Annotated in this window: 50 protein-coding genes and 3 rRNA genes; 22 read left to right on the top strand and 31 right to left on the bottom strand. The window is 40.8% G+C overall.

Features of this window, described 5'->3' with window-relative positions:
• The 8 genes from EGN73_RS21870 to EGN73_RS21835 form a co-directional block, all read right to left on the bottom strand.
• Positions 1-812, bottom strand: a 16S ribosomal RNA gene (locus EGN73_RS21870); the annotation flags it as partial.
• Between the two features lie 447 nt (positions 813-1259).
• A complete protein-coding gene (locus EGN73_RS21865) occupies positions 1260-1865 on the bottom strand; it encodes a 3-keto-disaccharide hydrolase (protein WP_219294229.1) in 606 nt (201 codons plus the stop codon).
• Positions 1862-2623 (bottom strand): 3-keto-disaccharide hydrolase, encoded by a 762-nt coding sequence (locus tag EGN73_RS21860; RefSeq protein WP_219294228.1) that lies wholly within the window; start codon positions 2621-2623, stop codon positions 1862-1864. The genes EGN73_RS21865 and EGN73_RS21860 overlap by 4 nt, the downstream gene beginning before the upstream one ends.
• Complete coding sequence (locus EGN73_RS21855; RefSeq protein WP_219294227.1) at positions 2620-3972, bottom strand: Gfo/Idh/MocA family oxidoreductase; 1353 nt, start codon at positions 3970-3972, stop codon at positions 2620-2622. Before EGN73_RS21855 ends, EGN73_RS21860 begins: the two co-directional genes overlap by 4 nt.
• Positions 3973-4076: 104 nt before the next feature.
• On the bottom strand, positions 4077-4841 hold the full coding sequence (locus EGN73_RS21850; RefSeq protein WP_219294226.1) for an ABC transporter substrate-binding protein: 765 nt from the start codon (positions 4839-4841) through the stop codon (positions 4077-4079).
• Positions 4842-5119: 278 nt separating this feature from the next.
• Positions 5120-6202 (bottom strand): M42 family metallopeptidase, encoded by a 1083-nt coding sequence (locus EGN73_RS21845; protein WP_219294223.1) that lies wholly within the window; start codon positions 6200-6202, stop codon positions 5120-5122.
• A gap of 70 nt (positions 6203-6272) precedes the next feature.
• Positions 6273-6629, bottom strand: a complete 357-nt coding sequence (locus EGN73_RS21840; RefSeq protein WP_219294221.1) for a four helix bundle protein — start codon at positions 6627-6629, stop codon at positions 6273-6275.
• A gap of 82 nt (positions 6630-6711) precedes the next feature.
• Complete coding sequence (locus EGN73_RS21835; RefSeq protein WP_219294219.1) at positions 6712-8295, bottom strand: acyl-CoA carboxylase subunit beta; 1584 nt, start codon at positions 8293-8295, stop codon at positions 6712-6714.
• Positions 8296-8462: 167 nt separating this feature from the next.
• On the opposite strand from EGN73_RS21835, the gene EGN73_RS21830 reads away from it, so the two are divergent.
• The 4 genes from EGN73_RS21830 to EGN73_RS21815 all read left to right on the top strand — a co-directional run bounded on the left by EGN73_RS21830 (position 8463) and on the right by EGN73_RS21815 (position 12790).
• Positions 8463-9416, top strand: coding sequence for a Ppx/GppA phosphatase family protein (locus EGN73_RS21830; RefSeq protein WP_219294217.1), 954 nt, complete (start codon positions 8463-8465; stop codon positions 9414-9416).
• A 30-nt stretch (positions 9417-9446) separates the two neighbouring features.
• Positions 9447-10517, top strand: coding sequence for an Ldh family oxidoreductase (locus tag EGN73_RS21825; RefSeq protein ID WP_219294216.1), 1071 nt, complete (start codon positions 9447-9449; stop codon positions 10515-10517).
• 87 nt (positions 10518-10604) lie between these two features.
• Positions 10605-11969 (top strand): Gfo/Idh/MocA family oxidoreductase, encoded by a 1365-nt coding sequence (locus EGN73_RS21820; protein WP_219294215.1) that lies wholly within the window; start codon positions 10605-10607, stop codon positions 11967-11969.
• Positions 11970-12064: 95 nt separating this feature from the next.
• The gene (locus EGN73_RS21815) at positions 12065-12790 is read left to right on the top strand and encodes a DUF4397 domain-containing protein (protein ID WP_219294214.1); all 726 of its coding nucleotides are present in this window, start codon (positions 12065-12067) and stop codon (positions 12788-12790) included.
• A 53-nt stretch (positions 12791-12843) separates the two neighbouring features.
• Here EGN73_RS21815 and cysM read toward each other — a convergent pair whose 3' ends face one another.
• From cysM to EGN73_RS21735, 16 genes are all read right to left on the bottom strand, one after another.
• Complete coding sequence (gene cysM, locus EGN73_RS21810; protein ID WP_219294213.1) at positions 12844-13722, bottom strand: cysteine synthase CysM; 879 nt, start codon at positions 13720-13722, stop codon at positions 12844-12846.
• Positions 13719-14552 carry a serine O-acetyltransferase EpsC gene (epsC, locus tag EGN73_RS21805; protein ID WP_219294212.1) on the bottom strand — a complete coding sequence of 278 codons (834 nt, stop codon included), beginning with the start codon at positions 14550-14552 and terminating at the stop codon, positions 13719-13721. Before epsC ends, cysM begins: the two co-directional genes overlap by 4 nt.
• A 25-nt stretch (positions 14553-14577) precedes the next feature.
• A complete protein-coding gene (locus tag EGN73_RS21800) occupies positions 14578-15129 on the bottom strand; it encodes a hypothetical protein (protein ID WP_219294211.1) in 552 nt (183 codons plus the stop codon).
• Positions 15110-15397: an FtsB family cell division protein gene (locus EGN73_RS21795; RefSeq protein WP_219294210.1), complete on the bottom strand. Its 288-nt coding sequence runs from the start codon at positions 15395-15397 to the stop codon at positions 15110-15112. Before EGN73_RS21795 ends, EGN73_RS21800 begins: the two co-directional genes overlap by 20 nt.
• Before the next feature lie 113 nt (positions 15398-15510).
• Complete coding sequence (locus EGN73_RS21790; RefSeq protein WP_219294209.1) at positions 15511-16098, bottom strand: porin family protein; 588 nt, start codon at positions 16096-16098, stop codon at positions 15511-15513.
• A gap of 72 nt (positions 16099-16170) precedes the next feature.
• Positions 16171-16542: a response regulator gene (locus EGN73_RS21785; RefSeq protein ID WP_219294207.1), complete on the bottom strand. Its 372-nt coding sequence runs from the start codon at positions 16540-16542 to the stop codon at positions 16171-16173.
• 132 nt (positions 16543-16674) lie between these two features.
• Entirely contained in the window at positions 16675-18063 is a 1389-nt protein-coding gene (locus EGN73_RS21780) for a sodium-dependent transporter (RefSeq protein WP_219294205.1), read from the bottom strand.
• Between the two features lie 39 nt (positions 18064-18102).
• Entirely contained in the window at positions 18103-19020 is a 918-nt protein-coding gene (locus EGN73_RS21775; protein WP_219294203.1) for an SDR family oxidoreductase, read from the bottom strand.
• Complete coding sequence (locus tag EGN73_RS21770; RefSeq protein ID WP_219294201.1) at positions 19020-19862, bottom strand: peptidylprolyl isomerase; 843 nt, start codon at positions 19860-19862, stop codon at positions 19020-19022. Before EGN73_RS21770 ends, EGN73_RS21775 begins: the two co-directional genes overlap by 1 nt.
• Entirely contained in the window at positions 19859-20797 is a 939-nt protein-coding gene (gene hemC, locus EGN73_RS21765; RefSeq protein ID WP_219294199.1) for a hydroxymethylbilane synthase, read from the bottom strand. Before hemC ends, EGN73_RS21770 begins: the two co-directional genes overlap by 4 nt.
• Positions 20787-21701: a 30S ribosomal protein S6--L-glutamate ligase gene (gene rimK / locus EGN73_RS21760; protein ID WP_219294197.1), complete on the bottom strand. Its 915-nt coding sequence runs from the start codon at positions 21699-21701 to the stop codon at positions 20787-20789. Before rimK ends, hemC begins: the two co-directional genes overlap by 11 nt.
• The gene (locus tag EGN73_RS21755) at positions 21698-22129 is read right to left on the bottom strand and encodes an ATP-dependent zinc protease family protein (protein ID WP_219294195.1); all 432 of its coding nucleotides are present in this window, start codon (positions 22127-22129) and stop codon (positions 21698-21700) included. The genes rimK and EGN73_RS21755 overlap by 4 nt, the downstream gene beginning before the upstream one ends.
• On the bottom strand, positions 22129-23280 hold the full coding sequence (locus EGN73_RS21750) for a DNA polymerase III subunit (RefSeq protein WP_219294193.1): 1152 nt from the start codon (positions 23278-23280) through the stop codon (positions 22129-22131). The genes EGN73_RS21755 and EGN73_RS21750 overlap by 1 nt, the downstream gene beginning before the upstream one ends.
• A gap of 7 nt (positions 23281-23287) precedes the next feature.
• Complete coding sequence (locus EGN73_RS21745) at positions 23288-24487, bottom strand: GlmU family protein (protein WP_219294191.1); 1200 nt, start codon at positions 24485-24487, stop codon at positions 23288-23290.
• A 72-nt stretch (positions 24488-24559) separates the two neighbouring features.
• Positions 24560-24805, bottom strand: coding sequence for a type B 50S ribosomal protein L31 (locus EGN73_RS21740; protein WP_219294189.1), 246 nt, complete (start codon positions 24803-24805; stop codon positions 24560-24562).
• Positions 24806-25017: 212 nt separating this feature from the next.
• A complete protein-coding gene (locus EGN73_RS21735) occupies positions 25018-25899 on the bottom strand; it encodes a hypothetical protein (protein WP_219294187.1) in 882 nt (293 codons plus the stop codon).
• Between the two features lie 425 nt (positions 25900-26324).
• On the opposite strand from EGN73_RS21735, the gene EGN73_RS21730 reads away from it, so the two are divergent.
• The 9 genes from EGN73_RS21730 (at position 26325) to EGN73_RS21690 (ending at position 34795) form a co-directional block, all read left to right on the top strand.
• Positions 26325-26942: a Uma2 family endonuclease gene (locus tag EGN73_RS21730; protein WP_219294185.1), complete on the top strand. Its 618-nt coding sequence runs from the start codon at positions 26325-26327 to the stop codon at positions 26940-26942.
• A 95-nt stretch (positions 26943-27037) separates the two neighbouring features.
• Entirely contained in the window at positions 27038-27646 is a 609-nt protein-coding gene (locus EGN73_RS21725; RefSeq protein WP_219294184.1) for a hypothetical protein, read from the top strand.
• A 1-nt stretch (position 27647) separates the two neighbouring features.
• Entirely contained in the window at positions 27648-27941 is a 294-nt protein-coding gene (locus tag EGN73_RS21720) for a winged helix-turn-helix domain-containing protein (protein WP_343207151.1), read from the top strand.
• A gap of 63 nt (positions 27942-28004) precedes the next feature.
• Positions 28005-28331, top strand: a complete 327-nt coding sequence (locus EGN73_RS21715; protein ID WP_219294180.1) for a hypothetical protein — start codon at positions 28005-28007, stop codon at positions 28329-28331.
• 31 nt (positions 28332-28362) lie between these two features.
• The gene (locus EGN73_RS21710; RefSeq protein ID WP_219294178.1) at positions 28363-29094 is read left to right on the top strand and encodes a DoxX family protein; all 732 of its coding nucleotides are present in this window, start codon (positions 28363-28365) and stop codon (positions 29092-29094) included.
• Between the two features lie 109 nt (positions 29095-29203).
• A complete protein-coding gene (locus EGN73_RS21705; protein WP_219294176.1) occupies positions 29204-30889 on the top strand; it encodes a hypothetical protein in 1686 nt (561 codons plus the stop codon).
• Between the two features lie 60 nt (positions 30890-30949).
• Positions 30950-32782 (top strand): ABC transporter ATP-binding protein, encoded by a 1833-nt coding sequence (locus EGN73_RS21700; RefSeq protein ID WP_219294174.1) that lies wholly within the window; start codon positions 30950-30952, stop codon positions 32780-32782.
• A gap of 34 nt (positions 32783-32816) precedes the next feature.
• A complete protein-coding gene (locus tag EGN73_RS21695; protein ID WP_219294172.1) occupies positions 32817-33182 on the top strand; it encodes a hypothetical protein in 366 nt (121 codons plus the stop codon).
• A 74-nt stretch (positions 33183-33256) separates the two neighbouring features.
• Positions 33257-34795, top strand: a complete 1539-nt coding sequence (locus EGN73_RS21690) for a YifB family Mg chelatase-like AAA ATPase (protein WP_219294170.1) — start codon at positions 33257-33259, stop codon at positions 34793-34795.
• 183 nt (positions 34796-34978) lie between these two features.
• Here EGN73_RS21690 and EGN73_RS21685 read toward each other — a convergent pair whose 3' ends face one another.
• A complete protein-coding gene (locus tag EGN73_RS21685) occupies positions 34979-36082 on the bottom strand; it encodes a trans-sulfuration enzyme family protein (protein WP_219294168.1) in 1104 nt (367 codons plus the stop codon).
• A gap of 97 nt (positions 36083-36179) precedes the next feature.
• Complete coding sequence (locus EGN73_RS21680) at positions 36180-36662, bottom strand: DUF4293 domain-containing protein (RefSeq protein ID WP_219294166.1); 483 nt, start codon at positions 36660-36662, stop codon at positions 36180-36182.
• A gap of 106 nt (positions 36663-36768) precedes the next feature.
• On the opposite strand from EGN73_RS21680, the gene truA reads away from it, so the two are divergent.
• The 7 genes from truA to EGN73_RS21645 all read left to right on the top strand — a co-directional run bounded on the left by truA (position 36769) and on the right by EGN73_RS21645 (position 43425).
• The gene (gene truA / locus EGN73_RS21675) at positions 36769-37521 is read left to right on the top strand and encodes a tRNA pseudouridine(38-40) synthase TruA (protein WP_219294164.1); all 753 of its coding nucleotides are present in this window, start codon (positions 36769-36771) and stop codon (positions 37519-37521) included.
• An 11-nt stretch (positions 37522-37532) separates the two neighbouring features.
• Positions 37533-39308, top strand: coding sequence for an ABC transporter ATP-binding protein (locus tag EGN73_RS21670; protein WP_219294162.1), 1776 nt, complete (start codon positions 37533-37535; stop codon positions 39306-39308).
• A gap of 168 nt (positions 39309-39476) precedes the next feature.
• Entirely contained in the window at positions 39477-40061 is a 585-nt protein-coding gene (locus EGN73_RS21665) for a hypothetical protein (RefSeq protein WP_219294160.1), read from the top strand.
• 12 nt (positions 40062-40073) lie between these two features.
• On the top strand, positions 40074-40592 hold the full coding sequence (locus EGN73_RS21660; RefSeq protein WP_219294158.1) for a hypothetical protein: 519 nt from the start codon (positions 40074-40076) through the stop codon (positions 40590-40592).
• A gap of 95 nt (positions 40593-40687) precedes the next feature.
• Entirely contained in the window at positions 40688-41242 is a 555-nt protein-coding gene (locus EGN73_RS21655; RefSeq protein ID WP_219294156.1) for a hypothetical protein, read from the top strand.
• 130 nt (positions 41243-41372) lie between these two features.
• Positions 41373-42398: a uroporphyrinogen decarboxylase gene (gene hemE, locus EGN73_RS21650; RefSeq protein WP_219294154.1), complete on the top strand. Its 1026-nt coding sequence runs from the start codon at positions 41373-41375 to the stop codon at positions 42396-42398.
• 253 nt (positions 42399-42651) lie between these two features.
• Positions 42652-43425 carry a DUF6733 family protein gene (locus tag EGN73_RS21645; RefSeq protein ID WP_219294152.1) on the top strand — a complete coding sequence of 258 codons (774 nt, stop codon included), beginning with the start codon at positions 42652-42654 and terminating at the stop codon, positions 43423-43425.
• A gap of 71 nt (positions 43426-43496) precedes the next feature.
• On the opposite strand, the gene EGN73_RS21640 is transcribed toward EGN73_RS21645, so the two are convergent.
• Positions 43497-44297 carry an MOSC domain-containing protein gene (locus EGN73_RS21640; RefSeq protein ID WP_219294150.1) on the bottom strand — a complete coding sequence of 267 codons (801 nt, stop codon included), beginning with the start codon at positions 44295-44297 and terminating at the stop codon, positions 43497-43499.
• A gap of 376 nt (positions 44298-44673) precedes the next feature.
• Between EGN73_RS21640 and dnaK the strand changes: the two genes are divergently transcribed.
• Positions 44674-46596 carry a molecular chaperone DnaK gene (dnaK, locus tag EGN73_RS21635; protein WP_219294148.1) on the top strand — a complete coding sequence of 641 codons (1923 nt, stop codon included), beginning with the start codon at positions 44674-44676 and terminating at the stop codon, positions 46594-46596.
• Positions 46597-46723: 127 nt separating this feature from the next.
• Positions 46724-47098 carry a co-chaperone GroES gene (locus EGN73_RS21630; RefSeq protein WP_219294146.1) on the top strand — a complete coding sequence of 125 codons (375 nt, stop codon included), beginning with the start codon at positions 46724-46726 and terminating at the stop codon, positions 47096-47098.
• A gap of 107 nt (positions 47099-47205) precedes the next feature.
• Here the strand turns inward: EGN73_RS21630 and EGN73_RS21625 are convergent, their stop codons facing one another.
• The 4 genes from EGN73_RS21625 to EGN73_RS21610 form a co-directional block, all read right to left on the bottom strand.
• Positions 47206-48351, bottom strand: coding sequence for a DUF4221 family protein (locus EGN73_RS21625; protein WP_219294144.1), 1146 nt, complete (start codon positions 48349-48351; stop codon positions 47206-47208).
• A 691-nt stretch (positions 48352-49042) separates the two neighbouring features.
• A complete protein-coding gene (hemB, locus tag EGN73_RS21620) occupies positions 49043-50011 on the bottom strand; it encodes a porphobilinogen synthase (RefSeq protein WP_219294142.1) in 969 nt (322 codons plus the stop codon).
• 829 nt (positions 50012-50840) lie between these two features.
• A 5S ribosomal RNA gene (gene rrf, locus EGN73_RS21615) occupies positions 50841-50952 on the bottom strand.
• A 162-nt stretch (positions 50953-51114) separates the two neighbouring features.
• Positions 51115-52103, bottom strand: a 23S ribosomal RNA gene (locus tag EGN73_RS21610); the annotation flags it as partial.

Raw genomic sequence — 52103 nt, 5'->3', positions numbered from 1 at the left:
CATCGTTTACGGCGTGGACTACCAGGGTATCTAATCCTGTTCGCTACCCACGCTTTCGTGCATCAGCGTCAGTTACGTCCCAGTACAATGCCTACGCTATCGGTGTTCCTTATGGTATCTATGCATTTCACCGCTACACCATAAATTCCATGTACCCAGAACGCACTCAAGCCAAACAGTATCAACGGCAATTTTAGGGTTGAGCCCCAAACTTTCACCGCTGACTTATATGGCCGCCTACGCACCCTTTAAACCCAATAAATCCGGACAACGCTCGCACCCTCCGTATTACCGCGGCTGCTGGCACGGAGTTAGCCGGTGCTTATTCATCAGGTACCGGCAATCTGCCACGCATGGCCTTTTTCTTCCCTGATAAAAGCAGTTTACAACCCGTAAGGCCGTCTTCCTGCACGCGGCATGGCTGGGTCAGGCTTCCGCCCATTGCCCAATATTCCCTACTGCTGCCTCCCGTAGGAGTCTGGCCCGTATCTCAGTGCCAGTGTGGGGGACCTTCCTCTCAGAACCCCTAAGGATCACAGCCTTGGTAGGCCGTTACCCTACCAACCAGCTAATCCTACGCATGCCCATCTGTTACCGATAAATCTTTAATTGGACAACGATGCCATCGTCCAATACCATGGGGTATTAATCCGGGTTTCCCCGGGCTATCCCCCTGTAACAGGCAGGTTGCATACGCGTTACGCACCCGTGCGCCACTCTCAAGATCCCCGAAAGAATCTCTACCGTACGACTTGCATGTATTAGGCCTGCCGCTAGCGTTCATCCTGAGCCAGGATCAAACTCTCCGTTGTATAGTTTGTTTTGCCCCATGTACCATCCTTATCAGAGGACACAGGGCCAGTCTCTATCAACCCAAAAGCTCTACCCGGCCTATCTGTATTCTTTATTATTCTCTGTCACAACATTTCAATGAACTTAACGCATTACTTTCTCAAATGCATCCGCGGTCTTTCTATTGAAAACCAAACTTTTTTATCCTAAAACCGATCCATTTGATCGAACAGGATTGCAAAGGTATAAATTTTAATTTAAACAGCAATAAAAAAATGAGAATTTATTTTTTTAATATCTTTTCGATCTGCCGATTCCCTCATTTGGGATTGCAAAGGTGGGGAACATTTTTCTTATCTCAAAATACACTTTGATTTAAAATCAGAGAAATTTGGTAAACAACTGACAGACATCAATAAAAAAGTCCGGATTGGGCACCCGGACTTCTTTCTCAAATTGAAAAACCTTTATAAAGGTTTCAAAGTAATATTTCTCCAATAGACTTTAATCCCTCCTCCATCATGGATCTGAAGCAATATTCCACCTTCACCTTCACCTATTTTTGGGTCAGAAAAATCCACCATTTCAACTCCATTTAAATAAGATATTACCCTATCGCCTTCAACAATGATTTTCATCTTATTCCAATCGCCAAATTTAAGTGCTTTATCTTTCTCCTCCTCAGGCTGAATCAGCCAACCTCTCCCATAAGATTCATAAATACCTCCTGTATGGTGTCCAGGAGGAGCAACCTCTACCTGCCAGCCTGACACCTTAACCCCATCTACTGTTGACCTGATGAAAACACCGCTGTTACCATCTGCCTCTTGTTTGAACTCTAGGTTCAATTCGAAATTTTTATAATTCTTTTTTGTTCCTAGGTACCCATAATCCTTATCCGGACCGCTTTCAGAAATAAGGAGACCGTCTTCTACATACCATTTTTCGGTACCATAGATTACCCATCCTTTCAAATCTTTGCCGTTAAATAATTTAATTTCTTTTGGGGGAATAAAGGCAAACCCAAGGGCCAGACAAATTCCAAATGCTATCAATGTGTTTATTTTTTTCATAAGGGTCTTATTTTAATATTTTTAAACCAAGCTTCACTACCGTGGTCCTGCAACGCAATCAGTCCTCTTCTGGTAGTAGCGTAATCGGGAAAATCATCCCATTTCCCGCTGTTTCTTCGTTCTTTCCAATCTTCAGAATAAGGTTCAAACTCTAAAGTCTTTTTACCATTGAGCCAGTAGCTTGCTTTATCTTTTGTAAAAACAATCCTGGAAGTATTCCATTCTCCAGCAGGCTTGACCACACCTTCTATATCGCCGGCATACATTCCATAATCAGAGGCCAAGGATTGCCAATCTTCAAGTGGTTGGGGAAAGCCAAGCTGATCAATGACTTGATATTCAGGACCGGTTTCGTATGGTGCTTTGTATTTTGGATCTTCTACTACATGATAAAATACCCCACTATTGCCTTCAGGAGCAATCTTCCAAGTAAACTCCATTTCAAATTCCTCAAAATCCATTGGGGCAAAAACAATATCACCTCCAATATCACCACCAGTTCCTAATGCTTTTAAGGCACCATCTTCAACTGTCCAGCCCTCAGGAAATTCTTCTCCATTGAATGCTCTCCAGCCCGCAGGATCTTCACCGTCAAATAGTAGCATCCAGCCAATAGCTTTTTCATTTTCCGTTAGGGAATTATCAGGTATAACAATCTCCTCTTCCTCTTCCATTTCCTCGCGGGCTTTATCCGGGTTACAACTCAGCAACAAAAGACCAGAAAATAATATTCCTAAATAAAGACGTGATTTTATCATACCAATTTCATATTTACAGGATCCCATTGAATAAATTTATTTTGGAAATAACTATCATTACATAAAAGAGCAGGAGCTGCAGCTCTAAAGCCAAATACCGGATCTTCAGCCACAGTACCTCCATTTCGGATTGCCTGAAACCAGTTACCAAAATGATCATAGTGAGCTCCTTTCCAGTTTCTCTGAGCAGTATACACCAGCTCTTTGGGAGGCAAAATACTTGCCCTGGTTTCGGTCTCTCCTCTCAATCTGGCCTGCTCCTGAAGAAAGGGATCATCTGAGGTCATAGACTGATTCATCTTTACCACTACTTCCTCCCATTTTACATCCATCGATCCTTTGGTACCTACTATTCGCAGATAAGTGGTCCCACTAGTCCCATCCACAAAGTTACATCTTAAAGACAGGTTAAACCCTGGGTGCTGTTCGGTGTCGGGATAAGTGAAAGTACCAAGCAATACATCAGGAACCTCCCTACCATCTTTCCAATACCTCAGGCCGCCCATAGCGGATATTTTCTCAGGGCCGTATGAATCAGTAATAAAGTGAAGACTGGAAAAAAGATGTACAAACAAATCTCCTGACATCCCTGTACCATAATCGAGGTAATTTCTCCATCTAAAAAATCTTAAGGGATCCCAATCCCTGCTTTTTGTATTGGAAACATACCGCTTCCAATCTACAGTCTGTTCGTTGCCTTCTTTTGGTATCGCATATTGCCAAGCACCTTCCGGTGACATCCTGGCCCAAAAACCTTCAGCATATACAATATCTCCGATAGCACCTTCTGCTAAAAGTTCTTTTGCTTTTTCATTTCCAAGCGAGGAAACACCTTGGCTTCCGACGATCATTACCTTGCCTGATTTTTTCCAAGCATCAATCACATCCATGCCTTCTTTGACAGAATGTACCATGGGTTTTTCACAATACACATGCTTCCCTGCATTCAATGCATCAATACTGATCTGCTTGTGCCAATGATCGGATGTGGCTATAATTACAGCATCTACATCTGACCTCTTCAGTATTTCTTTATGGTCCTGGGTAACAAATAAATGATCCCCCCAACGTTGCTTCGCAGAATCAAGTCTTCCTTTGAATAGGTCACAAACGGCAACCAACTCGACATTTTGATGACGCAATGCGGAATTTGTATCTTCAATGCCCATAATCCCTGCACCTATAAGTGCGAGTTTGATAGTGGAATCCGGCGTTTCACTTCCAAGTAATTCGGGTCTTTCCAGAAAGTTCTTGGCTTGCACTTCATTGGAAAATGCCAATGGACCAAATGCTGCTGCGGCTCCTGTGACGCCTAGCTTTTTCAAAAAGTCCCTTCTAAGTTTCTTCATGGCTTTACTTTAGGTTAATTGAGTTAGAGCTCAAAAGTTAATTAATTTTTTCACAAAAGTACTCTCCAATCTTTAATATTTTTACAAACGGAACATTCTTCCTTTCATTGTACAGTTTTTAAATAATTACCTGCTTTGATCAAGCGGCTTCCGTACCATGAAAACATCTCCCCATCCACGATTATAACTTTGGTTCCCGGAAAACACTCCAAAAATTCCTTTCTATGCTTTTCTTTAAAAGGAAAAGGCTCAGAACTTAACAATAGATAATCAATTGATAAAGACTTGAGAAAATCCAGATCAACTTCCGGATACCTGGTTTGATTTATTAAATTTAAAAACCCACACCTTCTTATGATGTCATCAACAAAGGTATTTTTACCTACTGCCATTAAAGGGTCTTTCCAAATTAAATATACCGCGCTTCCCTTTTTCAATGGCTGGAAATTAAAACTTCGATTTACCTCTCGAATCAATTGGTCGGCCCTATCTGAAGTTCCGGTAATCTCCCCTATTCCCCTCATCATCTCCAAGGCATCCTCCAAGGTATAGATATCACTCATCCAAACGGGATATTTCTTTTCTAAAAGCTCTATTCCCTCTTGGTAGTTTTCCTCTTTATTGCCGATAATCAGATCGGGTTGAAGCGCCTCAATTTTATCCAAATGAAAATTTTTAGTACCTCCCATGATGGTTTTTTGCTTTTTAAGCCCCTTGGGATGAACACAAAACTTTGTCACCCCTACGAGCTCTTTTTCTAAACCCAAGTCTACCAACAACTCCGTCTGTGAAGGCACCAGCGAAATAATGCGCTGTGGCCGCTTGGGAATTTCGATCCTCCGGTTCATTTGGTCGATAAAGAAAGGCATGGAAAGAATGTTCTGGTGAATAGTGATCAGTCTTACTTAGTCAAACTAGCAGATCAGGTCTAACCTGCCAGGTTTATAAGCCAAAACAGATTTATTTTTTATCATTTCATATAGAAACCTGGCAAGTTTTTTTTGTCATATCCTTACCTAACAAAGCAGGATTAGTGGTCAGTAATTGGATGAATCTTTTAATGATGCCCTGAAACAATTTGACTCTTCATTTTTAACTCTTGCTTCTCATCTCTCGCTTCTCGTATCCGGCCTCTTGCCTCTCTCTTCTATACCACGTATCTAAAATCATAAGAAGGGTCAAAGTCAAGTAAAAACCGATACATCAACTCAATCACTTGTTCAATATCATCTTTACTGGCGGTTTCCACCGTGGTATGCATGTATTTCAAGGGCAATGAGATCAGAGCTGATGGAACTCCCTCGTTGGAATAGGCAAATGCATCTGTATCCGTCCCTGTACTCCTGGAAGCTGCGGCCCTTTGAAAAGGAATTTCGTTCTTTTTGGCGCTTGCTATGATCAGGTCAAGCAATTTTTTGTGTACTGCTGCCCCATAGGTCAAAACAGGTCCCTTTCCGGCAACCTGATCACCGCTGACATTCTTGTTGTACATAGGTGCCGTGGTATCGTGGCAAACATCTGTGATGATGGCAACATTGGGTTTTATTCTCGCTGCAATCATTTCTGCTCCCCGTAGACCAATTTCTTCTTGCACCGCATTGACTATATACAGCCCAAAGGGAAGTTTACTTCCTGATTCTTTTATTTTTTTGGCCACTTGGGCAATCATATAGCCCCCGATCCTGTTATCCAAAGCTCTGCCAGAATAGAACTTCCCGTTCAGCTCCTGTAGCTCGTCTTTGAAAGTGATGACACATCCGACATGAATACCCATTTCATCTACTTCCTCCTTTGTCCTTGCCCCCACATCTATAAAAATATTGTCCAGAGTCGGCGCCTCTTCTTTTCCATCTTTTCTGACATGAATGGCCGGCCATCCAAAAACGCCTGGAATCATTCCCTTATCGGTGTGGATATTAACACGCATGGAAGGTGCAATCATATGGTCTGAGCCTCCGTTTCTGCGAACATAGATGTATCCCTCAGGAGTAATATAATTGACAAACCATGAAATTTCATCGGCATGCGCCTCAATGACTACCTTGAAATTCTCATCCGGATTGATCACCCCTACAGCAGTCCCGTATTGATCTGTGAAATGAGTATCTACATATGGTTTGATATAATCCAGCCAGATCTGCTGGCCAGACGCCTCAAAACCAGTTGGGGAGGCGTTGTTGAGGTAGGTGTGGAGAAAGACTTTAGAAACCTTTGAGTTATTGTTTTTCATTTTCCTTTTTTTGTCCATAGACCATAGCCCATAGCTTTAGCCCAATTAATCTTCAATAGGTAATGTTAATTCAATCTTTTAGTTTGGCTTTGAGTGCCTGTAGCATTTTAACTAATTCCTCTGTAAAATTATATAAATAGGTAAATTCATTATCTCCTATGTAGCCTCTACGTTTTGCAATAAATAATGCACAAGCCACCTCCACCACCGAGCGTATTGAATACCCTAAGAATCTTGTAAACTCAGGATTACTTTGACTAGTACTACCTTCAGCAATATTCAGGACAATGGAATCAGCTGCCCGACGAGTTTGTGAGATAAGATTAAATCTTTCCTCAATTGGAAATCCTTTCGAAATTTTAAATATCTCATCATTCAATTCCATTGCTTTTTGCCAAACTTTCAGGTTTTCAAATTTATAGGCCATAAATGTATAGTAAATTTCAAAAGAAGCTGGTTGAGAAAAGCTGTAGACCCTTGACTATGAGCTAAAGACTATAGACCATAGACTAAAGAGGTATATTCCCATGCTTTTTCCTAGGTAATTTATCCACTTTGTTTTCAAGCATTTTATAGGCTTTAATTAATTTCTCTCTGGTTTCGGATGGCATGATGACCTCATCAATAAACCCTCTATGGGCCGCTCGATAAGGATTGGCAAACTTGGCAGTGTATTCATCTATTTTTTCCTGGAGTTTTTCATCACGGTCGTCCGCTTCGGCAATTTCCCTTTTAAAAATAATCTCTGCAGCTCCTTTGGCGCCCATCACAGCAATTTCGGCTGTAGGCCAAGCAAAATTCAAGTCTGCCCCAATATGTTTGGAATTCATGACATCATAGGCACCACCATAAGCTTTGCGGGTGATGACTGTCACTCTTGGAACTGTGGCTTCTGAAAATGCATAAAGTAATTTTGCTCCATTGACAATAATTCCGTTCCACTCTTGATCTGTGCCAGGCAAAAAACCTGGAACATCCACCAACACCAAAAGCGGAACATTGAATGAATCACAAAAACGGACAAACCTTGCAGCTTTGATAGAAGCATCATTGTCCAGCACGCCTGCCAAGGATTGGGGCTGATTACCGACAATTCCAATACTTCTTCCTGCTAACCTGGCAAACCCAACTACAATATTGTCTGCATAATTTTTATGTACTTCGAAGAAAGAACTTTCATCCACAATCCCATCAATTACTTCGCGCATGTCGTAAGGGTGATTAGGATTTTCAGGAATTATTTTATCCATAACCTCACGGGTTTCGTCTTCCTTTAATTCATATTCATACCTGGGAGCATCATCTTCACAATTTTGGGGTATGTAGCTCAAAAGTTGCTTGATATGATTGATGCAATCCAATTCATTGGCACATGAAAAATGAGTCACTCCACTTTTGGTGCTGTGCGTGCTGGCACCTCCCAATTCCTCCGCAGTTACGGTTTCCTGGGTAACAGTCTTAACTACGTTTGGTCCGGTGACAAACATATATGAGGTATTTTCGACCATCATGATGAAATCTGTGATTGCCGGAGAGTATACTGCTCCACCAGCACATGGCCCCATGATAGCTGAAATCTGAGGTACTACTCCTGATGCAAGGGTATTTCTATAAAAAATATCTGCATACCCCCCTAAAGAGACTACACCTTCCTGGATTCTCGCCCCTCCGGAATCATTCAATCCAATTACAGGGGCTCCGTTTTTCATGGCCATATCCATGATCTTGCAGATTTTTTCTGCATGGGTCTCAGACAATGATCCTCCAAAAACCGTAAAGTCCTGAGAATATACATATACCAACCTTCCGCTGATTTCACCATAGCCTGTCACTACTCCATCACCAAGGTAATGCTCTTTATCCAAGCCAAAATCTTTGGCCCTGTGCATAACAAATTTGTCTATCTCCTGAAAAGTACCTTCATCAAGTAAAAAATGGATTCTTTCCCTTGCTGTAAGTTTGCCTTTATTATGCTGTGCTTCTATTCTTTTGGCCCCACCTCCTTGTAAAGCTTCTTCATTTTTCTTCTTGAGCAGATTGATTTTATCTTCATTGCTGGGCAAAGTGTACACTCCCTTTATACTACTGTCCATGTATCTAAAGTTATTTGGTTGTCTCAAATATAGTCAGGCACTTCATAGGGAGAAAATTTTTGTACAAATACGTCAGTTTATTCGTACGATCGGAATATAAAAACAGTCACCTCCATGGTTTTACCATAAACTTTCTATATTCGCACAACCAAAATTTAGGGCTAAAAATGAACCCCAATAAGGCAGCAATAATTGACATGGGTACCAATACTTTTCATTTGCTATTGGTCAATTTGTATGAGGATAGATTTGAAACTATTTTCAAAGAAAAAATCCCTGTAAAAATAGGTCAGGGAGGTATTACTCATAACACTATACATCCCGAAGCCCAAAAAAGAGCTTTTCACACCATTAGGCATTTCAGAAACATGATCGATGGTGAGGGGATAATAAATGTTTTTGCCTTTGCCACAAGCGCTGTAAGAAATGCCACCAATGGTCCTGCCTTTGTTGAGGAAATCAAAGATAAGTTTGATATAAAAGTCAATGTCATTGACGGTGATGAGGAAGCTTTGATGATTTATGAAGGTATCAGGTTCAGTGGCTCATTGAATGGACAGACCTCACTGATGATGGACATTGGCGGTGGCTCAGTAGAATTTATAATAGGTACTGCACAAGAAGCGTTTTGGAGAAAAAGTTTTGAAATAGGCGGACAGAGGATGTTAGATCTTTTCCATTATCATGATCCCATACTTACTGAGGAGACAGAAAATCTGACTTTTTACTTGGAAGAAAAATTAGCTGACCTTAGATATGCAATTGAACAATTTAAGCCAACAGCTTTGGTAGGTGCATCAGGAACATTTGATACCCTGACTGATATTTATTTTCAATCCTTACATCAGGAAAAAAATAAAAAACAGCAGGTTTTTGAATTGCCCGTAGCGTCTTTTGAAATTATTGCAGAAAAACTCCTCACATTGAATAAAGCTGAGAGACTCAAAATACCAGGTATGATCCCGATGAGGGTAGACATGATTGTAGTAGCCTCCTGCCTGATCAAATATATCCTTCAGCTTGTACCCGTGACTGCCCTCACCTGTAGCAATTATGCTTTGAAAGAAGGAGCAATAGCCCGATTGATCGGAAAGCATTCCTTTGCAGCAGCTGAAAGCTAAAATACAAACTCCAATAAGAATTCTATCTGCATGACACTTGAATACCACAGGCTTTATACTTTTACCAAAAACATATTATTGAAAATCGGTTGCCCGGAGCAGGACGCATCCAAAGCTGCCGATGTACTTTTATCAGCAGACTTGAGAGGTGTAGACTCTCATGGTGTGGCCCGACTATCCGGTTATGTCAGGCTATGGGAAAAGAAAAGAATCAATGCTGTCCCAGACATAAAAATAGTACATGAAACGCCCAGTACTGCTGTGGTGGACGGAGATGCAGGGCTAGGACTTGTAGTAGCTCCATTTGCCATGAATGTGGCCATACAAAAGGCAAAAACAGCAGGTACTGGTTGGGTGTCGGTGAAAAACTCCAACCACTATGGCATAGCCGGATACCATGCCATGATGGCTTTGGAAGAGGATATGATAGGCCTTTCTTTTACAAATGCCAGTCCTTTGGTAGCCCCCACTTTTTCCAAAGAAAGACTTTTGGGCACCAACCCAATTGCCGTGGCTATTCCTGCAGGACAGGAAGCTCCTTTTGTCGCAGACATGGCAACTACTACAGCAGCCAATGGGAAGTTGGAGATTCTTCAGAGAAAAAATTCCGATGCTCCAACTGGATGGGTACAAGATCAAGAAGGACGTCCCACAAAAGATGCCAACGGGGTAAAAAAAGGCGGTGCTTTACTTCCTTTGGGGGGTGATCGCGAACATGGTTCACATAAAGGATATGCTCTGGGTGCCATTGTAGATATTTTTTCAGCAGTATTATCAGGAGCAAACTACGGGCCTTGGGTACCTCCATTTGTAGCTTTCCTTGAGCCTGACCCCAACCCCGTAGGTGAAGGTTTAGGTCATTTTTTTGGAGCGATGAGAATTGATGCTTTCAGACCCGCTTCAGAATTCAAGGGCCACATGGACAATTGGATCCAAAGATTCCGCAATGCAAATCCCACTGATGGTAATTCCAAGGTCATAATCCCCGGGGATCCTGAAAGAGAACTCGAACAGGAACGTATAAAATCTGGAATACCCCTTCTCCAGCCTGTATATGATGACTTATGTGGTTTGGGTGATAAATTCGGTGTAGAACTCTAACCATCCATCAAATCTGATTTGATTGATTTTGACCTTTTTGTAAATTGGATGGGGATTGTTTTATTCACCTATTAAACCCAGTAACCAATGAAAAATCTTTCAATTAACCGCCGCCAGTTTATTAAGGGAAGTGGAGCCACACTTGCACTTGCCAGCATGGGACTGATGGGGATGAATTTTGTACAAACAGAAAAAACCCTCCAAGTAGCTTTAATAGGCAGTGGTTGGTATGGAAAAAGTGACCTTTTTAGACTGATACAGATCGCAGACTGCGAAGTGGTCGCGCTCTGCGATGTGGACAAGAATATGCTCAATGAGGCCGGTAAACTAGTCTCCCAAAGGCAAAAATCAGGAAAAGTCCCGGAGCTCTACACAGATTACAGAGAATTATTGAAAAATCATCAATTAGACATCACTGTAATAGGCTCTCCGGATCATTGGCATGCACTCCAGGCCATAGCCGCCATCAAAGCAGGATCACATGTCTACCTTCAAAAACCAATATCAGTAGATGTAATTGAAGGAGAAGCTGTAGTAGCCGCCGCAAGAAAATATAACAAAATGGTTCAGGTAGGGGTACAGAGAAGAAGTACACCTCATCTTATAGAGGCTAGAAAAGAAATCCTGGACAAAAACAAATTGGGTAAAATCTCCCATGTGGAAATCTGTTGCTATTACCACATGAGGGCAAACGGAAACCCTCCGGAACAAGCAGTTCCGGACTTTCTGGATTATGAGATGTGGACAGGCCCCGCTCCGCTTCGTCCCTATGACGGCCTTCCTCATACCAGGTGGTGGAGAACCTTTATGGAGTACGGCAATGGAATCACAGGTGACATGTGCGTACACATGCTGGACACAGTGAGATGGCTATTGGATCTCGGATGGCCTAAAAAAATCACCTCCACGGGCGGCATCTTTGTCCAGAAAGAAGGTAAAAGTAACATTTCAGATACTCAAACAGCCATTTTTGAATATGACAATCTAAATGTAGTCTGGCAACATAGAACCTGGGGTAAGCCTGTAGACCCGGAATATCCTTGGGCATTTAAAATATTTGGAGATAAAGGTACTTTAGCGGGAAGCACGATGAAAGCGGAATTTTTTCCTATTGAGGGAGATCCTGTACTTTTTGACGTCCTTTACGAAAAGGAAAAATACCCTGAAGATCTGAGCGAAGACCGTATTGAGTTAAACGCTGCCCCAGCGACCAGAAGACAAATGCAAAACCTGATCAAATCCATAGAAACAGGTGAATTGCCTGTGGCCGACATTAAGGAAGGGCATATTTCAACAGCCTCATGTATTTTGGCAAATATTTCCATGGAACTTGGAAGATCCTTGGTTTATGATCCTGAAAAAATGACTGTAGTAGGCGATGAAGAGGCAACTACCAAGCTTAGAAGGCCTTATAGATCCCCATGGATACATCCTGAGCCCGATAAAGTATAATTAAAATCCCCAACTGGGGATTTTTTTTTGACCTGGTGTAGCAGAATATGTAGTAGGATCGTCATTGGAAAGAAAACTAAACCAATTATTGATTTATGAATTACAAATTATTCAGCAATTACATTATGAAGAAAACCCTCTTGTCGGCTTTGTTGCTCAGCAGTATGTTCCTAATGAATTCTTGTCTTCAGGACAGGGATCCAGGACCCCAACCTGATGCCGCATTCGTTACTATTTACCATGGAGTGGCAGATGGGCCTGCCATGGATATTTTTACGGAAATGGGAAGAATCAATAATTCTCCATTGACATACAGCAACTCCTTTCCTTATAACCAGTTTTACGTTGGAGAAAGGGTCTTGAGATTCACCCCGTCCAATGCCGCCAATACGCTTTTGGAAACGACTCACACCCTAGAGAAAGACAAAGTTTACTCCATTTTTCTGGTCAATAGACTTACTGAAATAGAAGCTGTAAAAATTGAGGATAAATGGGAAGAACCGACATCAGAACTCGCTCAAATAAGGATTGCCCACCTTTCACCTGATGCGGGAAACATCAGAATAGAAATAGGTGATGAAGAAGAATTTTTTGGGGAAAAAATTGAATACCAAGATTTCTCAGCTTTCAAAGCCATTGAAAAGGGTAAAACTTCCATTAAAGTTTACACTGAAGATGGCAGCGAAGAACTGATATCTGTCGAAGAAATTGATATCCGTAGCAATCGCGTGTACACATTAATAGTAAGAGGCCTAAAAGACCCCCAAAACAGCAACAACCCTTTGAGCATACAATTGATGACCAATTACATAAGATTCTAAAAGAAAGTTCTCAAGTTTTTTGTGGTAACCCGGGGAGAAATCTCCGGGATTTTTTATCCAAAAAGATCCGAACTCAGATACCTATCACCCCTATCACAAGTAATACAGACTATTGTACCGGCTTCAAGTTCTCCTGCGAGTTTCAAAGCAGCTACTAATGCTCCACCACTGCTCATCCCTGCCAAAATCCCTTCTTCTTTGGCCAATCTTCTGGTCATATCTGTAGCCTCTCGCTCGCTCACGTCTATAGTTCTATCTACTCTCTTTGGGTCAAAAATCTTTGGTAAAAATTCAGGAGACCACCTTCTTATACCAGGGATACTGGATCCATCCGTAGGTTGCGTTCCTACTATCTGCACCTGTGGATTTTTTTCTTTTAAAAATTTTGAAACACCCATAATAGTCCCGGTAGTACCCATAGCAGAGACAAAATGGGTCACCTCTCCATTGGTATCCTTCCATATTTCCGGCCCTGTAGTAAAATAGTGGGCCATATAATTATCAGGATTGGCAAATTGATTTAGGATGACATAACCGTCCTCTTCTGCCATTTTTTCAGCCAATTCCCTAGAATATTCAATGGTCCTTTCGGCAGGGGTCAATATTACTTTTGCTCCATAAGCTTCCATAGACAAGACCCTTTCTTTGGTGCTGTTATCGGGCATTACCAAAGTCATCTTCAGCCCTAAAATATTGGCAACCATAGCCAACGCAATTCCAGTGTTTCCACTAGTTGCTTCGATCAATTTATCCCCTTTTTTAATTGTACCTCTTTCTAAAGCACTTTTGATCATATTGTAGGCAGCACGATCCTTTACACTACCACCGGGATTTTGCCCTTCCAACTTACAATAAATCCTTACATTGGGATTTTGGGGAATATTTTCTAACAATACCAAAGGGGTATTGCCTATCAAGTCTACTAATTTCATCCTTGACTTCTTATGATATAAGTGTCGGTTTGCTCTGAATCAGGGTTGTACATCTTTGCCTGATAGTAAATCTTGCTGTTGGGAGCTATACTCTTGGTTACCCATACATTGCCTCCAATTACTGAATTGGCACCAATTACAGTATTCCCCCCCAAAATAGTAGCTCCAGCATAGATCACCACATGGTCTTCGATGGTAGGGTGCCTTTTTTTATCAGCATCTTCTTTGTCTACACTCAAGGCTCCAAGAGTAACACCTTGATAGATTTTGACACCATTTCCGATAACAGTAGTCTCTCCTATAACAATGCCAGTACCATGATCGATACAAAAATGCTCCCCGATACTGGCACCTGGATGAATATCTATCCCTGTACGGCTGTGAGCATATTCGGTAATCATCCTTGGTATCAGATACACACCTGAATTGTACAATAGGTTAGCAACACGGTAAGCAGCTATTGCAAAGAAACCTGGATAACACCGGACAATTTCTGTTAAGGACTTGGCTGCAGGGTCTCCGTCAAACATGGCCTGCACATCCTTTTTGATCAGTTCATAAACATCCTCAAGGTGATAAAAAAAGTCCTCTGCTAAGGCATTGCCATCTTTACCATGTAAATGCTTGTTTTTGATCAGTATTCTACTCAGCTGGAATTTCAATTCTTCAATCTTGGCTTCCACCTGAGCTTCTTCCTTAAGCAGTTCCGGTGCATAATCCGGGAATAGCAATCCTAGAAGGTTATCGAAAAACTGTTGGATAACTCTAGGCGAAGGGCACTCTGGGCAGTCCTGATGCGACTTGCTGAGTTTTTTTACCAATGAATTCATTTTAGGTTTGTTGAAAGGTGGTGATTTAAAGGATAAAACCTACCCTGATCACATAAGGTTCAAAATAAGGTGATCTTCTATTGTCATGAAGCAAATTATACAAAAATGAGAAGTTAAATCCCCCTCTTTCTCCAGATGGCACGAAATACCCCCCTCCTAAAAAGAAGGCTGGTACCCAGATCCTTTCAAACACATTCCTGTTCTGATCGAACCAATCATAATTGACATTTTCGAATTCAGCATGGGCAAAGAAGTTGGGAAATACATTGTATCTTCCAAACACTCTCCCTCCATAAAGACTGTTGCTACCACCAAAAAACCTCCTGTCATTAAAGTATTGATAAGTAGCTCCCACACCACCAGAGAGCCTATTGGTGACCATGGCCCCTACAAGTGGGGATACATCTACAAAGGTGATGGTACCAAATGAAGCCCCAAAGTTTCCCCCGTAGTACAACCTGTCTTTTAATGGAGGTTTATTACCTTCATCAATAACCCTTTGCGCTGAAGCAGAAATAGTAAAGGCAAGAACAAAAAATGCTGATATTACAATTGATCTACTCTTCCACAACCACATATAAATCTTCAGTTTTTCTTTTCATCAAATATCTTTCACGGGCAAACTTCTCCAACAGTTCGTAATTACTCATTAATTCCTCCCTGTCTGCTTTGATTTTTTCTTTTCTTTCGAGATAAAATGCCTTTTGTTTTTCCAGTTCCTTCACTTTAGACCTAAGCTTGAACTGGGTAAAAATATCGTTGGAATCTATAAACACCATCCATATGACAAAAAACAAGGTGAAAAGAAAATAAAAGTTTTTAGTATACTTCAGATAGCGTCGCATTTTTTGGAATATTGACCTTGACAAATATAGAGATTGACTTTAAAAAATACCATTCTAAGTATTTTAAAAGATCTGGGCCCAAATATCACGCCATCTTGAACTCCTAGGCAAATTTAAAAAAGCCGAAACCCAGCGGAGATGATCAATTGGTTTTGCCGTTGGTCAGTTTCGAAGCCTGCCACACTTCTGGATATTTTGCTGAGGGAGTTTTCATACTTGAAGTCCAAAATCAAGTTACCTACATCCAATCCTAAGCCTGCCTGATATCCTATGGTCGAATTATTGTAATCCACATCCAAGGCAGTCTGAAAAGCATCCTCAATGGAATAATCAAGCAATACTGATGCTATAGGGCCGGCCTGCACCCTAAAAACATTGGCAAGCTTGAAGCCTACCATCAATGGAATATCAAACCTATTGAAATTGGCATTGATTGTCCTTTCAGTCCCACTGGTTTGCTGAATAATAGTCCCTCCTACATTGGTAAACAAAAATTCGGGCTGTACAAAAATCGATGCCCCTCCCATTCTTACAAACATCCCAAGATGATAGCCTGTCACATTTTCTCCGGGAGAAAATTCCTCCCCATTAACTGAAATGTTGGCTTGAGACAAACCTACCTTTGGACCTACGGAAAATTCCTGAGCAAATAATGGGGTGCTAAAAGCCAGCAAAAACAGAAGAAAAGGCAATCGTTTCATGGACTTAAATTTGGTTAATTGAATCTACGAAAAATTCATTTAATGAAACGAAAAAATCTGAAAATCAATACACTAATCTAAACCTTTATTTGCCTGCTCTGAGGCTATCGTATAGATTTCATAAAAATCCATTGGCTTTTGTAACAAAATATCAAATGAAAGCCTGGATGCTTTTTTAAAATATTCCACATTACCCGAAGTAATTCCAATAATGGGTAGGTTCTGCATCTTTTCGTTGTGTTTGATCTGGGCTAAAAGCTCCAAACCATCCATGTGTGGCATCATAATGTCGGTGATTACCAGATTGAAACCTGGTTCCGAATTGAGAATCTTGATCGCTTCCACTCCATCATTTGCAGTACAGACTTCATGGTTCTCTTTTTCAAAAACTTTCCTAAGGATAAGCCTGTTTATGGCATCATCATCTACGACCAATACTTTCATTACTTTTATTTTGGAGGGGTTGAACGAAAGCACAATATACAAATATCTTAATATAAAATACATATTTAGAAGCATAAAATAAAAAAAGAGGGGTAAAAACCCCTCTATTCTTATTAAACGCTGAATTTAATATCATCCTCCTTCTTGAGGAGTTCCGAAAACTCCCAATAGATCCAGTAAGACCAGAGCAATTACTATAGGACAAACCCACTTGATAAAGAAAATCCAGGCACTTCTTAAAAACCCTTTGAAACCTGGAGAACCTTGCGCCAATTCATTGGCATAGTCGCTAATTTTCTTCGCCCAACCTGTATAAAGGCTCAACATCAAGCAAATGACCACCACGGCAAATGTCCCAAAGGTAAAATCCATAATGGCAAAAAACCCAACTTGAGTATTGCCAAGGAAAGTAATAGTCAATCCATTAAAATAATTACCTTCAATGGAAGATAATGCCGATGGAATAGACAAAAACATCGCAGCTATGCCTATCAACCAAGTTGCCTTTTTCCTGCTCCATTTTTTCTCATCTATAAAATAAGACACGGGAACTTCCAACATGGAGATACTCGATGTAAGAGCAGCCACCAAAAGCAACAGGAAGAATAAGGCTCCTATAAAGTTACCTCCTGGCATGGCATCGAAGACCTTTGGCAATACTTCAAAGACCAAAGCTGGACCACCTGCAGGATCTTTTCCTGGAAGCAAGGCAAACAATGCTGGAAACACCATCAATCCACCAAGCAGAGCGACCATACTGTCCATACCTGCAATCCATCCGGAAGATTGTACAATGTTACTTTTCTTAGGTAGATAAGACCCGAAAGTAATCATTAGCCCCCAACCAACAGACATGGAGAAAAAGGCTTGTCCCAAAGCCTGTAAAATCACCTTGGTTGTAATTTTAGAGAAATCAGGGTACAAATAATATTCTATACCTGCACTTGCACCTTCCAAAGTAACCGCTCTACCGGCTATAAAAATGATGATTACAAACAAAATCGGCATCAAGAATTTAGCTGCTTTTTCAATCCCGCCGGAAACCCCTCCTAATACAACCCCAATGGTCATGAAAATAAATAGAAAACAAAGAGGAATCACATATTGAGGGGTATCCTGAAATTCTTCAAAATCAACTGGAATATTTACCAGCTCAGTAAAGATGTAACCAATGGTCCATCCTGCAATTACTGAATAGTAACTCAATACGCAGAAACAAACCAAAATACAAAGCACACCCGCTATCTGCCAAAATCCATTTCCACCTGTAGCTTTTATAGCTCCTATGGGATTCTTGCCTGATTTACGACCCAATGCAATTTCGTTCAGTAAAAGAGGGAGTCCTATCAAAAGGACACAGATGGCATATACAAAAACAAATGCTCCTCCTCCATTTTCACCGGTGAGATACGGAAACCTCCAAATGTTTCCCAATCCAACCGCAGAACCGGCCGCAGCCATAATAAAACCCAAACTGGAGCCCCATTGGCCTCTACCTTGGGTATCTGAACTCATTGCCATACTATTTGAATTATAAGATTTTAATTAAATATGATTTTTTTAAGAATCGGCTAATTTAAGTTGTTTTGATAAAATACCAATTCCATCCATAAAACTTTTGGGACTATAGCCCAACTCGCTTTTGGCTTTTTCAATGATAAACCCGGTATTAAGGGGACGCTCTGCAGGCTGGGAAAAATTACTGGAATCAGCCTTACTAATAAGGGTCTTATCCAAGCCAAAATATTCAGCCGTCTGCAAGGCCATGTCATAAGGTGTCAAATAATCCTTGCCGGAAATATTGAAAATTCCCTGTGCAGATTGATCCATGATCAAAATGCAGCCCTGCGCAAGATCTTCTGCCAAGGTAGGTGTCCTCCACTGATCTGTAACCACATTGATATTTTTACCAGACTCCAAAGAATCCTTCACCCACAAAATAATATTGGATCTGCTCAGATCACTTGCCAGACCATAAACCAAAACCGTCCTTACTATTGCCCATTTACAGGAAGATTTCATAATGATTTCCTCGGCTGCCAATTTTGATTCCCCATAATAATTTACGGGATTTGGCACTGCCTCCTCATCATAAGGACCATTTTCACCATCAAAAATGAAATCTGTTGACAAGTGAATCAAATGAACATCATGCATTTCGCATGACTTTACCAAATGTGCAACTGCAGTGACATTGGATTCCCAACACGCCTCCTTATTATTCTCACAGTCATCCACCTGTGTCATGGCCGCAGTATGGATGATGTAATCAGGTAAATGATTTGACATCACTTGTTCAATGGCCAAGGGGTCAGTTATATCCATACTTTCCCATATAAACTGATCCGACCAGGTGTCCGGAAGTCTGGAATCACCTTTTCCCGAAGCTATCAAAGAGAGGTCTTCTCTGTCTTTGAGTGCTTCAATCAGCTTTTGCCCCAATAATCCGTTTGCTCCTGTTATTAATATTTTTTGCATCAGTCTGTGTATTGAAAACCATATTGTTTGGTAATGGTAGATTTGGGAAGGTGCTCTACCGACACTTTCATATAAACCGGGTTGACCGGCTTATCTCTCGCCCCAGTTTCTTCTTTAGCTAACAGCTCCATTACTTCCAGGCCCTTGATCACCTGTCCAAACACCGTGTATTCATTATCCAAATGCGGTGTGCCCCCCACTGTAGTATAAGCTTCTATTTGCTGAGGAGTCATTGGCTTTTCCAAATTTACCCTGAAAAATGTCTCCAGATTTTCCTTTTCAGCCAACATCATCTCGTTGAGTGCATCAAATTCCTTTGCCTCATACAATTCCGTATACTTCTCTTTGACCTCGGCATTACTGCTCAATTGGATGTATTTGAAAAATGTCTCCGAAAGGAGTTTCATGTCTGTCACCAACTCCGTTTGGGTATATTTTTTTCCCTCTACAATGTAGAATTGGGTACCGCTAGATCTTCGTTCTGGATTCACATTATTCCCCTGTCTTGCAGCTGCAATATTCCCCTTCTTATGTATCAGGCCAGGTTTGATTTCGGCAGGAATCGTATACCATTCCTCCTCAGGTAATTGTTCTTTGCCAAAAACATCCCCACCCTGAATCATGAAATTTTCGATAATTCTATGAAACTCCGTAGAGTCATACCTTCCGGCTTTGGCCAAGTCAATAAAGTTTTGTTTGTGCTTTGGTGTCTCATCAAACAAAACTGCATACATATCGCCATGCCTCGTCTCAATTTTTATCAGGTAGTCCTTTTCAGAAGCACAGGAGAAAAGGCTTAGAGAAAGTAAAACCAAAAGAGCTACTATAACTATACGCCTCATTTGTTTAAAGTTGATTTGATTTCCTTCAATATTTTATCCCCTCCACTGTTCAACACAAGGTCAGCAAGTTGCTTACCCAACGCAACGGCATCCTCTTGTTCCCCATTTACTTCATGTACTATTTTCTGATCGCCTGAAAGACTTACAATCCCTCCTTTGATGGTCAACTTTCCTTTTTCAATATTCGCTAAAGCAAAAACAGGAATACTACAACCTCCTTCCAACACCCTCAAGTATGCCCTTTCTGCTTCCAGTCTATATCCAGTCTCGGTGTCATGGCAAGCTTCCCTGATTTTATTTTTCAAATCTTGATCAAGCTTCACAGATGACTCTATGGCTACAGATCCCTGACCAACTGCTGGCGTAAATTCATCCAATGAAAGCTCATGGCGGATCAAGTGATCATAACCCATCCTATGTGCCCCGGCATAAGCCAACAGAAGAGCATCACAAACTCCCGATTCCATTTTCGCAATCCTGGTCTGAAGATTCCCTCTTACCTCAACCGTCTGAATGTGTGGATAATAATGCTTCAATGTAGCGACTCTCCGGGTAGAAGACGTCCCCAAAACCAAAGGTTTATCCTGATTTCTATAATCAATATCATCTTGGTGCGAAAGAATGATATCGTTTACTTTTTCCCTTTCTGTAAAAGCTATCAATTCAAACCCATCAGGAAGTGAAGACTGCATGTCTTTGGCACTGTGCACTGCTATATCTATGGCTCCAGAGGCCAATTGATCTTCTAATTCCTCCGTGAATACGCCTTTGCTTCCGATTTTGGCGATGGAAACATCCAAGACTTTATCTCCACGGGTTTCAATGACCACGATTTCAGTTTCCAATCCCTTAGACTTGAGTAGGTCTGCCACGTGATATGCCTGCCACAAGGCCAGCTTGCTCCCTCTAGTTCCTATCCTTACTTTATGGTTCATTTTTCGGTTTCCTTTTTGATTGCCTCTTCGAAACGGAACTTTCTATAAATTTCACTATTTCTCCGGCGATATTAACGCCTGTTGCCTTTTCGATTCCCTCCAAACCCGGGCTGCTGTTAACTTCCAAAATAAGCGGCCCTCTTTCGGACTGCAGCATATCGACTCCAGCAATATCCAGTCCAAGTGCTTTAGCAGCATTCAATGCGGCTGCTTTTTCAGCCCGCGACAATTTGATCACGGTAGCTTTACCACCTCGATGGAGATTAGAACGAAACTCCCCTTCTGCTCCCTGCCTTTTCATGGCTCCTACTACTTTGCCATTGACTACAAAAGCCCTTATGTCCGCACCTTTTGCTTCTTTGATAAACTCTTGAACTATAATCCTGGCTTTCAAGCCATGAAAAGCTTCGATAACAGACTGCCCTGCTTTTTTGGTCTCTGCCAAGACCACACCAAGACCTTGTGTCCCTTCCAAAAGCTTGATGATCAAAGGAGCTCCTCCTACTCTTTCAATTAAGGCCTTTTCTCCACCTTTTGAAAAATTGGTAAAAGCTGTCTTGGGCATTCCCAAACCAGCTCTGGAGAGGATCTGAAGGCTCCTTAATTTATCCCTACTTCTGACTATCGCCTGAGACTCCACCGCTGAAAAGGTACCCATCAATTCGAACTGCCTCACTACGGCAGTTCCGTAAAAAGTTACTGACGCACCAATCCTCGGAATGATGGCATCTATACCTTCAAGCTTCTCCCCTTTATAGAATATGGAAGGACCTGTCTGCTCGATGATCAGGTCACAGACAGAATGATCTACGATGAGCACTTCATGCCCAGCAGACTTGATTTCTTCTGCCAATCTTTTGGTAGAATAGAGATGTGAATTTCTGGATAATACTGCTATTTTCATTTCAATGATTTTTTGGAAAGGTTGACTTCCTCCACATCGACAATAAACCTTCCCTGAAGAAGCTTTCTCCCCAATAATATAGGGTTCTTCATTTTTGACCTATCAGTCAAGGTAAATTCCGCTTGGAAAATTTCGCCAAACATAAGCACATCTGTGCTCACTTTATACCTGATTTCGGCCTGACCAAATGAATTCTTTACTTTTTTTTGTGTGTAGACCCTTGTCTTTATCTTCTTCTTTTGATAGCGCCTGTGAGTCGCTTCCAATAGCTGGAACTCTAGATATTTCCCTTCATTGTCGCTGAGCTCCTCCACACTTTCGCAATGTATGGAACTGGTATAGGCACCTGTGTCAATTTTTGCTGTAATCTGATTAAGTCCCCACTCAGGCAAAGAAATTTTCTCTCTTCTTCCTATAGTCTTTTTCATTAGCTGGCTTTTTTCCTTTGCCTCATGACCATTGCAATCTGAAAAGAAAGGTCTGCAAAAGCAATTTTCATATTTGCGTTTCTTTCAAGATGGTAATAAGCTGTGTTCAAAAGGCCATAAATCTCACTTATTTTTTCCCCATCGAGTACATGGAGCCCAAGATTATGTATGAATTCCCTGTCAGTATCAGCACTTCGCATAAGGCCTCCCACCTGAGCTTTGTCCAACATTACTTCTCTTAACACATTCACTCCTGTAAGCAATATGGATTTTTGTGCTTCTTTGTCCAATGCACCGAATTTTTCAACAAAATCAAAAATCAGATTGACCTCTAAAGAAAAACATGCCCTAAACCAATCCCTGATCAAAGAGGTGTTATGATCTGCTACCTGATCTATCATCCGGTAGGCTTCCCGCATATTACCGTCTGCTAAAGGGGCAATCTGTACTGCAGCTTCTCTTGTGCAGAGGTCTTCAGCTACAAGGTGGCTCATAATCTCTTCATCCGTAAAAGCCCTAACCATTATTTTTTGGGTCCTTGACAATATTGTGGTCAGCAATTGCTCAGGGTGTGAAGTCACCAATAGAAACAAGGTCTTGGCAGGCGGCTCTTCGAGAATTTTCAGAAGAGCATTGGCTGCATTTGAGTGCATAAACTCAGGTGCCCAGATCAACATGATTTTATATCCGCCCTCAAATGATTTCAAAGAAAGTGTTTTTATGATCTGTAGACCTGCACTTTTGGAAATGTTGAGTTGCTTTTTTTGAAATCCATTGTCATAGATCCAGTCTGAAACATTGCCATACCCCTTATTGATGGCAAAAGTCCTAAAAGCGGCAGAAGGATCCTGTGCCTTGTTGTCGTCTTTGGAATCTTTGTCTTCAGAAGCTTTTCCCGGTACAGGAAGGGCGAAGTTCATATCAGGATGAACCAGTCTTTCCATTTTTTGACAGGAAGGGCACACTCCACATGAATCATTTTCCTGCGGATTTTGACAATGTAGGTAAGTGGCCAGAGATAAAGCCATCTTGAGGTTTGCAGACCCCTCCGGACCATGAAAGAGTAAAGCATGGGCCAAATGGTTGTTTTTGACTGCTTGGATAATCTTTTCTTTGACTTCTGGGAGTCCTGGAATATCTGAAAACAACATAGACGGCTTAAGATTCTTTTTCCCAAATACGGTAATGTCTGGTCAAATCGAAAACCTTTTGTATGATTTCTTTATCAACCTGACCATACGATATTCCCCTTCTTTTCATCACTGCTGTGGCAGTTTCTTCAAATTTCCTTACCTGGAATGTACTGAAGCCTGCCGCCCCGCCCCAAGAAAAAGAAGGGATGAAGTTTCGTGGATAGCCGTCTCCAAATACATTTGCTCCGACACCGACCACTGTACCGGTATTGAACATGGTATTGATACCGCATTTGGCGTGATCACCCATCATAAGCCCGCAAAACTGCAGGCCAGTATTGGCAAAACCACCCTTTGTATAGTCCCAAAGTTTTACGGCAGCATAGTTATTTTTCAAATTGGAAGTATTGGTATCGGCCCCAAGATTACACCACTCTCCAATGACAGAGTTGCCCATAAATCCCTCATGACCTTTATTACTGTATCCAAAAATCACTGAATTGGAAATTTCTCCTCCTACTTTCGAATATGGACCAACAGTAGTGTCCCCTCTAAGCTTTGCACCCATATTCACCGTAGATCCTTCACAAAGGGCAAAAGGCCCCTTAATCAGAGCCCCTTCTTGGATTTCGGTATTTTTACCGATGTATATAGGTCCATTTTCCGCATTCAGTACAGCCGCTTTTACACGTGCACCTTCTTCCACAAAAATATTCCCTTCACCATATATTACAGTATGAGGGTCTTGGATTCCAATCGAGGTCCGTCCATCGGTAAGCAACAGGTAGTCGTTTTTTATCTCACTACCATTATACTCGAAAATATTCCATGATTTGAGTATAAGTGTTGATTGCGCTTTGCTCTCAACCTTTAATAGCTGTTTGACTTTTTCCGGATTAAAGGCATTTTCACCATTGGAGATATATGCCAACACTGTATTGTTCTGAGCCAGCACCTCTCCTTCCTTCAAGGACAGTATTTCATTGAGAACGGTCTCATTTGGACATAAAGCACCATTTACCCAAAATGATTTCTCAAAACTGCAGGGAAATTTCTCACTCAGGTAACCTTGGGTAGAAAAAGAAACATGCCTGCCGGTAGATTTCTCCCATTTCTCTGATATTTTCAAAATACCTACCCTGATTTCAGCTACCGGTCGGGTAAAAGTGAATGGCAGCAATGACCCTCTTATTGTCGGGTCGTCAAATAAAATAATGTTGTCCATGACACAAAAATAAAAAAGTCTCCCGGAAAACCATTTTCGGGAGACTTAAAGCTCGAGTCCGTAAAGAGACTATTATTTCTTCGCGTATCTTCTGTTGAATTTTTCAACTCTACCAGCAGTATCCAAGATCATCTTCTTACCAGTGTAGAAAGGATGAGAATTGGAACTAACCTCAATCTTGTAAACTGGGTATTCTTTACCGTCTTCCCAAGTAATTGTTTCGCTAGTCTCGATAGTAGACTTTGTGATAAACTTATATTCACTTGAGGTATCGTAGAATACGACGTCTCTGTAGTTAGGATGAATGTCTTTTTTCATTGTATTGCTATTTTTCTTTGATCCCTTTTCACAAATGAGGCACAAAGTTATCCCTTTTTCCAAATGTATCCAAATTGAACCAAAAATTATTTGGCAATAATAATACAACATAGTAAAGAATCTGTATTAAGCCATTTAAAATCATGCGCTGACAGTTTATGAGAAGCTTAAGTCAGCTGATTACTAGCAGAAATTCTTGAAAAGTAAAATCTTCAATAACCTTTGAACTCCTCCCCAAAATTGAATTTCATTAATGCCATACGGGTTTGATTTCTTGCCGCCCGTCTGAAAATCCCTCCTGAAATGCTTGTTCCAAAACTAGCAATAGTCAGCGGCAATAGCAGATTACTGGGAGCGGAGGATTGTATCTGCGGAGAAATAATGTAGCCAACGAATACTAAAGTAGAAGCCAGATCCAAAATACCTATGGCTAAACTCCAATTCTGATTTCGCTGTGAATTCCTGTAAAATTCAGCAAATTCTGGGTATGTTTCTTTATATAGGTTTATTCGGTCTTTACTCAACAAGTTTGGGCCATCATAAATATCTATTTTTTCGCCCAGAAAATTATTCCTGAAGTCCATTTTCAAGTACGGCTTTCTCAACTCATCCTGTCTGATCAGGAAGTTGTGGTTGTCAATCAAACCATTGATTTTCCTGACCCCTTGTCGGTTCATCGATCTGCCTATAGCTCCACCTACACCACCAGCTGTTGTAGCAACAAACCAATTCAGCACAATCTGATTGTTCAACCTGTTTCTGTTGTCGTAAGCATAACCTAAAGCGCCTAAAACAACAGCTTGTCCTGTTAATAAAATCCCCGTTCCTGTCAAGGCTTTGGTATGGGTTTGGGAAAAATCATTGGCATCTCCCGGCATGATCTCCATGTAGGCACGGACTTCTCTGGCACTAACCTTTTCTCCTTCAATAAAATAGACAGGGTTACCAAAGAAATTCTCTCTCAATAAAACAACAGGATAATCCGGGTAATAATTATTTTTAAAGAAAGATGTGCCTTCAGAATTTTGAGAAAAGGACTGTTGGCTGATCAAAAAGATTACCAGAGCGGAAAATATTCGTAATAATTTTACCATTGATTATCCAATAAAACGAAACCAACTTAGAAATTAAATGACAGATATCAAAAACAATTGACTAATTTATTAATCCTGTTTTATCAAATTATCGGGAACGATTTATCATAGGGTCCTTTTCTAGCCTAATAAAGCAGGTTTTATATCATTTGCCATTTTCGATTATAAGTCATCGCTTAGGTTATAATTAAGATATTAAATAACATGATTATCCGCTTTCTTGCCAGTAGAATCTAATAAATAGTGGAATAAACCTTTGATTTCAAGCCAATATCAATGAATATCCAATATCTATTAGTATCGAGTTAATCTAGGCTCTTATTTAACTTGGTTTGTGGTCTAATTAAAGATATTTATTAAATAATATTTAGTTCATCTCAAGAAAACATTTTACTCTCAATCCATATTTTCATTAAATTAGACCTATGGAAAAGGATGAAGAAAAAAACCTTCTTGAAGAGCCCTATTCCGAATATGGCAGCTACACCTATGCAGACTATCTGACATGGGAAATAGATCATATGGTCGAATTGATCAAAGGAAAGGTTTTTAGACAAGCTGCTGCAGCTCCAAGAAGAATCCATCAGGAACTGGTACTAAAGATTGGGTCACAATTGCGCAATCTTTTAAAAGGTAAGACCTGTAAAGTATATATTGCCCCTTTTGACGTGCGTCTCCCCGTCAAATCCAAAAAACACAAAGACATCAAAACCGTGGTGCAACCGGATATCTGCGTGGTCTGTGATCCGGAAAAATTGGATGACTTGGGCTGTGTGGGTGCACCTGACCTGATTATGGAAATCCTTTCTCCTTCCAACAATAAAAAGGAACTCCAAAACAAATATGAGGTCTACGAAGAAAGCGGTGTCAAGGAATACTGGATCATACACCCGTATGAAAAAACACTTTTGGTGTACACTTTGGTAGAAAGAAAGTATGTCCCATCAAGGCTATTTACGCTAGGAGACCATGTTGCTTCCAAATGCATCGAAGGGTTTGTTCTTGATCTTGACGAATTGTTTGAGGGTATTGAAAGCATATAATTTAATTTAACCCTAGCCATTTCAATTTTTTTTTTTGGAAATGCATACATGCTAATAATATTTGATTTTACTTTGTATTTCAAAGTACTTTCTAAATGAAAAACCCTCAGCAAGAACTATCAGAAATCAAGTCCATGATGGAAAGGAGTACCAAATTCCTTTCCCTAAGCGGATTGTCAGGAATTATGGCCGGAACTTATGCATTAATTGGTGCTAAACTGATTTACTATTGGACGGAAAGCTCCATTACTGCTACATCGTATCTAGCAGATTCCATTTCTGGTCAAATAAGTAGGATCATATGGGTTGGAATTATTGTATTGACTCTATCCATTCTGACAGCCTATTTTTTAAGTCAAAAAAACAGCCGCCTTACTTCCAGCAAAATATGGACACCGGCTGGAAAAAGATTTTTAACTGCCCTATTTCTACCTGTCACTCTTGGAGCATTATTCTGCTTTGCCCTTTTACACTTGGGTTATTTTGAACTGATTGCATCCACCACTTTACTTTTTTATGGAATGGGCCTGATAAACTCCTCCCTTTTCACCTTAAATGATATCAGGCATCTAGGGTTTGGTCATGTTGTTTTGGGTATTTTGGCTGCCTTTTTCCCTGCTTTTGGACTTTTCTTCTGGGCAATAGGTTTCGGGATCCTACATATCCTGCATGGCAGTATCATGTACTTCAAATACGAAAAGTAAAGTGAAAGGAAACTACGATAAGGCTTTCGAAAATATCATCAGGCTCAGGGTTATGTCTGTTCTGATGGTCAATGAACAATACGACTTCAACTCCTTCAAAGAACTGCTTGAAGTGACGGATGGCAACCTTGCTTCTCACCTCAAAAACCTGGAAAACTCCGGATACATATTAGTGGAAAAATCATTTCAGAAAAGAAAACCCCTAACCAATTATTCCGCAACAAAAGCTGGAAAAAAAGCTTTTCAATCGCATCTGGATTTTCTTGAAAATCTTATCAATGAAAATAAACCCTAAAAAAAAATTTACCCATCTACTTTGAAATTCAAAGTGGATTAACCTTATCCCTTTCAAAACGCTATGACACCTTCAGCAGAATTCCCCAAAAAACAATTAGTCAAAAACGCTTTCCTTTCAGCCCTTTTTGGCGCAGCTATTCCCCTTATAGGATTGACTGCGATGATCATTACAAAAGAAGATCAACTTGAACTCTGGATGTTTTTTCCACTAATTATCATTCCTTTAGGAGGTGGATTTGGAGGTGCATTTTTCTATTTGATGGGCTTTTATTGGTTTCCTTCTGGAAACAGAAAACTTGTTGCCATCATCTTCAGCACAATATTTTATTTTGTTGCACTTTGGATTTCGGCAGTGATGGCTTTTGCAATTACCGGTCACTGGGATTAAAAAAACAAAAATGTTATTTCATTTTATCTACATGAAAAAGCAAGAAGCAACACTTACCTTAATTTTCTCCAAATTGGAAGATTATTATAGAAGCATAAAGCAAAATCGGTGGCATTGGATATTGTATATCATCTGCAGAGCTCTCTTGGCTTTTGCATTCATTGCGGCAGGCTTGGTGAAGATCTTCGGGGAAAGATTTGCAAGCGGATTGTCGGAACTTCATCCCATGGGAGCCTACTTGGAAGCTTTGCACCATACAGGATACTATTATACATTTATCGGATACGCCCAGGTGGTGGCAGGGATATTTTTATTAATTCCCCAAACAGTACTCTTGGGGGCATTGATCTATTTACCCATTATTGTAAATATCTGGATCCTTTCTTTTGCAGTGCGGTTTGAAGGCTCATTCGTCAGCTCACCTTTAATGGTATTGGCCAATCTCTACATTCTAGCCTGGCACTATGACAAGCTGAAATACATCCTTCCATTCAACCGCTACTCCAAGACAGTCTCCCTTCCTAAGCCTAATAAATATGAAACAAAATTTCCGTTGGTGTTCTTCATTGGAGTTTTTTCCACGATGTGCTTTACGGTTTGGCTAGCTCATTTTGGATATTCTTTTATGCCACGAAATTCCTTCAAAGACTGTAATTCCCAATTTACCAATACAGAAAATGAACTGATAGGTCAGGAGTTTTGCCAATGTATTCATATCTCCGGCAAACCTTTAAGCGAATGTTTGAAAATTCTGGAAAATTAAATTTAAAAGTGGCTGCTAAGGTTTTTTTTCCATTCCAATACAAAAAACAGGGGGTACTTTCTTTATCACCTGTTTTTTTTAGCTTTACAACATTCTAGCTTGACCCCGTATGAAAAACAAATTGCTTTTCGCTTGTTCGATTTTGCTATTTTTCAGTGAAAATACATTTGGACAAGGCGCCTACATTCCCTACAACAGGGATTATTATCATCTGATCGAGCGCTTTGAAATTTTAGAAGGAAAAAACAATCCTATTTTCCACACTGGATTCAAGCCTTTTAGAAGAGACCAGGTTGCTTCATACTTGGACACTTTGGCAACGGGAAACCTCATACAATCAAATGTGGACAGGTTTAATCTCAATTATCTGAGCAATGATAACTGGGAGTTTATAGACAGGGAAACAGAAAACTCCAAAAGACCTCTTCTTGGAGGCCTCTACAGAAAACCTTCTGATTTTTTCCATTACAGAGACTCTATTTTTGATTTCCACATAAATCCGGTCATCTACCTTTCAGGAGGAATGGAGCCCAATCAGGAAAACTTCAGAATGAGAAACAGCAGAGGGGTTGAATTCAGGGGAAGCATTGATAGAAAAGTTTCATTTTATACCTATTTCACTACTACACAGACCATCTTCCCCTCATGGGTAAAGGATTATGTGGAACAAAACGGTGCCGTACCGGGTGAAGGCTTCTGGAAAAGGTACGAGGGAGAAGGGTATGGTTACTTCTCCGCTATGGGTCATGTGAATTTCAACATCAGCAAAAGTATTCAGGCACAGTTTGGACATGATCGAAATTTTGTTGGGGAAGGTTACCGGTCGCTGATCATATCTGATTTTTCCAATCCTTATGTCTTTGTCAAACTCAACACCAAAATCTGGAAATTCAACCTTACCAACCTATGGTCTCAAAAAACAGCTGATGTGACTTATGACTTTGCAGGAAGGCCTACAGACGACAGATATCCACAAAAGTGGTTTTCCCACCACAGGCTTGGAATCAATATCGGTAAAAATCTAAATGTGGGTGTTTTTGAATCGGTAATGAAAAATGAATTTGACTGGAATTACCTGAATCCACTGATTTTTTACCGATGGGTTGAGCATCAGCTGGGAACTCCGGATAAAGTTATGTTGGGAACTGATCTCAAATGGAATTTCACCCCTGGCATGCAACTTTATGGGCAGTTTGTATTGGATGAGTTTGTGTTTGGGGAGTTTTTCGGCATTGATGGACCTAATTCAATCCGAAACAAACACGCTTTACAGGCCGGCTACAAATACATCAACGCTTTCAAAGTGAGCAACCTCGACCTGCAATTGGAATACAATCAGGTAAGGCCCTATACCTACCAGGAAAAATTCGAAAATCAGTCTTTTACCAATTACCGTACCCCTTTAGCACATCCACTAGGAGCAAATTTCCGGGAGGCAGTTGCCATAGTCCGCTATCAGCCTGTCCCAAGATTGTTTACCAATATGACAATGCTTTATCAGTATTTTGGTGATGACCCATCTGAAGATGTGAATTTTGGGAAAAATGTATTGAAAAACCGAATGAGTCCAAATACCGGAATTGGTCTGTTTGGAAATGTTATTGGCCAGGGTGTAGAAAACAGGGTCTTGTTGGCTAACCTCAACCTAAGCTACATGATCAGACAGAATGTTTTTCTGGACTTATCCCAAACGTTCAGAACAAGAACTGCAGAAGACTTGGATAGCCCTGCTAACACATCCTTCACGCAACTTTCCCTTAGGGTAAATATGATCCGAAACGACTTCAACTACTAAGCAAGGCCTGTTAAGGAAGAATTTTGTTTAACTTGCAGCCGAAAACCGAATTTCCGCTGCATGCACACTTACCTTAGGATCATTTCCTTTGCCAAGCCATACCGAAGGTACTTTCCGGCTTACATCATTTACACACTATTGGCCATTATTTTTGGTCTGTTGAATTTCACGCTTCTCAAGCCGCTTTTTGATGTAATTTTTGAACAGGTGGAGCCTGAGGCAATGAGCAAGTATTTGATCAAGCCTGAGTTCAGGTTCAGCTTGGATTATTTCATACATTTGTTCAATTACTATTTTCTCCAGACCGCAGAAACTTATGGCAAATTCGGCACATTGGTCTATGTCTGTATGATCATTGTCATTTCGGTTTTTCTTTCCAACCTTTTTACTTACCTATCCGGAGTAGTCCTTGCCAAGGTCAGGGCAGAAATCATCCAAAAGATGCGGATGAAAATTTTCACCCGTGTATCTCACATGCATATAGGATACTTTTCCAATGAACGAAAAGGTGACCTGATGTCCAAGATCACCAATGACATCCAGGAAGTGGAAAATATGGTCGTACAGTCTCTGAAGGTTGTATTCAAAGAACCGGCCACCATTATTCTTTACTTCGGAGTACTTTTTATGATGTCGGTAAAACTGACCCTGTTTACCATTCTGGTAATCCCCATCTCAGGTGCCATTATAGGAACCATAACCAAAAGACTGAGAAAAAAAGCTGTAGAAAGCCAGGAATCTCTTGGCAGAATAGTCAACATACTTGACGAGACCATCACAGGCATGAGAGTAATCAAGGCATTTGGCGCGCAAAAATACGTCAGGAACAAATTTGATGAAGAGACCCAATTCTATTCTGACGTCAATATTTCCATGGCCAAGAAAAACGAGCTTGCCTCTCCCATTTCACAGTTTCTGGGTGTTTCAGTGGTGGCTGGTATTCTTGTTTATGGAGGAAGTTTGGTGCTTAGCAACACATCAGAATTAAGTGCCTCTGATTTTATCACCTACATTATAATATTCACCCAGGTGCTCAACCCTGCCAAAGAAATCTCCAAGGCAGCCAGCAGTATCCAAAGGGGACTAGCTTCTGCTGATAGGATATTTGATGTAGTGGATACACAAAGTCTAATTCAAAACAGTCCAGTAGCCAAAAACATAGACACCTTTTCAGACGCAGTGGTATTTGATAATGTCTCTTTCAAATACGAAAAGGATACTGTCATAGACAAGGTCACTTTCACACTTCAAAAAGGAAAAACGATCGCTCTAGTAGGTCCATCAGGAGGTGGAAAATCCACTATTGCCGATTTGTTACCTAGGTTTTATGACCCCACTTCGGGTAAAATCACCCTAGATGGCACAGAACTGAAAGATTTAGATCTGCTACAACTTAGTAAGCTTATGGGGATTGTCACCCAGGAATCCATCCTTTTCAATGACACCGTTTTAAATAATATTGCTTTTGGAGTTGACAATATATCAGAGGATAAGGTCATTGAAGCAGCCAAGATTGCAAATGCCCATGACTTCATCATGGAGCTGGAAAATGGCTATCACACCAACATCGGAGAAAGGGGCTCAAAGCTTTCAGGAGGCCAAAGACAGCGAATCAGCATAGCTAGGGCTGTTTTGAAAAACCCTCCTATTCTGATCCTCGACGAAGCTACTTCGGCATTGGATTCCCAATCTGAGAAGCTAGTGCAAGAGGCATTAACAAACTTAATGACAAACAGGACTACACTTGTTATCGCGCACAGGCTGAGCACTATCCAACACGCTGATGAGATATTGGTGATCCAAAAAGGCAGGATAATTGAACGTGGTACCCATCAGGAACTCATGGCAAAAGAAGGTTTGTACAGGAATCTTTCTACCATGCAGTCTGTTTAGTATATTGTATCAAAATCTTAAAAACCCAAAACCAATGAAACAATTAAATAAAATAGCACATTTGCTTGTGCTCCTTTTTTTCGGAATCAGTCTGGTCTTTTTTCTTTCTTTCAATGGTATCAAAGGTTTGTTTGGAATAGAAGAATTAAGATCAGGTATGGTGGTATATTTCCTTCTGATCGGACTCGTACTTTATTTGGTCTCTTTTGGCTCTGATCACATGGTCAAAAATGGACTGAAGGAAGAAATTTCCAAAAAAGAAGCCGAGAAAAAAGAGCTTAAAGCAACCCTTTATGATCTTGAAAAAGGGATCAAACTTAGTAAGCTGGAGAACAAAATCAACCAAAAAGAGGAAGGAAAAGATTCTCCTACATTAAGACCCCGACAAAATTTCAAATAATTAATTTTACATGAATTTGATTAATTTAAGGAATCCTTATGGATTCCTTTTTTGATTTTACTAACTTAGTTTTCATGGTAGCAAAAACTTTTGGCAGTGCGGTATCCGGAGTGGATGCCAAGCTCATCACCATCGAGGTCAATGTAGGACAGGGCACCAGCTTTTATATGGTAGGTTTACCTGACAGTGCAGTCAAAGAAAGCCAGCAGAGGGTAGAATCCTCTCTCAAATACTTTGGCTACAGAATGCCCAGACAAAAAGTGGTCATCAATCTGGCACCGGCAGACATCAGAAAGGAAGGTTCCTCCTATGATCTCCCCATTGCATTGGGCATATTGCAGGCATCTGAGCAGGTGATTTTTCCGGAATTGGATAAATACGTCATAATGGGAGAGCTCTCTCTAGACGGGCAGCTCCGACCTGTGAAAGGAGTACTCCCAATAGCTATCGAAGCCAGGAAAAGAGGCTTTAAAGGCTTTATCCTACCCCAAGAGAATGCCGCTGAAGCATCTATTGTCAACAACCTCGACATTATTGGAGTCAATTCTGTGCAGGAAGCCATTGGTTTTTTAGAAGGAAGTCTGGAAATCCAACCTTTGGTCACAGATACTAGGGACCTCTTTTTCAATTCTATTGAAAATTATGAATTTGACTTTGCAGATGTACAAGGACAGGAAAACATTAAAAGAGCAATGGAAATTGCGGCTGCAGGTGGTCATAATGTGATAATGATCGGACCTCCGGGAGCAGGAAAAACCATGCTTGCGAAGAGACTTCCGTCCATTCTCCCTCCACTCACGCTCCAGGAAGCATTAGAAACCACAAAAATTCACTCAGTGGCAGGCAAACTCGGGAAGAACGCCTCTCTGATAGCCCAAAGACCTTTTCGATCTCCGCACCATACCATTTCGGATGTGGCCCTTGTAGGAGGTGGAGGAAATCCCCAGCCTGGAGAAATTTCGCTTTCACACAATGGGGTTTTGTTTTTAGACGAATTGCCCGAATTCAAAAGAACCGTATTGGAAGTCATGCGGCAGCCTCTGGAAGAAAGAAAAGTGACTATTTCAAGAGCTAAAATATCAGTTGATTACCCTGCCAATTTCATGTTGATTGCAAGTATGAACCCATGTCCATGCGGATATTACAACCATCCCGAAAAGGAATGTGTGTGCGGTCCAGGAATCGTACAGAGATACCTCAACAAAGTAAGCGGCCCATTATTGGACAGGATAGATTTACACGTAGAGGTCACGCCGGTCAAATTTGACGAAATGACATCAACCAGGAAAACCGAAGCCAGCAAATCCATCCGCGAACGTGTCATCCAAGGAAGGGAAGTACAAGTAGAAAGATTCAAAGACAAGCCCGAAGTCTATTGCAATGCAATGATGCCTTCTCACATGGTAAAAGAGGTGTGTCAGATAAATGAAGCGGGAAAAACATTGTTGAAAACTGCCATGGAAAGGCTGGGGTTATCCGCCAGGGCTTATGATAGAATACTGAAAGTATCCAGAACCATCGCTGACCTTGCCCAGTCTGAAGAAATAAAAGTAGAGCACCTTGCCGAAGCCATACAATATCGAAGCTTAGACAGAGAAGGTTGGGCCGGATAAGGATTTGACAATCGAAAATTTAATCTTTCTATAAAATAGTTTGTAAAAAATTTTAAAAAGTGGTAAAACATGCATTTATTTGATGATCAGATACGATATTTCAGCAATTGTTGCTTCAATCACCCTGTTTTTTCAACCTAACACTCCAAAAGTACCCAAAAAGGCTGTTCATACAGCCTTTTTTCATCTTTCCATAGCTTGCTCCATATCTGTCAGCAGATCATCCAAATGCTCCAAACCAACCGAAACCCTTATGAGGTTTGGGGGAGTTTGTGTATCCGGCCCTTCTGAAGCAGCCCTCCTTTCTATAAGGCTTTCTACACCTCCAAGGCTAGTGGCATTTGAAAAAAACTTCAATTTAGACACTACTTTATCAGCAACAGCAGCATCGCCTTTCACTAAAAAAGACAGCATACCACCAAACCCAGACATCTGCTGTAAAGCTACCCAGTGTCCAGAATGTCTTTTTAATCCGGGGTAATACACATCTTCCACTTGTGGGTGATTAAGAAGGTATTCCGCTAAAATACCCGCGTGCTCTGCATGTCCCTTCATACGGTAAGGCAGTGTCTTTATGCTTCTGCACAAAAGATAAGTATCAAATGGAGAGGGCACAGCCCCACCCGTCTGCTGCACAAACTTCACCTTTTCCCAAAATCCATCCTTTTTCTTGGTCACCAATGCCCCACCCAGGATATCACTGTGCCCGCCAAGGTATTTGGTACTGCTATGCATCACCAAATCTGCGCCCAACAATAGCGGATTTTGGAAAACCGGTGTAGCAAATGTATTGTCACATGCCACACGTATATCAGCATCAGAAGCGATTTTACATATTTTTTTTATATCAGAAATTTTCAAAAGTGGATTTGAAGGTGTCTCCACCCAAATCAATTTGGTTTCCGGAATGATGGCGTCGGCCACTTGATCAGGATCAGTCATGTCTACAAAAGTGACAGATAAAATCCCCTTAAACAACTGGATCAGTTGAGCCCTAAGACCATGGTACATGTCATCAGGAGCTATAAGATGACTCCCTGGCTCTAAAGCCTGAAAGACCGCCATCCCGGCAGCATTCCCTGAAGAGAAGGCAGCAGCATCTTCTCCGAATTCCAGCTTTGCCAAAAGATTTTCCAAAGCCAATCTATTGGGGTTGTTTGCCCTGGAATATATCAAAGAATCTTCCTGATGAAGAAAAGTCGTAGAGGTAGTAATAGGCTGTACTACTGGCTGACGGGAATCAGACACCATATTCCCAGCATGGATGGCTAAAGTTTCTAGTTTCATAAGCATTCAATATTACCTAAAAATTACAAAAGAAAAGCCAGCGAATCATTTCACTGGCCTGTTTTATTTAAATAATGAATATACCCCTTGGACAATGTTATCTTATTCTATCCACAGATCTCACGAGCATTTCGTCTTTCCTGATGAATCTATTGGCCAACATATTCATCACCAATGCTGCAAATATGGCCCAGAATCCAAGTACAAAAGCCCCATTTACATCTGGATTAAAATCTGCATTAGCAGAATAAGTAAACCAGACAATTAGGCCTACGTTGGCGACCATCGCCAAAGAATTGAACATATTCAACATCATCTGCCTTCCTCTGTCTTTGTAAGAGAAGATACTCAAGCCTGCCAATACTATTGAAATCATCGCCAAAACTGCAATTGCAAGAGCCTTGGATTCTGATTGTACAATTTCACCACTGCTCACATCTAAAGTCTGCAAACTCCACGCAGACAATGTCATAAGTTGTGTCTGGTCCGGATTGACTTGCTGCCAAATCGGAAAAAACAGCACTAAAGTCATGGCGATCATCAATAGAAAAAGAAATATAGTCTGAACTCTCTGTATCATTTTGTTTTTAAATTTTGACAAAGAAAAGGCCTTCTTTGCGGATTCGCAAGGTTTCTATGGATGGGCATATATTTTTGAAGGGGATTGATATCTTTGCGGAGGAAAAATGGACATGAAGAGGTATTTTCTGGAATTGGCCTATAATGGCAGTAAGTATCATGGTTGGCAGATCCAAAACAATGCTGTGACCGTGCAGGAGGAAATTGAAAAAGCACTCAGTTTGCTTTTGGGAATTCCTACTGGAATTATTGGAAGTGGAAGGACAGACACAGGAGTACACGCCAGCCAACAGTTTGCCCATTTTGACGCTCCGGAAATAGCAGACCGGAATTCATTGCTCAAAAAACTCAATGGAATTCTTGGCAAAAGCATCGCCATTTATGAAATCAAGGAAGTAGTACCTGATGCACATGCCAGATTTGACGCAATCGAAAGGGAGTATTTATACAAATGCAGACTTAGAAAAAGCCCCTTTGACCATGAAGGATCCTGGCTTCTTTTCCAAAATCCTGACATTGACCAAATGAATAAAGCCGCAGCATTACTTTTGGAATACGAGGACTTTGAATGTTTCAGCAAAGTAAAAACAGAAGTAAACAATTTTAGATGTGAAATAAAAAGTGCTTTCTGGGAACAAAACGGCCATGAATTGTTCTTTCATATAACTGCCAACCGATTCCTCAGAGGAATGGTACGGGCCATAGTGGGTACATTGATGGAAGTTGGGGTTGGAAAAATAAATCCGGATGATTTCCGGAGTATCATTGAGAGTAAAAACAGAAGAAAAGCAAAGGCCGCAGCACCTGCACAAGGACTATATTTATGCAGAGTGAGCTATCCTGATCGTATATTCAAATAAATCCTGCATCCTTGAGTCTGGAAAAAGAAAATGTAAAAAGCGGTGAGATCATAGACACCGAAGTACTTGGAAAGCTATACAGGTTTGTAAAGCCTTACAAAACACAATTTTATTTTTTGGTTTTTCTCACCGTTGGACTCGCCATTCTTGCTCCCACCAGACCTTATTTTATCCAGGTAGCCATTGATGATTACGTGGCCGTAGGAGATGGGCCTGGATTGGTAAAGATCATTTATTTATTGATTTTCTTATTGATCCTCCAGGCAGTAGTACAATTTGCACATACTTATTTGTCAGGCTGGATTGGCCAAGTCATTATCAAAGACATTCGGATCAAGCTTTACAGACATCTCCTCAAGATGAGGTTAAAGTTTTTTGACAATACTCCAATAGGTAGGCTGGTCACACGGAATATTTCAGATATTGAGACCCTCGCAGATGTGTTCAGTGAAGGCTTGGCTGCCATCATCGGAGATTTACTACAATTAGTCACCATACTTGGGGTGATGTTCTACATTGATTGGAAACTGACTCTCGTCAGTTTGTGCACCTTGCCTCTTTTGATTATTTCTACCTACATTTTCAAAGAAAAAATCAAAGTAGCCTTCAATGATGTGAGAAATGCAGTTTCCAACCTGAACTCATTTCTTCAGGAACATATCACCGGAATGAATATCGTACAGATATTCAACAGAGAAAAAAGGGAGTATGAAAAATTCAAAGATATCAACAGGGAACATAGACGGGCCCATGTCAAATCTGTCCTTTACTATTCAATTTACTTCCCGGTGGCTGAAATCATTCAGGCCATAGGTATTGGGCTAGTGGTCTGGTATGGTGCTACAGGAGTATTTGATGCTGACATACAGGTCGGGGTATTGATCTCTTTCATCATGTACCTTCAGTTGTTTTTTAGACCTATCCGAATGATTGCAGACAGGTACAACACCCTGCAGCTTGGCGTGGTCAGTTCTTCCAGAATATTCAAACTTCTGGAATCTACCGAGCAGATCCCTAATGAAGGCAACTATAAGCCGGAAAAAATCAGGGGGAATATCAAGGTTGAAAATGTATGGTTTGCTTACAATGACGAGGAATGGGTCCTCAAAAATATCAATTTTGAAGTCAAGCATGGCGAAACAGTAGCCTTGGTAGGAGCTACAGGAGCGGGCAAATCTTCCATCATCAATCTGATCAGCCGTTTTTATGAAATTAATAAAGGAAAAATCAAGATTGACGGGACGGATATCCGTGAATATGAATTGGGCACCTTAAGGAAACATATAGGAGTTGTTTTGCAGGATGTATTTCTCTTTTCCGAGACCATATATTATAATATCACTCTTGGGAATCCTGATATCAGTAAAGAGCAGGTGATGGAAGCTGCCGAATTGGTAGGAGCAAAAAAATTCATAGAGAGACTTCCAGGAGGGTTGGATTACAATGTCATGGAAAGGGGAGCAACCCTTTCAGTCGGCCAAAGACAGTTGATATCATTTGTCAGGGCCATGGTATACAATCCTGAAATCATCATTTTGGATGAAGCTACCTCATCGGTGGACACAGAAACAGAGGAACTGATCCAAGGAGCCATAGAAAAAATGATGAAAGGCAGGACTTCTATTGTGATCGCCCACAGACTATCTACTATCCAGAAAGCCAACAAAATCATCGTTCTCCATCATGGAGAAATCAAAGAAGAAGGAAATCATGACAGCTTACTGGAATTGGGAGGATACTATTCCCAATTGCATCAAATGCAGCTGAAATCAATGGCAATTGGATAAACATATAGCCATTTAAAAATTTTATTAAAGGATGATTATTGTAACACATTAATTTCCTGACCCTTGCACAAAATCTGAAAAAATCATTTGATTTAGGCACAAACTTGAGACAACAGAATTTAATTTTGTGCCGTATTAAAAAGATTTGAAAACAAAAACCACAAAAGCGTGAAGAAACTTACTTTAATGATTTTGGGCCTAATTCCGGTCATGACATTTGCTCAGGAATCCAGTGTAGGCTTGAGACTGGGAGAGCCACTTTCCATTACATATAAAACATTTTTGGATGAAAATATTTCCGTTGAAGGAATGTTTGGAAGAGCCGGGGTCAACAGTGCCCAATATTACAGAAGGTCATTTGAAAACAACCGACCTACCGCCAATGCGTTTTATCAGTCACATAGTGCAGGTAGTGCTCTATCTATCAATGGTAGAATCGCATACAATGAAGATTTCACAGATGAGTTTGGAATCACAGAAGGGTACTTATTGGGCTATGCCGGATTAGGCGCTCAGCTCAGGTCAGTAAGAGTGGATTATGCCTATACAGACACTGCACTTTCTCCTACCAACATCTTTCGTGACAACCGCAGAAATATTGACTTCGGCCCGGAAATATACGGAGGAGCAGAATACTACTTTGATGATTTGCCTATCAATGTATTTGCTGAGATCGGGCTCTTCATGGAGTTATTGGACAGGTTTGGCCACTTAAGGCTTCAGGGAGCTATCGGCGTTCGTTATATTTTCTAAAATTAAGAAAAAATGAAAACCAAGCCTTTAATCGTTACTGGAGTGCTATTGGCAGTTGTTGCAGTATTAGGGCTGTATATGTTTGGAGGTTTTAATGAAATAGAGGTACAAAAAGAAAACCTCGGAGAAATTTCACTGGTAGGCATTCATTACAAGGGAACTCCGCAAGATCCCAAACTGAAATCTAGTTTTGAAAAAATAGAAAGTCTAGCAGAAAAAAATCCTGAAGCTTTTATCAATACCATTTATCTCATTGAACCGGCAGGTAAACTGGACACGATGGAGGTTTTTGTAGGAATAGAAAAAAAATGGGCGGAAGACCTTTCAAGCTTTGAAGAAAGAAACTTTGACGCTTCGAGTTCTATTGTTGCCAACATTCAAGCCCACCGCTTTGTAATGCCCGGACCGAAAAAAGTCCAAAAAAAAATCAACTCATTTGCTAAGGAGAACAAACTTGAGCAACCTGAAATTTTTATTGATCAGATCATCAGCCCAAACAAAGTCAGAGTAATAGGCGTTAAAAATCAATAATTATAGCTTAGTTTTGAAAATTGCCTTATCTTAATTGTAAATTTTGATTTTAATAAAGAGTTAGATTTTAAACACACCATATTTAACACAAGGATATGAAAAGAATTCTAGGAGTACTCGTAGTGCTGGCATTGGTTTTTCAAGCATGTGAGGGGCCTATGGGACCTCAAGGTCCTCAAGGCCCGGAGGGACCTCAGGGACAGCAAGGTCCACAAGGGCAACCTGGTGATTCCTTCGTGGGAATTGCATATGAAGTGGAGGTTGACTTCACAGCAGAAAATGACTATTTTGAAGTTCTGTCATTTCCCGAAGAGCTGATTGAAAGTGATATTGTCTTGGTTTTTATCAACTGGGAAACTTTCAATGAAAACAGAGTATGGAGATTACTACCTCAGACTGTATTTTTTGAGGAAGGGTACCTTAGATACAATTATGACTATACAGTAGAAGATATAGCAATTTTCTTAGAGTCAAATTTTGATCCTGAGTTATTGGATGAATCATGGACCAGGGACGTTCTTTTCAGAATTGTAGTCTTACCGGTTGATTTTGCAAATGGCAGATTGGACCTAACAGAAATGGAAGAAGTCATGAAGATGACAGGTATTCAGGATAAGGATTTCATAACCTTAGAAAGAAAATTGAAATAAAAGACTGCGTTCTTAAACGAAATCCCGGAAGCAAAGAGCTTTCGGGATTTTTTGTTTTACTCCAGATTACATGACCCAATGTTTTTATCCAATACCTGAATAAATTGTTATTGTGGTTTATCTTTGCGGCATGCAATTGAAAAATGACTTACTAATTAAAGCTGCAAAGGGAGAAAACCCTGAAAGAACTCCAGTTTGGTTGATGAGACAAGCTGGTAGGATATTGCCCGAATACAGAGCCGTGAGAGAAAGTGTAAGCGGTTTTATAGAACTGGCCCAGACACCTGAATTGGCCGCTGAAGTGACGATACAGCCGGTAGATCTTTTGGGTGTGGATGCTGCCATCATTTTTTCCGATATCCTGGTGATTCCCGAAGCGATGGGACTACCTTATGAAATGGTCGAAAAAAGAGGGCCTTGGTTTCCTTCTACAGTAAATTCTGCAAGTGACTTGAAAAAGCTCAGGGTTGCTGATGGAGTAGACGACCTCAGTTATGTTATCGAAGCTATTAAAATCACCAAAAAAGCCTTAAATGGAAGAGTGCCCTTGATAGGTTTTGCAGGAGCCCCATGGACCATATTTGCCTACATGGTAGAAGGCTCTGGATCCAAGACTTTTTCAAAAGCCAGGGCGATGTTATACACTGAGCCGGAATTATCTCACAAGTTGCTTCAAATGATAACCGACAGTACCATCAATTACCTAAAAGCACAGATTGATGCAGGTGCCAATTTGGTGCAGATTTTTGATAGCTGGGCAGGCATTTTATCTCCCGAACAATACGGAATCTTCTCTCTACCCTATATATCCCAAATTTGTGATGCCATCACCTCTGTCCCAAAAACTGTTTTTGCCAAAGGTGCCTTCTTCGCCAGAGAAGAGATGAGCAAGCTAAAATGTGAAACTATAGGTCTAGATTGGAACATGGGTATTGCAGAATCCAGAAAAATGATAGGTTCTGACAAAACTTTGCAAGGCAATCTTGATCCAGCTGCTCTATATGGCAATGAAAAGCAGGTAGAAAAAGCCACCAACGACATGATGGAGCAATTCCGGGGAAGCCGGCATATAGCCAACCTAGGACATGGGGTTTATCCAGACATCAATCCGGAAATGGTAAAGATTTTCATCGAAACCGTGAAAAAATTTAAATAAGGTACATTTATTTTAAAAATATGGAAAAAGAGGCTCATAAGGCCTCTTTTTTTATTTTCAATCCATTGCGGAGTTTATTACAAAGTTTTCAATCAACATCAATCTCGTTATTTTTTTAACATATTTTAAACTTATTTATTGCATTTTCAAAAATATAGGGTAATTTCAAAACCAGAAATCAAATATTATATATCAAAAAGTAATTATTTGGTCTCAAATCAAACCTATTTCTCACAAAACCTATTAAAAAATTATGAAAAGAAGTTTTACAAAAGGCGGCCTATTAACGTTATTATTAGCTGTGCTAATGTTAGCTGTCAATCCTCAACAAGCAAAAGCCCAAGAAGAAAGTAGATTCTCCATGGATGTTACATTAAACTCAGACATTTTCTTTGGGTTCTATCCATTCTTTGCAGGCTCATATAGCCTAAGCGACAATACAGCTTTTACATTTTACGGCATATTATGGTCCGGAGGTAACAATGGTGCTGGAATTGGCGGTGGCCCTTGGGGTAACTGGACTGAATTTGGTGTGGGAATGGACTTCGCAGTTGCAGAAGGGATCAACATCAACCCTCAAATCGGCCTACTCAACGGTAGCTTGACTTCAGGTTTAGGAACACCTGTACTAGGAGAAGGCATAGTTCCTAATTTAACTATTGGATTAGATAAAGCATTTACTGAAGGTGAAATTTACGTAGGGTATTATGCAGGATTTGATCATGGCAACCCAAGCACAAACAATTACCTACACTATTGGGCAAATTATGGTTTTAAAATCTCTCCTTTCTTCTCAGCAGGTCTTCACCTAGAGCAACTGAGATTTACAGGTGGAATAAATCAGCCTGAGGGTTCTGCTTACGATTTTTATGTAGCATTGGGTCCATATGTTCAGTTTGCTGACCCTAATGGAGGTGCTTTTGCAAGATTTACTTCAGGAGCAGATTTAAGGAGTGATGATATGATAGCAAAAAGCGGCTGGACCCAACCTTCCTTCTTCAAACTAACAGTTGGATACAGCTTCTAAAAAACATAGACTACAGCCAAACTTATCAACTAAACTAAGCTATGGAGATAGAGCCGGAAGAAATTCCGGCTTTACTTTTTTTCAGGCAGCAATTCATCCCCTACTTTCACTTCATGCCCTTTGAGCATTAGCATGTTTTGCCCGAACATCACATTATTTTCAACCAATCGAAATGTAGAAAGTGTTTTCAAAGGCTCTTTACCCCTTTCGGCTGTACCCTGATCTACCGTGGTCATCACGCATCGTGCACATGGTTTAGTGATTTTAAATAAAGCATTCCCAATTTCCACTTTTAACCAATCGTCCTCGGCGAAAGGTATTCCTCCTTCAAAAACCAGATTCGGCCTAAACCTATCCATACCTACTGGCTCCTCAAGCTTCTCATTCAATATATCCAATGATGCCTGCCCGATTATAAGATATGGCATTCCATCCGCAAAACTTACAGACTCATCATTTACAGCATACTTGGGCTTGAGTCTCCTTTCAGAATTGTCGCTCATCCTGACCAACCTGCAGGATATACCCAAAAAGTCAGAAAACCACTCACCAAACTGATCACCCAACACATCTGCTTCTACATTATCCTCCCAGATATTGACAGTAATACGTCCAAGAGTAGCCGCTTCAAAGGGAATAAATACATTATTGGCTGAATTTGTTTTTTGTTCCACCCTTAAACCATCCTCTAAAAGGACAACTTGCAATAGGGCCATTCGGGGATGCTTCCTCTGGGAAAGAAATATTCCTTCCTCATCTACCAACATCCATCTCCGATCGTATTTGAATCCCCTTTCTTCTAAAGTCCATTTTTCAAGTCTTATTCCTCCCAGTGATTTGATTGGATAAATGTAAATTTCAGTAAGTCTCATGACAGTAAGTTTAGACCTACAAATTAGTGCAAATTCCAGGAAATCTGAAACCGCTTTTTATAGTGACCAGAGAATTGAAAACAACAGGCATAAAAGCATAGCAATACCCCATTTTACTCTTTCCATAAAAATCCTTTTGCTGTACATACCCATTAGATACCATCTTGCCGGAAAAGGTTGCAGGCCTGAGGTCCATTTTTTTTAAAAAGTGACATATTTCAGGGAATTAAAATGACATCCTTTATAGAAATTCCCGAAAAATCTGACATCTCACTGTCATTCTGACACAAAATACAAGCCCAAACTCATTGGCACATCCATTGTCATGAAGGTGATGTGACTTAAAATTGTAACTAAAAACTGAAAATATAACATCATGGGAAAAATTATAGGAATTGACTTGGGTACTACCAACTCCTGCGTTGCCGTAATGGAAGGTAATGAGCCAGTAGTAATCCAAAACTCAGAAGGAAGAAGGACCACCCCATCCATTGTTGCATTCTTGGATAATGGAAACGGTGAAAGAAAAGTAGGTGATCCTGCAAAAAGACAGGCCATCACCAATCCGGCCAACACCATTTCTTCTGTGAAAAGATTTATGGGTAAAAAATTCTCTGAAGTTTCTGAAGAGAAAAAACACGCTTCATATAAAGTAGAACAGGGACCCAACGATACTGTTGTGGTGAAAATCGGTGACAGGTCCTACACCCCTCAGGAGCTTTCAGCGATGATCCTTCAAAAAATGAAGAGCACCGCTGAAGATTTTTTGGGACAGGAAGTAACCGAAGCAGTCATCACTGTACCGGCATACTTCAATGACGCAGAGAGACAGGCCACCAAAGAAGCTGGTCAGATTGCAGGTCTTGAGGTAAAAAGAATCATCAATGAGCCTACAGCAGCTGCTTTGGCTTATGGGATGGACAAGAAAAACCAGGATATGAAAATCGCAGTGTATGATCTTGGAGGTGGTACATTTGACGTGTCTATCCTTGAATTGGGAGACGGTGTATTTGAAGTAAAATCAACTAATGGTGATGTACACCTTGGAGGTGATGACTTTGACCAAGTGATCATCAACTGGTTGGCAGATGAGTTCAAAGCTGAAGAGCAAATCGATCTAAGACAAGATCCAATGGCGCTTCAGAGATTGAAAGAAGCAGCTGAAAAAGCTAAAATCGAGCTTTCATCCTCCTCTTCTACAGAAATAAACTTGCCATATATCACGGCTACTCAAACAGGTCCAAAACACTTGGTGCGCAACCTTAGCAGAGCCAAATTTGAACAACTTTCTGAGGATTTGGTAAGAAGATCCATGGATCCTTGTAAAAAAGCTCTTCAGGATGCAGGGCTTTCAGCTTCTGATATAGATGAAGTGATTCTCGTAGGTGGATCTACAAGAATCCCAAAAATCCAGGAAGAAGTCGAGAAATTCTTTGGCAAGAAACCATCAAAAGGTGTAAACCCTGATGAAGTGGTAGCTATTGGAGCAGCTATTCAAGGTGGGGTATTGACTGGAGAAGTAAAAGACGTATTGTTGCTTGATGTAACACCACTTTCTTTGGGTATAGAGACCATGGGCGGCGTGTTCACTAAATTAATCGAAGCCAATACGACCATTCCATCCAAAAAATCAGAGGTATTCTCAACAGCAGCTGACAATCAACCTGCAGTGGACATCCACGTACTTCAGGGCGAAAGACCTTTGGCTAAGGATAACAGAACTATTGGCAGATTCCAGTTGAGTGATATACCACCCGCGCCAAGAGGAGTTCCTCAGATTGAAGTGACATTCGACATTGATGCCAACGGTATTCTCAATGTGTCCGCAAAAGATAAAGGCACAGGAAAAGAGCAGAAAATCAAAATTGAAGCCTCTTCTGGACTTTCACAGGATGACATCGAGAGAATGAAAAGAGAAGCTGAGGCGAATGCTGCCACTGATAAAGCTGAAAAAGAAAAGATCGAAAAGCTTAATCAGGCTGACAGCCTAATTTTCTCAACTGAAAAGCAGTTGAAGGAATATGGTGACAAGTTGTCGGATGGCAACAAGGCCAATATCTCCTCTGCATTGGAAACTTTGAAGTCAGCACATCAGTCTCAGGACTTGGCAGGCATAGATTCAGCAATGGAAAGCCTGAACAAAGCTTGGGAAGCTGCTTCACAGGAAATCTACAATGCTACACAAGGAGCACAACCAGGTGCTGATGCAGGTGCTGCCTCAAATGCGGGTGCTTCTGCGGAGTCTGGCGATGGTGTATCTGATGTAGACTACGAAGAAGTCTCTGAAGACAAAAAATAAAATAAATCAATACTCAAAAGAGGGCATCTGTATCTGATATGGATGCCTCTTTTTTTAGAAGCAAGAGACAAGATGTCTTGGTTCTTGTCTCTTGTCTCTCGCTTCTCGACTCTAAAAGTCTCAAAAAATGCAACTCACCCCAGATAACAAACTGAAAAAACTGATCATCGTCGGCGACCGGGTATTGATCAAACTCCGTAAAGCGGATGAAAAAACTTCCTCCGGCCTTTACCTCCCTCCAGGAGTGCGGGAAAAAGAAAAGGTACAGCAAGGATATATAATCAAAACAGGCCCGGGATACCCTATCCCTTCACCCGTTGAAGATGATGAACCATGGAAAGACCGGGATGAGAGCATCAAATACATCCCGCTACAAGCCAAGGAAGGAGATTTGGCCGTATTTCTGGTCAACGGTTCATACGAGGTGATGTACGAAGGGGAAAAATACTTTATTGTACCGCAACACTCTATTTTGATGCTGGAAAGAGAGGAGGATTTTTAATCCACAAATAAACAAAATTAAAATAGCCCTGTCAGTTTCTAAATCTGACAGGGCTGTTATTTTTGACCAGGACTCCAGAAACCTGCAAAAGCAGGGCTGGATCTGGTTCATAGTTCTTTCAACTTTAACTGTTGGAAACTTAAGAACTCTTCCTTATTCTCCGGATTGTCCGGATGGTTGATAGACAAATACAATCCTTCTTCACTGACAAAAAAATTTGAAGGAAGAAAAATCCCCTCTTCAAATAAAGTCTCTCCGATTACGTCTAAAGACTCATTGAGGACTAAAATAGCAAATGGACCTGGAGCGTTCCGTAATCTTACTACGGCATTTTCATCTTCCAAATCTAAAGTTGGATAAGCAAATCGGTAAAAAACATTCCTATATTTATCATAGACAAGGTTATCATATCGTGAATAGGCATTCATATAATATTGATTCTCAAACCTTCCTCCATCTACCGGAAATAATTTAAGCGTATTATCCAAGTAAGAACTTTTGGCTTCTTTACTATCTAAACTTTCATTGAAGGAATCAGCATAAAATACCCTGTGGTCTCCAAATAAAGAATATACTATCTTTTCCTTCCCCACTGCAATACTCGGTTCAAAATGTTTTAATCCAAGTGATAAATAATCCTCAGGATACGTATGCGATAAAAGAGTTGTATTCCCAGATTCAAGATCTATGGAGTAAACCATGTGTTTATTTTTTAATTCATCGTTAGTAACATCTCTATAATTTCCAAAAAAGTGTGTCTTCACAATCATTTCTCCCGATTGGATGGATGGTGGAGAATAAAAATAAGTTGGGTGGACAAATGCTGATGAGTAGCCATCTGGAATATTATAATTAATTCTGTTTAAGATTAATCCAGAAGTATCAGTTAAATAAATTCTAGGCTCCATTTGACCAAACAAAAAAATACTATCTAAATTATGAACATGGAAACCGAAAATATTTCCCACTCCCTGATCCCCTTCAATTTCAAAGTCTAAACTTTTGATCAGTTCATCTTTGTCAAGATCATATATTTGAATTTGATTATAGGACCAATTTAAATTAAACAGTAAATTTTCAAAAGAAACCAACCCAGTGCTCACATTTGGAGTCCTCTGGTCAACAGGTATTCTTTTTAAATTTCCAGTTACTTCAAGCTCAACATTTTTATATTGTTTTTCATTTTCTTTGAGTCCGCATGAAACCAAAATCAAAAAATATGGAATAAATAGAATAAGTGTATTATTTTTCATAGCATATCGAATACAATTGAAGAGTAAAGCTCAAATGAGCTTTACTCTTGGCTTAAATTAATTTTGTGGCTTTGGTCTTACGCAATCGTAGTTGACACAATTCTCAAAACCCATATAATCACAACATACCGCAGGGTAGTACGGCTCATAACCAGCTGCCTGTGCAGTATTCAACGAATACCCAATAGATCCACAGACCATTGTCAAAATTAAAATTGTCTTTTTCATTTTTTTGTTTTTTAAAATTTTAGAAAATAATATTATTTACTGTTGGCCTTCAGTGGAACAAGCTTAAAAAAAAAAAATCATTAAATCAATAGTTAACCGTCTAAATTTCTATTTTCAAATATTTTTTTAATATGTGTATCCGCATCTTTGCACGGTGAACTTTAAGAACCAAACCTCCAACCTTACTTTTAACTGTAAATTGAAACTTTGGAGGGTTGGATGAATTTCGACCGGGCCAGCGCAGGCCTTGAGCGTGGATAGGATTCGAAATTCTTGATTTTTTGGCTACTTTTTCATCAAAGCCTGTCCCGAAAATCGGGAGAAAAAGTAGCTTTATAATAAAATTTTGATTAGAATTTAGCAGAAAGAACTGGTTCAAAACAATAAATGGCTACGTGCAGTGATGCGTATACTCATATTTTTTAACCCTTATCCCATTGATATTTAAAAATCCCCTCCACTTTTATTTCCCAAGCAGTGCAAACTCCTTAGCAAAATAACTCAAAATCACATTGGCTCCTGCCCGCTTGATGCTCAATAAAGATTCCAGCATGGCACGTTCCCCATCCAGCCAACCCCTTTGGGCAGAAGCTTTGATCATGGCATATTCACCACTGACATTGTAAGCCGCTATGGGAAGATTTGAGTTGTCCTTGAGCAATCGAATCACGTCAAGATAAGCCAAAGCAGGTTTTACCATTAGAAAATCTGCGCCTTCTTCTGTATCCAAGTCTGCCTCGATCAATGCCTCGTAATAATTCGCAGGATCCATCTGATAGGTTTTTTTGTCTCCGGATTTTGGAGCGGAGTCCAATGCATCTCTAAATGGACCATAAAAAGCAGAGGCATATTTGGCCGTATAAGACATGATCGAAACATCTGTATAACCATTCTCATCCAAGACGTTTCGGATAAAGCCAACTCTTCCATCCATCATGTCAGAGGGGCCAAGAATATCCGCTCCTGCCTGAGCTTGAGCTAATGACATTTTACCAAGGATTTCTAAAGTTTGATCATTCAAAATCTTCCCATTCTCAACCAGCCCATCATGTCCATCAGAACTATAGGGATCCATGGCCACATCGGTCATGACCACTACTTCAGGGAAGGTGGTTTTGATTTTATGTATAGCCCGAAGGTAAAAAGTGTCAGGGTTGTGGCTTTCTGTAGCCTGCTTGTCTTTTTTGCTTTCGGGATAAGCAGGAAAAATATCAAAAGCCATGATACCCAAATTGACACATGCTTCAATCTCTTTCAGCATCAAATCCAAAGAGTATCTGTAGATACCAGGCATGGAAGCAACTTCCACTTTTTGATTTACTCCATCTATCAAAAACATAGGAAAAATAAAATCCTTTACAGAAAGCCTGGTTTCTTCTACCATATTTCGAATAGCCTGTGATTTTCTGTTTCTTCTTGGTCGCCTGATCATAGATTTACATTTTTACGGTAAAGGTACGGTTCTAACTTTTGACATAAAACCTCAATGCTATTTTTAGGAAAAAAGTTTTCAATTGCGCATTATAAATTATGTGTATCCGCATCTTTGCACGGTGAACTTTAAGAACCAAACCTCCAACCTTACTTTTAACTGTAAATTGAAACTTTGGAGGGTTGGATGAATTTCGACCGGGCCAGCGCAGGCCTTGAGCGTGGATAGGATTCGAAATTCTTGATTTTTTGGCTACTTTTTCATCAAGGAAAAAGTAGCTTTATAATAAAATTTTGATTAGAATTTAGCAGAAAGAACTGGTTCAAAACAATAAATGGCTACGTGCAGTGATGCGTATACTCATATTATAAATTATCTACGATCATTGTCAATCATTTTATTGAAATACAATAGAAATAAGGTAGAAATATTATGGAAATATATCATAAACTAGAGTCTAGGCATAATCCCTTATTCAGGATATTCAATGGATATTAGATGGATACTGATTGATAACTTGTCCCGGTTTATCGGGATTGGCTGATACTAAATGGATATTTCTAAAAGCCAACACAGCAAACCTTATCAAAAGCGAAGCTTTATCTGTGTACATCTGTGTGATCTGTGGTTCACAATCGAGCGGTTACCAGCAAAGGAGGCCATGACACTTTTACGGTACCGCAGCTGCTTCTTCCATCAGTACTGAAAACCTGCTCCTTCATCCTTCATCCTTCATCCTTCGTACTTGGTACTTGGTACTTGGTACTATTAACCCCCATCCCCTAAAACACAAAAAAGCCTCCCAGTTTCCTGAAAGGCTCTATAAATAATGAGGCGGCGACCTACTCTCCCGGGTGTAACCCCAGTACCATCGGCGCTGCAGGGCTTAACTTCTCTGTTCGGGATGGGAAGAGGTGGAACCCCTGCGCGAGGCCGCCATGTCTTGCTGTAACAGGTACAAAGTACAATGTACCATGTAGTTCCGGTGACAGTCCCCTCTCGGGGAAAATATCTTTGTTCTTTTGAATAACTTGGTCTTGATTCTTATCTCTTGACTCTTGATTCTTTTTGATATGTCTCGCAGAAAATGCAACAGCCCAAGGCGGGGCAAGCTTTCGGGCTATTAGTACTGCTCGGCTTTGTCATTGCTGACTTTACACCTGCAGCCTATCAACGTCATCGTCTCTGACGGCCCTGTTTGGAAGTCTCATCTCGGAGGGGGTTTCGCACTTAGATGCTTTCAGCGCTTATCCCTGCCCGACGTAGCTACCCGGCAGTGCAGTTGGCACCACAACCGGTACACCAGCGGTCGGTCCAACCCGGTCCTCTCGTACTAAGGTCAGATCTCCTCAAACTTCCCACGCCCGCAACAGATAGGGACCGAACTGTCTCACGACGTTCTGAACCCAGCTCGCGTGCCACTTTAATGGGCGAACAGCCCAACCCTTGGGACCTTCTCCAGCCCCAGGATGTGACGAGCCGACATCGAGGTGCCAAACCTCCCCGTCGATATGAGCTCTTGGGGGAGATCAGCCTGTTATCCCCAGAGTACCTTTTATCCTTTGAGCGACGGCCTTTCCATTCAGTACCGCCGGATCACTATACCCGTGTTTCCACCCTGCTCGGCTTGTCGGCCTCACAGTCAAGCCCCCTTATGCTATTGCACTCCGCGCACGGTTACCAAGCGTGCTGAGGGAACCTTTGGAAGCCTCCGTTATCCTTTTGGAGGCGACCACCCCAGTCAAACTACCCACCAAGCAATGTCTCCCGCATTGCGGGATTAGATACCAGGCAAACAAAGGGCGGTATTTCAACAGCGACTCCTCCATGCCTGGCGACACAGATTCGCAGTCTCCCGCCTATCCTACACATCGTTTACCCGATACCAATGCTAAGCTGCAGTAAAGGTTCATGGGGTCTTTCCGTCCCGTTGCGGGTACGCGGCATCTTCACCGCGACTACAATTTCACCGAGCTCATGGCTGAGACAGCGCCCAGATCGTTACACCATTCGTGCAGGTCGGAACTTACCCGACAAGGAATTTCGCTACCTTAGGACCGTTATAGTTACGGCCGCCGTTTACCGGGGCTTC

The organism is Arthrospiribacter ruber, assembly GCF_019343195.1.
GTDB lineage: Bacteria > Bacteroidota > Bacteroidia > Cytophagales > Cyclobacteriaceae > Arthrospiribacter > Arthrospiribacter ruber.
Note: the sequence above shows the minus strand (reverse complement) of the source record. Positions and strands in the feature narration are given on the sequence as shown.

Excerpts from the sequence above, each read along its gene's own strand:
- rimK (WP_219294197.1), bottom strand. The coding sequence starts at position 21,701 with ATGAAAATAGCAGTATTATCCAGAAATTCACATCTCTATTCTACCAAA.
- hemB (WP_219294142.1), bottom strand. The coding sequence starts at position 50,011 with ATGATCAGGCGACCAAGAAGAAACAGAAAATCACAGGCTATTCGAAAT.
- EGN73_RS21735 (WP_219294187.1), bottom strand. The coding sequence starts at position 25,899 with ATGGTAAAATTATTACGAATATTTTCCGCTCTGGTAATCTTTTTGATC.
- EGN73_RS21730 (WP_219294185.1), top strand. The coding sequence starts at position 26,325 with ATGGAAAAGGATGAAGAAAAAAACCTTCTTGAAGAGCCCTATTCCGAA.
- epsC (WP_219294212.1), bottom strand. The coding sequence starts at position 14,552 with ATGAATTCATTGGTAAAAAAACTCAGCAAGTCGCATCAGGACTGCCCA.
- EGN73_RS21640 (WP_219294150.1), bottom strand. The coding sequence starts at position 44,297 with ATGAGACTTACTGAAATTTACATTTATCCAATCAAATCACTGGGAGGA.
- EGN73_RS21830 (WP_219294217.1), top strand. The coding sequence starts at position 8,463 with ATGAACCCCAATAAGGCAGCAATAATTGACATGGGTACCAATACTTTT.
- EGN73_RS21860 (WP_219294228.1), bottom strand. The coding sequence starts at position 2,623 with ATGATAAAATCACGTCTTTATTTAGGAATATTATTTTCTGGTCTTTTG.
- EGN73_RS21820 (WP_219294215.1), top strand. The coding sequence starts at position 10,605 with ATGAAAAATCTTTCAATTAACCGCCGCCAGTTTATTAAGGGAAGTGGA.
- EGN73_RS21715 (WP_219294180.1), top strand. The coding sequence starts at position 28,005 with ATGACACCTTCAGCAGAATTCCCCAAAAAACAATTAGTCAAAAACGCT.
- EGN73_RS21750 (WP_219294193.1), bottom strand. The coding sequence starts at position 23,280 with ATGTTGTTTTCAGATATTCCAGGACTCCCAGAAGTCAAAGAAAAGATT.
- EGN73_RS21825 (WP_219294216.1), top strand. The coding sequence starts at position 9,447 with ATGACACTTGAATACCACAGGCTTTATACTTTTACCAAAAACATATTA.
- EGN73_RS21790 (WP_219294209.1), bottom strand. The coding sequence starts at position 16,098 with ATGAAACGATTGCCTTTTCTTCTGTTTTTGCTGGCTTTTAGCACCCCA.
- hemC (WP_219294199.1), bottom strand. The coding sequence starts at position 20,797 with ATGAACCATAAAGTAAGGATAGGAACTAGAGGGAGCAAGCTGGCCTTG.
- EGN73_RS21800 (WP_219294211.1), bottom strand. The coding sequence starts at position 15,129 with ATGTGGTTGTGGAAGAGTAGATCAATTGTAATATCAGCATTTTTTGTT.
- EGN73_RS21815 (WP_219294214.1), top strand. The coding sequence starts at position 12,065 with ATGAATTACAAATTATTCAGCAATTACATTATGAAGAAAACCCTCTTG.
- EGN73_RS21740 (WP_219294189.1), bottom strand. The coding sequence starts at position 24,805 with ATGAAAAAAGACATTCATCCTAACTACAGAGACGTCGTATTCTACGAT.
- hemE (WP_219294154.1), top strand. The coding sequence starts at position 41,373 with ATGCAATTGAAAAATGACTTACTAATTAAAGCTGCAAAGGGAGAAAAC.
- EGN73_RS21710 (WP_219294178.1), top strand. The coding sequence starts at position 28,363 with ATGAAAAAGCAAGAAGCAACACTTACCTTAATTTTCTCCAAATTGGAA.
- EGN73_RS21755 (WP_219294195.1), bottom strand. The coding sequence starts at position 22,129 with ATGAAAAAGACTATAGGAAGAAGAGAGAAAATTTCTTTGCCTGAGTGG.
- EGN73_RS21785 (WP_219294207.1), bottom strand. The coding sequence starts at position 16,542 with ATGAAAGTATTGGTCGTAGATGATGATGCCATAAACAGGCTTATCCTT.
- EGN73_RS21695 (WP_219294172.1), top strand. The coding sequence starts at position 32,817 with ATGAAACAATTAAATAAAATAGCACATTTGCTTGTGCTCCTTTTTTTC.
- EGN73_RS21645 (WP_219294152.1), top strand. The coding sequence starts at position 42,652 with ATGAAAAGAAGTTTTACAAAAGGCGGCCTATTAACGTTATTATTAGCT.
- EGN73_RS21865 (WP_219294229.1), bottom strand. The coding sequence starts at position 1,865 with ATGAAAAAAATAAACACATTGATAGCATTTGGAATTTGTCTGGCCCTT.
- EGN73_RS21625 (WP_219294144.1), bottom strand. The coding sequence starts at position 48,351 with ATGAAAAATAATACACTTATTCTATTTATTCCATATTTTTTGATTTTG.
- truA (WP_219294164.1), top strand. The coding sequence starts at position 36,769 with ATGGACATGAAGAGGTATTTTCTGGAATTGGCCTATAATGGCAGTAAG.
- EGN73_RS21690 (WP_219294170.1), top strand. The coding sequence starts at position 33,257 with ATGGTAGCAAAAACTTTTGGCAGTGCGGTATCCGGAGTGGATGCCAAG.
- EGN73_RS21680 (WP_219294166.1), bottom strand. The coding sequence starts at position 36,662 with ATGATACAGAGAGTTCAGACTATATTTCTTTTTCTATTGATGATCGCC.
- EGN73_RS21660 (WP_219294158.1), top strand. The coding sequence starts at position 40,074 with ATGAAAACCAAGCCTTTAATCGTTACTGGAGTGCTATTGGCAGTTGTT.
- EGN73_RS21705 (WP_219294176.1), top strand. The coding sequence starts at position 29,204 with ATGAAAAACAAATTGCTTTTCGCTTGTTCGATTTTGCTATTTTTCAGT.
- EGN73_RS21700 (WP_219294174.1), top strand. The coding sequence starts at position 30,950 with ATGCACACTTACCTTAGGATCATTTCCTTTGCCAAGCCATACCGAAGG.
- EGN73_RS21775 (WP_219294203.1), bottom strand. The coding sequence starts at position 19,020 with ATGCAAAAAATATTAATAACAGGAGCAAACGGATTATTGGGGCAAAAG.
- EGN73_RS21745 (WP_219294191.1), bottom strand. The coding sequence starts at position 24,487 with ATGGACAACATTATTTTATTTGACGACCCGACAATAAGAGGGTCATTG.
- EGN73_RS21795 (WP_219294210.1), bottom strand. The coding sequence starts at position 15,397 with ATGCGACGCTATCTGAAGTATACTAAAAACTTTTATTTTCTTTTCACC.
- EGN73_RS21850 (WP_219294226.1), bottom strand. The coding sequence starts at position 4,841 with ATGCCTTTCTTTATCGACCAAATGAACCGGAGGATCGAAATTCCCAAG.
- EGN73_RS21630 (WP_219294146.1), top strand. The coding sequence starts at position 46,724 with ATGCAACTCACCCCAGATAACAAACTGAAAAAACTGATCATCGTCGGC.
- EGN73_RS21840 (WP_219294221.1), bottom strand. The coding sequence starts at position 6,629 with ATGGCCTATAAATTTGAAAACCTGAAAGTTTGGCAAAAAGCAATGGAA.
- EGN73_RS21845 (WP_219294223.1), bottom strand. The coding sequence starts at position 6,202 with ATGAAAAACAATAACTCAAAGGTTTCTAAAGTCTTTCTCCACACCTAC.
- EGN73_RS21725 (WP_219294184.1), top strand. The coding sequence starts at position 27,038 with ATGAAAAACCCTCAGCAAGAACTATCAGAAATCAAGTCCATGATGGAA.
- EGN73_RS21835 (WP_219294219.1), bottom strand. The coding sequence starts at position 8,295 with ATGGACAGTAGTATAAAGGGAGTGTACACTTTGCCCAGCAATGAAGAT.
- EGN73_RS21855 (WP_219294227.1), bottom strand. The coding sequence starts at position 3,972 with ATGAAGAAACTTAGAAGGGACTTTTTGAAAAAGCTAGGCGTCACAGGA.
- EGN73_RS21770 (WP_219294201.1), bottom strand. The coding sequence starts at position 19,862 with ATGAGGCGTATAGTTATAGTAGCTCTTTTGGTTTTACTTTCTCTAAGC.
- EGN73_RS21780 (WP_219294205.1), bottom strand. The coding sequence starts at position 18,063 with ATGGCAATGAGTTCAGATACCCAAGGTAGAGGCCAATGGGGCTCCAGT.
- dnaK (WP_219294148.1), top strand. The coding sequence starts at position 44,674 with ATGGGAAAAATTATAGGAATTGACTTGGGTACTACCAACTCCTGCGTT.
- cysM (WP_219294213.1), bottom strand. The coding sequence starts at position 13,722 with ATGAAATTAGTAGACTTGATAGGCAATACCCCTTTGGTATTGTTAGAA.
- EGN73_RS21685 (WP_219294168.1), bottom strand. The coding sequence starts at position 36,082 with ATGAAACTAGAAACTTTAGCCATCCATGCTGGGAATATGGTGTCTGAT.
- EGN73_RS21655 (WP_219294156.1), top strand. The coding sequence starts at position 40,688 with ATGAAAAGAATTCTAGGAGTACTCGTAGTGCTGGCATTGGTTTTTCAA.